The sequence below is a fragment of the Caulobacter sp. FV1ye6ST genome, assembly GCF_058681225.1.
Window position 1 is genome coordinate 1,232,116 of sequence record NZ_CM178733.1, and the last position, 57,671, is coordinate 1,289,786.

The window sequence follows — 57,671 nt, forward strand, 5'->3', positions numbered from 1 at the left end:
GGACAGCACCGCCACGCGGTTGGTGCGGTCGGCCAGCCAGCCGACCGGAATGGCGATGAAGCAGTAGAACATCGCGAAATAGAGGCCGCCGATCAAACCCAGCTGGCTGTCGCTGACATGCAGCGTGTCCTGGATCGGCTTGGCCAGGATCGACATGAGCTGGCGGTCCAGGAAGTTCAGCACATAGACGAACCACAACATGCCCAGCACCAGCCAGGCGCGGCCACCGACCGGGGCGTGGGTCTCGTCTTGAGTGAGGGAAGGAGCGTTCATCGGGCGGCTGTCCGGGCGTGCGAACAGGGCCGTGGCGTCATCGCGCGGGTGGTCTTCAAGGCATCCTCCCAACGGCCGTTCTTGAGCTTGGCCTGTTTCGGAGCATGCGCTCAACTTCGAAGCCTCGTCAATGTTCACACGCGAGTGAGTGAGTGTTGACAGAGACCCGCTTCGCGCTCACCGTGCGGCCACAACGTCGACGTAAACGATCGGCGCTCGTTCGGGGAGGAACGACATGAAGGCCTGTCTGCTGGCGTCGGCTTGCGCCGTCGCGATCGTATCATTCGCCACACAGGTCGCGGCCCAGGCGGCCGCTGAAGAGCAGGGGAGGGGCGACGCCGCATTGGTCGGAGAAGTCATCGTCACCTCGACCCGCCGTCCCGAAAAGCTGCAGGACGTGCCGCTCAGCGTCACCGCCTTCGACCAGAAGGAGCTGACCGCCAAGGGCATCGTCGGCTTCGAGGGTCTGGCCCGCCAGACGCCGGGCGTGGTGCTGAACCGCGCCACCGCCAACTTCAACAATTTCACCGCCCGGGGCATCGCCACCAACGGCTACGGCGCCAACCTGCAAAGCACCGTGGCCGTCTATGTCGACGAACTGCCGATCTCGACGATCGGCAACACCACGGTGCTGGATCCCAACCTGTTCGACGTCGAGAGAGTCGAGTTCCTGCGCGGTCCGCAGGGGACGCTGTTCGGCTCCGGTTCGCTTTCGGGCGCGCTGCGCATCCTTACCAAGGCGCCGAACCTCTCTAGCCGCGAGGGCGCGGCCCTGGTCGATTTCGGCCTGACCGGCTCGGACTCGCTGCGCCAACGCTACAACGGCATGCTCAACATGCCGATCATCCAGGACAAGCTGGCCCTGCGCGTGGTCGGCTTCTACCGGCACGAGGAGGGCTATCTCGATAACCTCGGCACCGGCGTCCACAACTCCAACACCCTGGTCGACTGGGGCGGCCGCGCGACCCTGCTCTGGAAGCCCAACGACCGCCTGTCGGTGAAGGCGCTGTTCTCGTATGAGGACAGCAACCCCAAGGACTCGTCGATGGTCGATCCGACCCTGGGCCGGAACAAACGGATCTCGGACCGGCCCGACCAGTTCGTCGGCGAGATGCGCAGCCACAACGTCACGGTCGACTACCAGTTCGACGGCGCGCACTTCACCAGTTCGTCGACCTATTCGAAGTTCGACCAGAAATTCTATGTCGACCTGGCCGGCACCTTCAAGCAGGCGATCGCCTTCGCCCTGGACGCAGGGGGCTTCCAGAAGACCTTCGTCGAGGAGGCGCGGCTCGCGTCGGATCCGGGCGGCAAGCTCGACTGGGTAATCGGCGGCTTCTATCTCGATCGTCGCCTGGACGTGGACTATTTCTACCGCTCCAGCCCGGCCTTCCTAAGCTCGCACGGCATAACGGGCCTGCCGGACGAGTATTACCAGCGCCAGTACACGCACATTAACTCGTCGGAGAAGGCCGCCTTTGGTCAGCTGACCTATCACTTCAGCGACAAGGTCTGGCTGACCGGCGGCATGCGCTATGGCCGGGTCGAGGCCCAGGGCTTCACCGAGGCCGGCGGCTACAGCAGCGCCTACCTGACCAACGCCCTGTTCGGCATTCGCGGGCCGTTGACCCCGACGCCGTTCGCGGCGGCCAGCGGCGTCAAGGCCACCGGCAGCAAGCCCTCGTTCAAGGTCAGCCTTTCCTACAAGCCGTCGCCGGCCTTGACGACCTACGCCACGGTTTCGACCGGCTTCCGCACGCCGGTGGTCAACGCCTTCGCCGGGCGGCCCAGCCTAGTCAATTCCAGCGACCTGATCATCCCGAACGGCGCCTCGTCGGACGACCTGACCAACTACGAGGTCGGGGCCAAGGGGCGGTTCCTGAACGGTCTGGTCTCGGCCAATCTCGCTGTCTACCTGATCGACTGGGGCAACATCCAGGTCCAGGCCAACCGCGTCTCCGACAGCGTCCAGTTCGCCACCAACATCGGCGCGGCGCGCAGCAAGGGGATCGAGCTGGAACTGCTGGCCTTCCCGGCCAGGGGGCTGACCATCGGCCTGAACGGGTCGCTGAACGACGCCAAGGTCACCGAGCTGACCCCGGCCGAGGCGGCGATCTCCGGCGCGGTGGTCGGCGCCCGCCTGGCCTCGCCCAAGGTGCAGGGCTCGCTGTTCGTGAACTATGGCTGGGATCTGACGCCGAAGGCCAAGGCCAACCTGTCGGTGGTGCTGCAGCACGTTGGCTCTTATCCGGGCTCGTTCCAGCACGTGCCGGGTCAGCCGACAGTGACTAGCGCGACTTACGGCTTCACGGACTCGTATCAGAACGTCAACGCCACCTTCGCCGTGGCCATGGGCGACACCACGATCGGGGCCTATGTCGAGAACCTCTTCGACGACCACTCGATCACCTACGTCCACCCCGAAGCCTTTATCGCCAGCCGGTTCGCGACCATGCGGCCACGCACGGCCGGCGTGCGGCTGGGTTATGCGTTCTAGGGGATGGCGATGAGCAGCTTGCGCAAGCGTCTCCTGTTGTCAGCCCTCGCGGCTCTGGCGATGGCTCCGGCCGTCGCCAGAGCGCAGGCTCCCGTCATCACGGCGCCGGCCGGCGCCGTGCGCGGCGTCGCCCAGGAGGGCCTGGAGGTGTTCAAGGGCATCCCCTACGCCGCGCCACCGGTCGGCGCGCTGCGCTGGAAGCCGCCGGTCGCACCCACGGCCTGGAGCGGCGTCCGCGACGCCCTCGACTTCGGCCCGTCCTGCCTTCAGCCCAAGCCGCGTCCGGGCAGCATCTACGCCTCGCCTTTGAAGGCCTTCAGCGAGGACTGCCTGTCGCTGAACGTCTGGACGCCCACGAAGGCGAAGAAGGCGCCGGTGCTGGTCTGGATCCACGGGGGCTCGCTGATCGGCGGCTCCAGCGCCGAGGGCATGTATGACGGCGCGGCCCTGGCCAAGCGCGGGATCGTCGTGGTGTCGATCAACTACCGCCTCGGCGTGCTGGGCTACTTGGCCCATCCCGAGCTCAGCGCGGAGTCGCCGGACCATGTGTCCGGCAACTATGGCCTGCTGGACCAGATCGCGGCGCTGAAGTGGGTGCGGAGCAACATCGCCGCCTTCAGGGGCGATCCGGCCAATGTCACCATCGCCGGCGAGTCCGCGGGGGCTTTGAGCGTCATGTACTTGATGGCCTCGCCGCCGGCCCGGGGGTTGTTCAGCAAGGCCATCGCCCAGAGCGCCTACATGGTTTCGACGCCGAACCTGCGCGAGCCCAAGTACGGCCACATCCCGGCCGAGACCATGGGCGCTACCACCGCCGCGAAGCTGGGCGCCAAGACCCTGGCCGATCTGCGGGCCATGGACGCCGAGACCCTGACCACCGGCGCCCTGATGGCTGGCTTCCAGACCTTCGGCGCGGTCGACGGCAAGGTGCTGCCCAAGCAACTGGTCGATACGTTCGACGCCGGGGAGCAGGCTCATGTGCCGATCCTGGCCGGCTTCAACAGCGGCGAGATCCGCTCGCTGCGCATCCTGGCCCCGCCGCCGCCGGCCGATGCGACGGCCTATGAGAAGGAAGTCCGGGCGCGTTACGGCGATCTCGCCGACGACTTCCTCAAGCTCTATCCGTCGAGCGACGTGCCCGAGAGCGTATTGCTGACCACGCGCGACGCGCTTTATGGCTGGACCGCCGAGCGTCTCGTGGCCAAGCAGACCGCCGTCGGCCAGCCGGGCTACTTCTACCTGTTCGATCACGGCTATCCGGCCGCCGAGGCCGCGGGCCTTCACGGCTTCCACGCCAGCGAGTTGCCCTATGTCTTCGACACCGCCAAGGGCACGCCGCCAGCTTGGCCGAAGAACCCGGATACCCCCGAGGAAGCCAAGCTGACGGCCGCCATGGGCGACTACTGGGCCTCGTTCGCCAAGGACGGCGCGCCCAAGGCCGCCGGCCAACCGACCTGGAAACCCTACGGCGCCGAGCGCGCCTACATGGCCTTCGTCGCGGGACCCCAGCCGGGCGTCCATTTGCGTCCGGGCATGTACGAACTGAACGAGGCGGTGATGTGCCGCCGACGCGCCCGGGGTGATACGCCCTGGAACTGGAACGTCGGCGTCGTCGCGCCGCCGCTTCCGCCTGGAGTGACTCAGTGCCGATAAGTGTTGGGCCGATAGTTGACGGCGAGATGCAGGCGTTCGCCCTGACGCTCGACAAGTTTCTGGACCACGCCGCCAAATGGCGCCCCGACGGCCAGGTGGTGACCGCGCGCGAGGGCGGACGGGTCGACCGGGTCGGCTACGCGGATCTGCGCGACCGCGGCCTTCGTGTGTCGTCGGTGCTGGCGGGGCTTGGTGTGCGCAAGGGCGACCGCGTCGCGACGCTTGCCTGGAACACCCAGGATCATGTCGAGGTCTGGTACGCGATCATGGGCATGGGGGCGGTCTGCCACACCTTGAACCCGCGCCTGACGTCCGAGCAGCTGGCGGCGATGGTCGTCCAGTCCGAAGCACGCGTGCTGATCGCCTCGGCCGACCTCGCGCCCTTGGCCCGCGAGATCATGGACGCCGCGCCGGGCGTCGAGCGCCTGCTGATCATCGACGGCGAGGCGTCGGAAGGCCAAGCCCTGGAGCCAATGATCGCCGCCGCCAAGTCGGACGTGGTCTGGGGCCAGTTCGAGGAGACCGCGCCCAGCGGTCTGTGCTTTACCTCGGGCACCACGGGCGCGCCCAAGGGCGTGACCTACACTCACCGGTCCAGCTACCTGCACACCCTGCGGGCCTTGCAGGTGGACGTGATGGCGATCTCGGGCGCCGACGCCGTGCTGGCTGTGGTGCCGATGTTCCACGCCAACGCCTGGGGCCTGCCGTTCGCGGCGCCGGCGGTCGGGGCAAAGCTGGTCCTGCCGGGCCGCCATGCTGACGGCGCCAGCCTGGCCCGCCTGATCGCCGCCGAGGACGTCACCGTCGGCGTCGGGGTGCCGACCGTCTGGCTGGGCCTGGTCGAGCACCTGGAGGCCACCGGCGAACGCCTGCCGTCGCTCAAGCGCATCATGGTCGGCGGCGCGCCGATGCCGCCGGCGCTGATGGAGCGGATCGAGCAGGGGCTGGGCGTCACGGTGCAGACCAGCTGGGGCATGACCGAGCTGTCGCCCTCCGGCACCGTCGCCCCGCTGCACGCGCCGTCCCGCGCGGCGCTGTCCGGGCGACCGGCCGTGGGCGTCGACCTGCTGCTGACCGACGCCGACGGCGTGGCCTTGCCAGAGCAGCGCGGTGCCGAGGGCCACCTGCGGGTGCGCGGCGCGGCCGTGGTCGAGCGCTATTTCGGCCATGAGGCCTCTGCCACCGACGCCGATGGCTGGTTCCCGACGGGCGATCTGGCGCGCATCGACGCGGCGGGCAACCTGATGATCACCGGCCGCGCCAAGGACCTGATCAAGTCCGGCGGCGAATGGATCAATCCCGCCGAGATCGAGGCGGTGGTCGCCTCGCTGCCCGAGGTGTCGCTGGCTGCCGTCATCGGCCGCTCCGATCCCAAGTGGGGCGAGCGACCGATCCTGCTAGTCGAGGTCCAGGGCGATGTCAGCGACGAGGCCTTGCTGGCCTCGCTGAGGGGCCGTGTGGCGGCCTGGTGGATTCCCGACGCCGTCTACCGCCTGTCGCGCATGCCCCTGGCGTCGACCGGCAAGATCGACAAGATAAGGCTGCGAACGGAATACGGCGGCGGCTGACGCCTCATTCGTCCACGCCTCTCGCCCCAACGCCAGGAAGTCCCGCTCAGTGTCCGAAGCCGCCCCGACCCGTCGACGCACCACCAAGGCCGAACAGCGCGCCGAGAAGATGGAGCAGATCCTCGACGCGGCCGAGGAGTTGTTCTCGAAGCACGGGCTCTATGGCGTCACCCTGAAGGACGTGGCCAAGCAGGTCGGCGTGCACCACACGCTGATGAACTACTATTTCGACGACAAGAAAGCCCTGTTCGACGCGGTCTTCGCGCGCCGGGCGGTGGTGACCAGCGAGCGCCGGATGCGGGCGCTGGAGGCCTACGAGGCGGCCTCGGCCGGCAAGCCGACGGTGGAGGGGGCCCTGCGGGCGTTCCTGGACACCGACCTTGATCTCTACATCGAGGGCGGGGAGGGCTGGAAGAACTACGCCGCCCTCGGCGCCCAGGTCGCCAATACGCCGGCGTGGGGCGCGGACCTGATGGACGAGCATTTCGACCCTGTGGTGCTGCGCTTGATCGACCTGCTGAAGAAGGCCCTGCCGGACTGTCCGGAGGCCGACATCTTCTGGGGCTACCACTTCGTGACGGGCGCTCTGATGCTGACCCTGGCCCGCACGGGCCGGATCGACAAGCTGTCGGGCGGGGTCTGCAAGTCCGACGACTTCCATGCCGTCAAGGAGCGGATGGCCGCGTTCATGGCCGCCGGCTTCATCGCTGCCTGCGAGCGGCGCAAGGCCTAGAGGCGGCTGGCCCTTGGCGGGACGGTTCTGTCAAAGATATTCACTAACGAGTTAGTGACTTAAAGCGCGGGCCTTGGCTCGTTGTGGTTTGGGGTGAGGAAAGGAACAGTTTCATGATGCTGCAAGGACGCGTCGCGATCGTCACGGGCGCCGGCGGGGGCCTCGGCCGCGCCCACGCGCTGTACCTGGCTGGCCAGGGCGCCAAGGTGGTCGTCAACGACCTGGGCCAGGAGGCCGCCGACCGCGTGGCCGCCGAGATCATCGCCCAAGGCGGCGAGGCCTTCGGCGTGGCCGCCTCGGTCACCGACGAGGCCGCCGTCGATGCGATGGTCGAGCAGGTCGTGGGCCGGTGGGGCCGGGTCGACATCCTGATCTGCAACGCCGGCGTCCTGCGCGACAAGACCTTCGCCAAGATGAATCTTTCCGATTTCCGCCTGATCGTCGACGTCCACCTGATGGGGGCGGCGATCTGCGCCAAGGCGGTGTGGTCGATCATGCGCGAGCAGGGTTATGGCCGCATCGTCATGACCACCTCGTCGTCGGGCCTGTACGGTAATTTCGGCCAGGCCAACTACGGCGCGGCCAAGATGGCGCTGGTCGGGCTGATGCAGACCCTGGCCATCGAGGGCGAGAAGTACAATGTCCGCGTCAACTGCCTGGCCCCGACGGCGGCCACGGGCATGACCGAGGGCGTGCTGTCGGCCGAGAGCCTCGCCTTGCTCGACCCCGCCTTCGTCAGCCCGGGCCTGCTGGCCCTGGTCCAGGACGACGCCCCGACCCGCACGATCCTGTGCGCCGGCGCGGGCCACTTCGCCACCGCCAACATCACCCTGACCGACGGCCGCTATATCGGCGGTGGTTCGGAGGCGGGCGAGCAACTGATCCGCCAGTGGGATGGCGTCAGCGACCGCACGGGCGAGATCGTCCCGGCCTACGGCTTCACCCAGGCCGAACGCGAGGTCGCCAGCGCGGGCCTGATCGCCAAGGCCACAGCGGCCCAAACCGGGACGAAGAGCGCGTGATGCGCCAGGACGTCCCCGCCCTTCGACAGGCTCAGGCCTTGGTCCCGAACGCCGCCAGGAACGTCGCCACCGCCGCGCCGACCTCTGCGTCAACCTCGGCGGCCGTGGGCTCGCCGACATAGTTGACCAGCCGCGCCTTCAAGAGGCGGTTCTGACAGAGGCCGATGAACTGGTGCGCGGCGGCCAGCGGGTCCTCGGCGTGGATGCGGCCGTCGGCCTTGGCCCGCGCCAGAAAGTCGCCGAGGATCTGCGCGCCGCGCATCGGCCCGGCCTCATAAAAGGCGCGGCCCAGGTCCGGCGTGCGCTCGGCGGCGGCGGTGATCAGCCGGAAGTGGCGCATGTTGCGGTCCGACAGCACGTTCGTCAGGTAGCGCCGGCCGACATGGGTGAGGGCGGTCTTCAGGTCGCCGCCGTCGTCCAGCAGGCTGAACATCGCCTCGCGCTGCCAGGTGCAGTAGCGCTCGATATGGGCCTGGAAAATCTCTTCCTTGCTCTTGAAGTAGTTGTAGAGCGTGCTCTTGGAGCCGCCGACCTTGGCCGCGATGGTCGACATCGAGGCCGAGTCGTAGCCCTCGGCCAGGAACACCTCGGCGGCGATGTCGAGGATAGCCTCGCGACGGGCGTCGCGGTCCAGGCGGGGTTTGATCTCGGGCAGCATATCTTTTTCCGACCGTACCGTACGGTCGCCTTGACTATAGCGCAGGTGAAGCCTACTTGCACGGCACCATATGACTATACCGTACGGTCACATCAAGGCGCCTGTCCATGACGACCCTTTCCCCCCGCCTTCGCGCCCCTTTCTTCGCCGCCGCCAGCGCCTTGGTGCTGGCCGCTTGTGCGAGTCTGCCGCCGGCGCAACCCGCTCGGGTCGCCAAGGTCCCTCAGTCCTACGAAACCGCCCAGACCTTGGCGGCGCCCGCCGCGGACTGGCCGGCCGACGCCTGGTGGACCGCTTACGGGGACGCCCAGCTGAACGCCCTGGAATATGAGGCCCTGAAGGGCTCGCCGACCCTGGCCGCGGCCGAGGCCCGCCTGCGCCGCGCCCAGTCGCTGGTCGCCCAGGCCCGGTCGGCCGACCTGCCGCAGGTCTCGCTGGGCGCCTCGGCCGCCGAGAGCAAGCAGAGCTACAACGCCGGCATCCCGCCCGCCTTCGTGCCGCACGGCTATAACGACATCGGCCGGCTGGCGCTGGACTTCAGCTGGGAGCTGGACTTCTGGGGCAAGAACCGCGCGGCCGTCGCCGCCGCCACCTCGGAAGCCAAGGCCGCCCAGGCCGACGCCGCCCAGGCCCGCCTGACCCTGTCGACCGCGATCGCCTCGACCTATGCCGAGCTATCGCGCCTCTACGCCCAGCGTGACGTCGCCGCCCAGGCCGTGAGCCTCCGCCAGCAGACCTCGGATCTGGTGGCCAAGCGTGTCGCCAACGGTCTGGACACCAAGGCCGAGAGCGAGCAGGCCGCGGCCGGGCCGCCGGCTTCGAAAGCCGAGCTTTCGGCCATCGACGAGCAGATCGCCCTGACCCGCAACGCCCTGGCCGCCTTGGTCGGCGCGGGTCCGGATCGCGGTCTCGCCATCGTGCGCCCGGCCAATGCGACGATCAAGCCGTTCGGCCTGCCGGCGAACCTTCCCGCCAACCTGATTGGCCGCCGTCCCGACGTGGTCGCCGCCAGGTGGCGAGCCGAGGCCGCGACCTCGCGTACAAGGGCGGCCAAGGCCGCCTTCTATCCGGACATCAATCTGTCGGGCTTCATCGGCGCCCAGTCGCTGTATCTCGACAAGCTGTTCTCCAGTGGCTCGGATATCGGCCAAGTCGGGCCGGCCCTGCGCCTGCCGATCTTCGAAGGCGGTCGCCTGCGGGCGGGCCTACGCGGCGCCGAGGCCGACCGGGACGCGGCCGTGGCCAGCTATGACGGCGCGCTGACCCAGGCCCTGCGCGAGGTCGCCGATGTCACCGCCAGCGAGAAGGCGCTGACCAGCCGTCTGACTGACGCGCGCGCGGCCCTGAACGCCAACGAGAACGCCTACCGCATCGCCCGACTGCGCTACGAGGGGCAGCTGTCGACCTACCAGACCGTGCTGCTCTCCGAACAGTCGGTCCTGGCCCAGCGCCGGGTTGTCGCCGACCTGGAAAGCCGCGCCTTCGCCCTCGACATCGCCCTGGTCCGCGCCCTTGGCGGCGGCTTCACCGGCGTCTGAACTCCCACCCCAAAGCATCCGCTCGCTAGGACTTGCACCGAATGTCCGATCAACAACCCGCTGCCTCTCAAGCCGCGGCCAACAACAAGCGCCGCCGCCAACTGACCCTGCTGGGCGGCGCCGTCGCCATCGGCGTGGTCGCCTACGGCGCCTGGTGGCTGGCCTTCGACAGCCACTTCGTCGAGACCGACGACGCCTATGTCGGGGCCGAGACCGCCCAGGTCACCGCCCTGTCGCCGGGCCCTGTCGCCAAGATCTTCGTGGTCGAGACCCAGGCCGTGAAGGCCGGCGACCCGCTGGTCGTCATCGATGACGCCGACGCCCGGATCGCCGTCGCCCAGGCCGAGGCCGCCCTCGGCCAGGCCGAGCGCAAGGTGAAGGGCTACTTCGCCAGCGATACGGCTCTGGCCGGCCAGTTCGACGCCCGCCAAGCCGACGTCCAGCGCGCCGACGCGCAGATCACGGCCGCCAAGGCCGACATCGACCGGGCGCGCCTCGACCTCTCGCGCCGCCAGGCCCTGGTGGGGCAGGGCGCTGTCTCGGGCGACGAACTGACCAGCGCCCAGAACCGTTTCGCCAACGCCCAGGCCGCCCTGACCGCCGCCCAGGCGGTCCGCGCCCAGGCCCTGGCCAGCCGCGCGGCCGCCATCGGCACGCGCGAGGTCAACACCGTGCTGATCGCCGGCGTCTCGGTCACCGAGAATCCGGAAGTGAAGGCCGCCCAGGCCCGGCTCGACGCCGCCCGCCTGGCCCTGGCCCGCACCGTGGTCCGCGCCCCGACCGACGGCGTCGTCGCCCGCAAGTCGGTGCAGGTCGGCCAGCAAGTCGCCATGGGCACGCCGATGATGGCCGTGGTCCCGACCGCCCAGGCCTATGTCGACGCCAACTTCAAGGAAGTTCAGCTGGACAAGGTGGTCCCCGGCCAGCCGGTGATCCTCACCTCCGACCTCTACGGCGGCGGCGTGAAGTTCCACGGCAAGGTCCGCGGCCTGGCCGGCGGCACCGGTTCGGCCTTCTCGCTGATCCCGGCCCAGAACGCTTCGGGCAACTGGATCAAGGTCGTCCAGCGCGTGCCGGTGCGCATCACCCTGGACCCGGCCGAACTGGCCAAGCACCCGCTGCGCGTGGGCCTTTCGATGAAGGCCAAGATCGACGTCGCCAAGAGCGCCAAGTAAGCCAGAGCCCTCGGTAAGGAGCCGCCTCATGGCGTCCGAACAAGCACAGGCGGCCGGTCCGCCGCCGATGACCGGGATCCTCCTGGCCGTCACCTCGATCGCCCTGGCGCTGGGCACCTTCATGCAGGTGCTGGACGGCACCATCGCCAACGTCTCGATCCCGACCATCGCCGGCAATCTCGGGGTCAGCTCCAGCCAGGGCACGTGGGTGATCACCGCCTTCGCCGTGGCCAACGGGGTCTCTGTGCCGCTGACCGGGTGGCTGATGGGCCGCTACGGCGTGGTCAAGACCTTCGTCGCCTCGGTGATCCTGTTCACGATCGCCTCGTTGCTGTGCGGCCTGTCCTGGAACCTGGAGTCGTTGATCCTGTTCCGGATCCTGCAAGGCGCGGTGTCCGGGCCGATGATCCCCGGCTCGCAAGCCCTGCTGATCATGATCTTCCCGCCCAACAAGCGAGGCACGGCCTTGGCGATCTGGTCGATGACCACCCTGGTGGCCCCGATCTGCGGCCCGATCCTGGGCGGCTATATCTCGGACAACTTCTCCTGGCCGTGGATCTTCCTGATCAACATCCCCGTCGGGATCCTGTGCGGCGTCATCTGCTGGCGCAACATGGCCACCCGCGAGACGCCGACCCGCAAGCTGCCGATCGACCGTACCGGCTTCATGCTGTTGCTTGTCTGGGTCGGCGCGCTGCAGGTCATGCTGGACACCGGCAAGGAAGCCGACTGGTTCGCCTCGCCCGCCATCGTGGTCGAGCTGTGCATCGCCATTATCGGCTTCATCGCCTGGGTGATCTGGGAGCTGAACGAGAAGCATCCGATCGTCGACCTGTCGCTGTTCAAGTCCAGCAACTTCGTCATCGGTACAATCGTCTTCTGCCTGGCCTATGCGGTGTTCTTCGGAAACAATCTGCTGCTACCGCTGTGGCTGCAGACCCGGATGGGCTACATCGCCACCTGGGCCGGCCTGGTGGCCGCGCCCAGCGGCGTGGTGGCCGTGTTCCTGACCCCGTTCATGGCCCGGCTGATGAACAAGGTCGACGCGCGCTGGATGGCGACCCTGTCGCTGGCCGCCTTCGGCCTGTCGTTCTTCATGCGCTCGGGCTACACGCCGGACGCCAATTTCTGGGCGCTGGTCATGCCGATGTTGGTCCAGGGCGTGGCGATGAGCACCTTCTTCATCTCGATGGTGACCATCTCGCTGAACGGCATCCCCCCGAACCAGACGCCGCAAGCCTCCGGTCTGTCGAACTTTTCGCGGATCACCGCGGGCAGCTTCGCCGCCTCGCTGGCCACGACGATCTGGGACCGCGGCGAGGCCGTGCACCAGACCCGTCTGTCGGAGGTCATGAGCTCGGGCAGCCCGGCCTGGATCGACGCGGTGAACAAGCTGCAGGCCACCGGCATGAGCCATATGCAGGCGATCGGGGCGGTCACCCAGCAGGTGATCAACCAGGCTTATACCCAGGCGGCGCTGGACTTCTTCCGGGTCTCGGCCTGGCTGTGCGTGATCCTGATCCCGCTGATCTGGCTGACCAAGAAGGCCAAGGCCAGCGGCGCCGCCCACGCGGCGGCCGACTGAAAATGAGGGGCGCTAGCCAAGCCGGCTAGCGCCCCTTTTTTCGTTTCACACCGGAGCCTGGACTGTCAGTTCAGGTCGAGGCGGTCGGCGTTCATGACCTTGGTCCACGCCGCCACGAAGTCCTTCACGAACTTCTCCCGCGAGTCCGAGCAGGCATAGACTTCCGCGAAGGCCCGCAGCTCGGCGTGGGAGCCGAAGATCAGGTCGACGCGGCTGGCGGTCCAGCGAGCCTCGCTGCTCTTGCGGTCGTGGCCGGCGAAGGCGTTGACCGCCGTCGGGGCCCAAGTCGTGCCCATGCTCAACAGGTTGACGAAGAAGTCGTTGGTCAGCACGCCGACGCGTTGGGTGAAGACGCCGTCCTTGCTGCCGCCGGCGTTGGCGCCCAGGACCCGCAGGCCGCCGACGAGCACCGTCATCTCGGGCGCCGAAAGGCCCAGAAGATGGGCGCGGTCGACCAGGGCCTCTTCCGGGGCCATGAACTGCGCGCCGCTCTTGCGGTAGTTGCGGAAGCCGTCCGACTTCGGCTCCAGCGGCTCGAACGACTCCGCGTCGGTCTGTTCCACCGAGGCGTCCATGCGACCCGGGGTGAACGGGACCTCGACGGGCGTACCGGCGTCGGCGGCGGCCTTCTCGACGGCGGCGTTGCCGGCCAGCACGATCAGGTCGGCCAGCGAGACCTTCTTTCCAAAGCCCTGCTGGATGCCTTCCAGGGTCGACAGCACCTTGGCCAGGACCGGCGGGTCATTGACCTCCCAATCCTTCTGCGGGGCCAGGCGCACGCGCGCGCCGTTGGCGCCGCCGCGCTTGTCGGACTTGCGATAGGTCGAGGCCGAGGCCCAGGCGGTAGACACCAGCTCGGCGACCGACAGGCCCGAGGCCAGAATCTTGTCCTTCAGCGCCTTGGCGTCGGCGGCGTCGATCAGCGGGTGGTCGACGGCGGGGATCGGGTCCTGCCAGATCAGGGTTTCCTTCGGCACGAGCGGGCCGAGATAGCGCTGGATCGGCCCCATGTCGCGGTGGGTCAGCTTGAACCAGGCGCGGGCGAAGGCGTCGGCGAACTGGTCGGGGTTCTCGTGGAAGCGGCGCGAGATCTTCTCGTAAGCGGGATCGAAGCGCAGGGCGAGATCCGAGGTCAGCATCCGCGGGCGCTGGGTTTTCGACGCATCGAAGGCGTTTGGGATGTCGGCCGGCGCGTCCTTGGCTTCCCACTGATGGGCGCCGCCGGGGCTCTTGGTCAGCTCCCACTCGAACTTGAAGAGGTTGTCGAAGAAGTGGTTGCTCCACTTCGTCGGCGTCTGGGTCCAGGTGACTTCCAGGCCGGACGTGATCGCGTCGGCGCCAAGGCCCGTGCCGTGCTTGCTGCGCCAGCCCAGGCCGCCGTCCTCGATCTGGCCGCCTTCCGGCTCGGGACCGACGAACGAGGGATCGCCCGCGCCGTGGGTCTTGCCGAAGGTGTGGCCGCCGGCGATCAGGGCGACGGTCTCCTCGTCGTTCATCGCCATGCGGGCGAAGGTGGCTCGGATGTCGTGGGCCGAGGCGAGGGGATCGGGATTGGCGTTCGGGCCTTCCGGATTGACGTAGATCAGGCCCATCTGCACCGCGCCCAGGGCCGGATGCAGCTCGCGCTCGCCACTGTAGCGCTCATCGCCCAGCCAGGAGCCTTCCGGACCCCAGTAGAGCTCCTCGGGCTCCCACTGGTCGGCGCGGCCGCCGGCGAAGCCGAAGGTCTTGAAGCCCATAGACTCCAGGGCGACGTTGCCGACCAGCACATAGAGGTCGGCCCAGGAAATCTTGCGGCCGTACTTCTGCTTGATCGGCCAAAGCAGGCGCCGCGCCTTGTCCAGGTTGGCGTTGTCCGGCCAGCTGTTCAGCGGAGCGAAACGCTGTTGGCCGCCGCCCGCGCCGCCGCGACCGTCCGAGGTGCGATAGGTGCCGGCGCTGTGCCAGGCCAGGCGGATGAACAGGCCGCCATAGTGCCCGAAGTCGGCGGGCCACCAGTCCTGCGAGTCCGTCATCAGGGCGTGCAGGTCGCTGATGACCGCGTTCAGGTCGAGGCTCTTGAACTCCTCGGCGTAGTCGAACGCCTCGCCCATCGGATTGGAGCGCGGCGAATGTTGGTTGAGACTCTCGAGGCGGAGATTCTCAGGCCACCAGTCGCGGTTGGCTCTGCCTCCGCGTCCTTTGCCCATCGGGCATTGACCTTGCACGCTGTCGTCGACCTTGGCGTCCATCGTCGTTTCCTCCGCGCTGCTCGCGCCTGGCTGTCGTTTCCCCCGACCGCGCCTTAGGAGCCGTCGTTTCTAGTCATTGGTAAAATTGATTGTTCCTATCATCGCGATAGGTTGAATCTTTGCCGTGCCGTATGCGGAGGAATGACGGGCTTCGAGCAGCGCCGCGTAATCTCTTTCGACGGCGATTTTCATTGAGGACCATCCTAGGGCGCGCGTCGTAAGAAAAAGCGCTGTCTCCATGGACGGTCCACACAGCAGCCGAAGAGCCGCGAAGGGGAGGTCGGTATGTTTCGGCGCGTCGTCCGCGCTCGTCGTTCAAGTCGTCTGGGCGTCTTGCTGGGGCTCGCCTTGCTGGCCCCCGCGACGGCGATGGCTGGCAGCGTTTCCTCCAGCTTCGACCAGGACGCCTCCAGTCTCAGCCTGGCCCTGCAGCGTTTCGGCCGGGCTACGGGCGCCCAGCTGCTCTACGCGCCGGAGCTGACGGCCGACCAGCGCGCCCCGGCCCTGCGCGGCCGCATGAGCCCCGACCGGGCGCTCAGCGCGCTGCTGGCCCGCACGGATCTGGCGTTCCGCAAGACTCCCTCGGGCGTCATCGTCATCTATCGCGTCAAGCCGGTCGCGCGCCCGGATCGCGAGGCGTCGCCCGTGGTCCGCCACGCGGGGGAGGTCGAACCGGTGGTGGGCCTGGAGGCTGTTGTCGTCACCTCGGGCAAACGGGTCGAGATGCTGGGGATGTCCGACGCCTCGGTGCAGGCCCTGTCCAGCCAGATGATGGACCGCGCCGGCGTGCGGGACTTCGACGACCTGACCCGGCTGGCCCCGACCCTGACGATCTCTAAGACGACCCAGCCCGGTAACAACAGCATCAATGTGCGGGGCGTCGGCACCTATTCCTATTCGATCGGCACCGAGCCCAGCGTGGTGGTGGTGATCGACGACGTGCCGCAGGCCTTCCAGGCCATGGCCTTCACGGCCCTTGCCGACGTGCGGCAGGTCGAGATCCTGCGCGGTCCGCAGAGCACCCTGTTCGGCAAGTCGGCCTCGGCGGGCGTCATCTACATCACCACCAATCCGGTCAGCGACGTCTTCGCCGCGCGGGCCGAGACCATGCTGACCGACGACCACGAGCGGCGGCTGCAGGCCAGCGTCACCGGACCGGTGAGCCAGGACCTGAACTTTCGGGTCTCGGCCGCCTACAGCCGGTATCGCGGCAATGTCTTCAACCTTGCGACCCGCCAGTGGCTGAACGGCCAGTCCGACGTCAACCTGCGGGGCAAGCTGGTCTGGACGCCGGGCGACAACTGGACCGTCGCGCTGAGCCCTTATTACACCCGCTCGCTGTCCTCGTGCTGCGTCGGCGCCGACACCTACATATCGCCTCGGGCGACGTTGAGCCGGGCCGAGCTGCCGCGCGATGCGGTGCTGCGCGGTATCGCGCCCGGGCCCAACAACCACTTCGCCCGCTACGACATCAACGCCCGCGGCAACGCCAGCGACAAGGGCGTCAACTTGCGCGTGGCCGGGGCCGTCGGCTCCTGGCGGCTGACCGCGATCTCGTCCGTGGATCGTTACTACCTCTATGACCGGCAAGACACCGACGCGACCGACCTCGACTACAGCCGGTTCGCGCCCCAGGCCCCGCGCGGCGGCTCGGCCAATGGCGGCTATTTCCGCATCCGCGCCGAGAGCCAGGAGGTGCGCCTCAACAGTCCGACGGGCGGACGCTGGGACTATGTCGCCGGCGTCTATGTCGGGCGGACGCGATCGGAGCGCTACTTCGTGCGTGGCTCCAATACCTTGGGTGACTACAACGGCCTGTCGTCCCTGCCGACCACTAACAGCACGGCCTATTCGCGCTACATCGCGCGGACCTTCAGCCGGACGATCGCCGCGTTCGGGCAGGGGGCTTACGCGCTGAACAGCCGGGTTTCGATCCTGTCGGGTTTGCGCCTGAGCCACGAGAAGATCGGGTACCGCTTCGACGACCTGGGCAATGGCGTCACCTACGGCGCGCCGCGGTGTTCGCGGTCCAGTCCGACCTTGTCTGTCGACACCTGCCACGGCGACACGGCGTTGAGCGGGCGGATCGGTCTGCAGGGCAAGGTCGCGCCGGACGTCACGGCCTATGCCGGCTATTCGACCGGCTACAAGGGACGCGCCTACGACCTGACCAGCAGCCTGACCACGCGCACGCGCCTGACCTCGGGCCCCTATGCCGGCCTGCCGATCGCCGACGCCATCGCGGCCCAGCAGCCGGTCGACTCCGAGACGGTCGGCAGCTACGAGGTCGGCCTGCGGGCCATGTCGGCAGAGCGAAACTTCAGTTTGAACGTGACAGCCTATCAGGAGCGGTTTTCGGGTTTTCAGGCCCAAAGCCGCGACGACGCCACGGGGCTCAACGTTCTCAACAGCATCGGCAGCATGCGGGCCGAGGGGATCGAGAGCGAGTTCAGCGCCCGTCTCGACGATCGCCTGACCCTGGGCGGCGCGGTCGCCTACAGCCGCGCGATCATGACCAACTTCGACAGCGCCGCCTGTTATTTCGGCCAGACGGCGGCGCAGGGCTGCGTTGGCGGACGGCAGGACCTTTCCGGCAAGACCCTGTTCAACGCGCCGCGCTGGTCGCTGACCCTCAACACGCTCTATCGCAAACCGCTGGCCGGCGACCGCTTGCTGGAGCTCAACGCCGGCTATCGCTGGCGGTCGAGCGTGTTCTACAGCCTGCTGCAGGACCCCGCCTCGATCGAGCCGGCCTATGGCGTGCTGGATGTCTCGGCGGGCTTGAGCGGAGAAGGCTGGCGCGTGACTGGCTTCGTCGACAACCTGCTGGACCAGCGCTTCGGTGTGACGCGGGGACGGGATACGCAGTGGAACCTCGTGGGCGCCGACGGTCAGGCGGCCATGGCCACCCATTGGAAGCCGGCGCGCGACAGCGGCCGCCACCTGGGCCTGCGTCTGGCCGTGGCGTACTGAGAATGAGCATGCGCGCCTTGAGGAGTTCATCCGCTGGCGCGTCGGAACCCGATGGGCATGGCGAAGATCCACGCTCCCAAAAAATGCGGATCAGGGAGGACTTGTCGTAGGGATGGCCGCGCAGCCCAAACTCGATCCGCGCGAACAGGCCTTCATCCAGCGCCTGTCGGAGGCCTATCGCGGGCCCCTGACCGCCTATTTCGAAAGGCGTGTGCGGTCGCGCGATGAAGCCGAGGATCTGGTGCAGGAGGTGTTTCTGCGGCTGGTTCGACGTCCCGACGGCGCGGACATCGACAACCCGGAGGCCTTCGTCTTCCGCACGGCGGTCAATCTGCTGCGCGACCGGTCGCGGCGCCAGAAGACGTTCCGCGGCCACCTCGAGGAGACCGAGCTTCGTCAGGACCGTTTTGAGGGTATTTCGCCCGAGCGCGTCTTAGGAGACAGGCAGGCCTTGCAAGCGGCGATGCGGCGGTTGTCCGAACTGGACGAGCGCACGCGCGACGCCTTCATCCTGCACCGGCTGGAAGGCTGGAAACATGCCGAGATCGCCAAGGCGTTCGGCGTTTCCGTCAGTTCGGTCGAGAAGTACATCATCAAGGCCCTGGCGCATCTGATGCGCGGGGCCCATCCGTTCCAGAGTTGAGCCCCGTGTCCAACGCGCCGCGACAGACCCTGATCGACGAGAGCGCCGCGCGCTGGGCAGCGCGGCGGCTGGGCGGGGCCGCGTCCGACGAGGCCGGCTTCGCGCGCTGGCTTGCGGAGGACGCCGCGCATGAGGAAGCCTATGCCAGGGCCGAGGGGGTGTGGCGGCTGATGGGCGAGGCCGCCGGGACCGACGGCCTGCTGGGCATGCGGAGCGAAGCGCTGCAACGCGCGAGGACTAGGCGTCCGCGCGCCGCGGGATGGGATCGCCGCGCGGTGGCCGCCGGGATCGCCGCCGCCATCGCCGCGCCGGTCGGCGGCCTCTGGTGGATGCGTCATCGCGCCGGGCAGGGGGCCTTGTTCCAGACCGCGCTCGGCGAGCAGCGCACCCTGACCCTGTCCGACGGCAGCCGCGTCACGATGGACGCCCTGACGGTCATGCGGGTTCGCTACACGACCGGCGTGCGGTCGATCGATCTCGCGCAGGGCCGGGCCTATTTCGAGGTCGCCCACGACGCCAACCGGCCGCTGCGTGTCCACGCCGGCCCGCGCACGGTGACCGCCGTCGGCACCGCCTTCTCGGTCCGCCGTGAACCGCGCGAGACCACCGTCGTGCTGGCCGAGGGCAAGGTCGCCGTCAGCGATCACGAGAGCCCGGTGACCCTGGCGGTCATGCGTCCGGGTCAGTCCATGCTGCTGGTCGATGGGGTGCGGGCGGGCGGACCCATAGACGCTGACCTCGGCCGCGCCCTGGCCTGGCGTCAGGGTCAGATGATCTTCGACAACGTCGCGCTGGCCGATGCGGCGGCCGAGATGAACCGTTACTCGACGCTGCAGGTCGTGGTCGCCGACCCCAGTCTTCGAAGCTTGAGGATCAGCGGCGCGTTCAATGCGGGCCAGAGCCGCGCCTTCGTCGAGGCGATCCAGTCTTACTTCCCCGTGCGGGCCACGAGCACCGCCACGACGGTTGAGCTGCGCGCGGCTCAATAAGAGCGCTTAGGCGAAGTGTGAACGGTTCGCCGCCCGACGCGCTCGCGGGCAAAAAGTCTCGGAAACTTTCGAATTCGATTGAGGACGTCGCTGGGAGGCGCGTCGGAACGGTCAAGAGCAAGGTCGAAACGACCACTCGGGGAGGACCGTGGACTTGTATTTGACACCGGTTACCAACGTCGTGCGCGGCGTTTCGATCGCGACCTTGATCCTGTTGGGCTCGGGGCTTGCCGCCCATGCGGCCGAAGCGCCGGGCGCCGCCATTCCGGCCTATGACGTCACGGTTCGCGACCGCATCCAGCCCCAGACCGAGCAGCTGCTGCTGAAGCTGGTAAAGGACGGTCGCAAGCTGGAGCTGGACGGCACGCCGGTATTCAACGGCAGCGACAAGTTCCTGCCGGGCAAGATCGCGATGGGCCTGGTCGACTTCCTGATCACCCTGCCGGACAACGATCCGCGCCTGCCGGCCTACCTCGCCGACTTCCGCAAGATCGCCAAGCTGACGGTCGACGACGCCAACGACAGCTGGGGCGCCTATTACTACCTGTCGTCGCTGAACAAGCTGCGCGAGGCCGGTCGACTGAAGGACGCGGTCGACCCGCTGACCCTGGCCAAGCTGCGGGTGCGGCTGGACTGGCGGATGTTCGTCGACGTCGACACCTACGCGCTGATCGACCACCCCAACAACTACTACTGCGTGGCTTTCGCGATCGCCCGCCTGCGCGCGCGCATGGGCTGGGAGGACGGTGCGCCGGCCGAGAAGCTCTACGCCAAGATCGCCGAACACTACGACCTATACTCCGGTCAGTACGGCTTCGCCGACGAGACCGACGGGGAAGGGCGCTTCGACCGTTACAGCGTGCTGCTGGCCGGCGAGATCGCCCAGCGCTTCATCGAGACCGGGGGCAAGCCGCCGCAACAGGTCCTGACCTGGCTGCGCAAGTCCGCCGACGTGATGCTGATGCGCCTGGACGCCGAAGGGCAGGGCTTCGAATACGGCCGCAGCATCGGTCCTTATGGCGAGACGGCGATCATCGAGGTGCTGACCGCCGCCGCCGTGCTGGATCTGTTGACGCCGCGGGAGAAGGATCTGGCCTATGCCTATTCCGCCCGCGCGGCCCAGCGCTACGCGGAGTTCTGGCAGGATCCGAAGACCGGCTCGGTGAACCTTTGGGACGGCGGTCGCCGCACCGATGACTATCGCGGCAAGTTCCGGATCCTGGGCGAGAACCTCTCCCTGGCCCACCAGTACGCCTACACCAGCGCCCACTGGGCGCGGATGGGCTATGGCGGCAAGGCGCCCGCCAGCGACTGGGCCAAGGGCCTGGCCAGCCTGCCCCGTCGACAGGTCACCTTGTTCCAGCGCGGCGACTATGACCGTCTGCTGGTCTCGGTCCGTGACGGCGCGCGGCTGATCAGCCTGCCGGTGATCAACGGCGGCGAAAGCCAGCACATGCACAATCCATATTTCCCGATCCCGTTCTCGCCCGGGATGCTGGCCGGCTCGCCGGACGGCGTCGCGCCGTTCCTGACGCCCCGCCTGACCCTGGACGATGGCTCGGCCCTGATGCCCCTGGCCTATTTCAAGGACGCCAAGGTCGAGGCCAAGGGCGCCAAGACCACCGTCTCCTGGCGCCAGGACGAACTGGACCGGATGGGCGAGCGCGCCCCGGTCGCTGACAAGCGGGTCTCGGTCAGGACGACCTACGTCCTCGAGCCCGGTCGCATCACCCGCACCGACGTCTTCACCCCGGCCGCCGGCGTGAAGGTAAAGGATATCGAGCTTCAGCTGGGGTCGTTCTCGGGCGGCGCCAAGCAGGCCGGGGGAACCACCACCTTCGCGGATGGCGTCGTGCGCCGCTTCGCCGTCGAAGGCCTGAACGCCTGCCAGTCCGGTCCGGCTGGCCAGGACAAGGAATACCGAACCGCGACGGGCGCCATGACGACCAAGGTCGTCTGCCATGGCGCGCCTACCGACGCAGCGACGCCTTTCAAGATCACCTGGCGTCTGGACTACCGCTGAGGGGAGGACCTCGGCGCGACAAACAAAAAATGGAAGGGGAAACCTATGAAATCAACGTTCTATCGTAGCCTGCTGCTGAGCGCGGCGATCATCCTGCCGGCCCAGGCCCTGGCTCAGACCGCCCCGGCGGCGCCGGCTGACGACAGCTCGACGCTGGACGCCGTCGTCGTCACCTCGGCCCGCGCCACCCAGCGCAGCTCGATCGAGACCAAGCGCACCGCCAGCGTGATCGTCGACGGCATCGTCAACGACGAGATCGGCGCCCTGCCGGACAACTCGGTAGGCGACACGCTGGAGCGCATCACCGGCGTCACCGCCGACCGCTTCAAGGGCAACGCCAACGAACTCAGCGTCCGGGGCCTGGGTCCCGCGCTGAGCTTCTCGACCTTCAACGGCCGCGAGGTCTCGACCGCCGGTCCCGACCGTTCGGTGGCCTTCCAGCAGTTCCCGTCGGAGCTGGTCAATGGCGTGCTGGTCTACAAGAGCCAGCAGGCCGACTTCCTGGACGGCGGCATCGCCGGCGTGATCGAGCTGAAGTCGATCCGCCCGATCGACTACGGCAAGCGCCGCATCCAGATGGAGGTGCGCGGCGCCTACCTGCCCAAGGACGACGACATCCGCGGTCACAACGGCCTGGGCTATCGCGGCAACGTCTCCTACACCGACAGCTTCGACACCAAGTTCGGCGAGATGGGCGTCAGCCTGGGCTATCAGCGCCTGGATCAGGCCACGCCCGAGGACTATTACATCACCAACTCGTCGTTCGCGCCGTGCACCACCTACGCCGCGACCCCGGCCACGGCGACGACCAACTGCTCGAACGCCACGACCGCGCCGACCGGCTCGACGATCGGTCCGCGCTACTTCGCGACCAGCTCGCGAACCTTCCAGTCCAAGGTCACGGACGAGAAGCGCGAAGCCCTGATGGGCACCTTCCAGTGGAAGCCGACCCGCAACCTCGACATCAGCATCGACGGCCAATACTCGACCCGCAAGAGCGGCGAGTACCGCAACCAGCTGGCCATCACCGAAGGCCTGCGCGGCATCCAGCCGCTGATCGTCGGCGGCCAGTCCAATGACTACAGCGATGGCGCGCTGATGAAGTACAGCGGCAACTCCAACCTTGAGGTCCAGGTCGAGGATCGCCAGCGCAACGAGAAATATATCGGCGGCGGCGGCAATGTGACCTGGACGCCGACCGATCGCCTGACCATCAGCGGCGACCTGTCCTATTCGCAGTCGCACCGCACCGAACTGCAGAAGGCCACCAACATGCGCTCCAAGGCGCGGGTGGCCTATACGCTGGACGCGACGACCGACGAGGTCCCCTCGGTCACCTTCACGGGCTTCGACATCACCGATCCGTCGAACTTCCTGTTCGGGACGCCGACCAACAACAGCAACTACGCCCGCTATCGTCTGGTGACGGACCGCTTCGACAAGATCGGCGCGGTGCGCGGCGACGTGACCTACGAGCTGGAGGGGACCTTCTTCCAGAACATCAAGTTCGGCGGCCGTCTCTCGGATCACCGCCGCACCCAGGACGCCAGCAACAACAGCGACCAGGCTATCCCCGTCGCCTATGACGGCCGCAGCCCAACCCAGTTGGTCGCGGACGCCAACGCCAATTGCCGCGTGCCGTTCTCGACGTCCGATTTCATGGGCGGCAAGACCAACGTGAAGTCGTGGGCGCTGTTCGACAACGACTGCCTGTTCAGGACCTACACCGGCAAGGACAGCGTCGCCCTGCCGACCAACGCGCCGGGGCCGGAAGACTCCAACATCCGTGAGCGGATCAGCACCGCCTATGTGATGACCAACTTCCGCACGCAGCTGGGCGATACGCCGGTCTCGGGCAACGCCGGCGTCCGCTATGTGCGCACCCGGGTGCTGTCGAAGGGCTTCCGGGGCGAGGTCACCGTGACGCCGTCGGTCGGCGGCGCGGCGGCGACCGTGGTCCGCACGCCGGGCACGCCGCTTCAGGAGATCGAGGGCACGGGCGGGTACGAGTACTTCCTGCCCAGCGCGAATGTCGCCTTCGACCTGACCGACGTCGTCAAGCTGCGCCTGGCCGCCTACAAGGCCCTGTCGCGCTCGGGCATCGAGGATTTCAACGTCGGCATCACGCCGGTAGCCGACGCCAACGCCACCACGGTGCAGGGCGTGCTGGCCAACAGCACCACGGGCAACCCGAACCTCAAGCCGATCCGCGGTTGGAATCTGGACGCCTCGCTGGAGTTCTACGTCAACCGCGACACCTCGTTCGCGATCGCCACCTACTACAAGTGGCTGAAGGGCGCCTCGTTCGACGCCCAGGAGCCGCGCGAGACCAGCATCGTGGCCAACGGCGGCCTGGTGACCTTCAACGCCATCGCGCCGGCGAACGACCCGGAAACCCGCGAACTGTACGGCGTCGAGTTCTCGGGCAACCACGCCTTCACCTACCTGCCGGGCTTCCTCAGCGGGTTCGGCGTTCAGGGCAGCTTCGCGATCACCGAGGCCAATTTCGAGATCCCCGACCCGTCGACCGTCCGCCCCTACACAAGCGCGGCCAACCTGAACGGCCTGTCGAAATATACCGGCAGCGGCTCGGTCTACTGGGAGAACGACAAGCTCTCGTTGCGCGCCTCGTATCGCTATCGTTCGGACTACTTCAAGCCGAACAGCGGCACAAACCGCAGCGCCAAGGGCTCGGGCTATCTGAACCTGTCGGCGTCCTACGACCTGACCAAGCAGGTGCAGCTGAAGCTGCAGGCCTTGAACGTCACCAGCACGCGCGACGTGATGTACAAGGCTGGCGAGGACTCGATCACCGAAGTCTCGGACAACGGTCCGCAGATCTACTTCGGCGTCCGCCTGCGCTTCTGATCCTTATCGGTCCGGCGGGTCCTTCACCAAAACCCCTGCCGGATCGACCTCTGTCCCGCCGCGCGCGTCGCGGTCCGTCGGTCGCCAGGATTCCCCTTCGCCCTCCCAAGCGCGAATCTCCTGACCAACAGACGATCCCCGGCCGAGACGCCGTGGGACGCGGGACCCTTTATCCGTCGCGCACGCCCTCGTTCGGAGCCTATCCATGAACCGACGCGACTTCCTCCTCGGGACGGCTCTGGCGCTGACGACGTCTGGAACCGCGACGGCGGCCTCGCTCGACATCGCGGTCATCGACCGCGCCCGGATCCTCAAGGCCGCCGACCGCTATCTCCGCGAAGCGCCAGTGACGATCACCGCCTTCGCCGCGCCACGCAGCCCAGGCGGTCGGCAGGACTACTATTCCGAGGCTGACTACTGGTGGCCCAATCCGGCCAATCCCAAGGGGCCGTACATCCGCAAGGACGGCTACTCCAATCCCGACAAGTTCACCGCCCACCGCGACGCGGTGATTCGGCTGGGCGTCCAGCTGCCGGCCCTGGCGGCGGCCTACAAGGTGACGGGGGACACCCGCTACGCCGAGCATGCGGAGAAGCATCTGCGGGCCTGGTTCGTGGCGTCCGAAACCCGGATGAACCCGAACCTGGAGCACGCCCAGGCGATCATCGGCGTTAACACGGGGCGGGGCATCGGCGTCATCGACACCCTGCACTTGGTCGAGGTTGCCCGCGCGGTCTCGGTGCTCAAGCCGGCGCGGACAAAGGTGGGCGTCTATGCTCCGACCGTCGCCTGGTTCGACGCCTACCTCACTTGGATGGCTAGTTCGGCCAACGGCGTCGATGAGCGCGACCAGAAGAACAATCACGCCACTTGCTGGGCGCTGCAGGCGGCCGTGTTCGCGCAACTGACGGGCCGCGAGGCAGAACTGGACGTCGCGCGCCGCCGGATCAAGGCCCTGGTCACCGGCCAGATCGCCGCCGACGGCGCACAGCCGCTGGAGCTGGCGCGGACCAAGCCTTACGGCTACTGCCTGTTCAACCTGGATGTCCTGGCCGCCTGCGCCCACGTGATGTCCACGCCCGGCGATGATTTCTGGACCTTCAAGGGGGAGGCCGGCGGCTCGATCGCCGATGCGCTGGCCTACATGGCCCCTTTCATCGCCGACAAGACGACTTGGCCAAAGCCACCGGATGTCGAGGCCTGGGACGGGTGGCCCGTCCGCCAGCCCAGCCTGCTGTTCGGCGGCCTCGCCTTGAAGCGTCAGGACTATGTCGAGCTCTGGAAACGGCTTGATCCCGATCCGACGCAGGCCGAGATCATCCGCAATTATCCACTTCGTCAGCCGGTGCTTTGGGTCGATGCCTGATCTCGCCAAGCGTATAGGCCGCACGGGCGCGGCGACGGCGCTGATCGCGATGCTCGTGATCGCCGGCGCGACCCGCGCCGCCGAGGCCCGTCGCATGCCGTTCGGCAAGACGCGGGACGGGGTCGCCATCTTCAAGACGGTGCTGCGTAACGACCTGGGCATGAGCGTCGCGGCGATCGACTTTGGCGCCACCTTGACCGCGATCGAAACGCCCGACCGCCAGGGCAAGTTCGCCAATGTCGTGCTGAGCCGTCCTGACATCGGCGCGTATGAGACCAATCAGCGCCGCTACGGCGCGGTGATCGGTCGCTATGCCGGTCGCATCACCAACGCGCGCTTCACGCTGGACGGCGAGACCCATGCCCTGGAGGCGGGGCGCAACAACATGACCCTGCACGGCGGCTCGCATGGCTACGACAAACGGGCCTGGTCCAGCGCGCCGATCTCTGATCGACAGTCCGTCGGTGTCCGCTACGTCCTGCTGAGCCCGGCCGGCGACCAAGGCTTTCCCGGCGCGCTGCGGCTGACGGTGACCTACCGCCTGATGCGCAAGTCCAATGAATTGCGCATCGACTATGTGGCCCGGACCAGCGCGCCGACGGTGGTGAACCTCACCAACCACGCCTTTTTCAACCTGGCCGGAGCCGGGGCGGGGACCGTGGCGGACCATCGTGTCCAGATCGACGCCGACCGCTACGCCGAGGTCGACGCCCGCAAGGCGCCTACCGGCAAGCTGCCCTCGGTGGCGGGCACGGTGCTGGACTTCCGAACGCCCAAGCGGCTGGGCGACGTCCTAAGACTGGACGATCCGTTGCTGGCCTCGTCGAACGGCTTCGACCACAGCCTCGTCGTACGCGACGCCGTGACCGCCGCGCCGACCCCCGTCGGCTGGATCGAGGATCCCGCCAGCGGTCGGCGCATGACGGTGCTGAGCACGGAGCCATCGGTGCAGCTCAACAGCGGCAACGGTTTCGACGCCAGCGAGACGGGGTCGGAAGGCGTGGCCTATCTCCGCTATGCGGGCCTGGCTTTCGAGACCCAGCACCTGCCCGACAGTCCCAACCAGGCGGCCTTCCCGTCGACGGTGCTGCGGCCGGGGACCCCGTTCCGATCGACGACCACTCTGCGCTTCTCGCGCTAGGGTTGGGGCGGCGCCTCTGCATTAAAGATTGGACAGGATCGCGCAATATCCGGGGAGTCCCCTGGCATCGGACGATAATGCTTGTCAGAAATGTGTCTGACTCGGCTGGGCGAGCAGTAACATTACAAACAGTTCATGATAGCGGCGAGCAAGACTCGGTGGGTGCAAGTGCTCATCGGCGAGAATCACTGGAAGGATGCTGTTATCTCACAACTTGAGACCGGCGACGTCTTCCGTTTGGCCGAACCTAATGGAACGCTCGCTCATGGCGGTAAGATCTACGTGGTGAGGCAAGCGCCCCAAGTCATCGCCCAGGAATGGCCGGCCAAAGACGACGCGGTCGTGGTCGCGTTCGGCGCGGAAGTCGAACCGCGAAAGGCGGAGTAGTCGCGGAGCGACCTTGGTTGTCCGGCGTTTTAAGGCCGTACAGTTAGGGACCTTGATGAACGCCCAAAGCCCAAGCCCCGTCGTTTCCGGCCGACCTGTCTATATCATTGATGGAGCGCGGACGCCGTTCCTGAAGGCCCGGGGCGCGCCGGGGCCGTTCACGCCCGTCGACCTCGCCGTCCAGTGCGGACGGCCTCTGCTTCTGCGCCAGCCCTTCGCGCCGGACGCCTTCGACCAAGTGATCCTGGGCTGCGTCAACGTCATCGCCGCCGAGCAGAACCCCGCGCGCGTGGCCGCCCTGCGCCTGGGATGCGGACCCGAAATGACCGCTTTCACCGTGGCCATCAACTGCGGGTCGGGCATGCAGTCGATCGACACCGCCTATCGCTACATCCGCGAGGGCTCGTCCGACCTGATCCTGGCCGGCGGCGCCGAGGCGCTCAGCCACGCGCCGCTCGTCCTGAAACAATCCGCCGTCGAGTGGCTGTCGAGCCTGCAAGGCGCCAAGGCCCCGATCGACAAGGTCAAGGCCGTAGCCGGCTTCCGACCCGACATGTTGCAGCCCGTTGTCGGGCTGGAGCGCGGCCTTACCGACCCGATCACCGACCTCGGCATGGGCCAGACCGCAGAGGTCTTGGCGCACTATTTCGACATCAGCCGCGAGGCCGCCGACGCCTATGCCGTCGAGAGCCACCATCGCTTGGCCAAGGCCCAGGGCGCCGGCTGGCTGTCGGGCGAGGTCGAGCCCGCCTTCGCCCGCGACGGCGCCGTTTATGACCACGACGACGGCGTGAGGCCCGACAGCAGCGTCGAGAAGCTCGCGACCCTGAAGCCCGCCTTCGAGCGGCCGTTCGGCAAGGTGACGCCCGGCAACAGTTCGCAGATCACCGACGGCGCGTCCTGGGTGATCCTGGCGTCCGAGGAGGCGGTGCGGAAGCACGGCCTGAAGCCGCGCGCCGCGATCCTCGACAGCGAATGGGCGGCGCTGGATCCGTCGATCATGGGACTGGGGCCGGTGCTGGCTTCGACGCCGCTCCTTCAGCGCGCGGGGCTCCAGTTGCAGGACATCGAGCTCTGGGAGCTGAACGAGGCCTTCGCCGCCCAGGTGCTGGCCTGTCTGGCCGCCTGGGAGGACGAGGGCTTCTGCCGGGAGGTGCTGGGCCTGTCCGGCGCGGCGGGGGCGATCGACCGCGACCGCCTGAACGTCGACGGCGGTGCGGTCAGCCTGGGCCACCCCGTCGGGGCCAGCGGCAACCGCATCGTGCTGCACCTGATCAACACCCTGGAGCGCCTGGACCTGAAGCGCGGCATCGCCACCGAGTGCATCGGCGGCGGTCAGGGCGGCGCCATGCTGATCGAGCGGGTCTGAGCGTGGCAGCCGAAAGTGTGAGCGGTTTCGGCGTCTGCCACGCTCAAATGTTTGAACCAGAGCCTACTTCTCCGCTTCTGATGATCTCATCAGAAACGGGCAGGCTCTGAGGAGATGGCCATGCAAGACCGCGCCCTGACCCTCTTGAAGCCCCGCGACCTCGACCTGGGGCCGCCGGCGATGAACGACTATGGCCTGACGCACTGGCGGCTGGCCCGCGACTCGGACGGTGTCGCCTGGGCCGTGCTCGACAAGGCCGAGACCAGCGCCAACACCCTGGACGATGCGGTGCTGGGCGAGCTGGACCGGATCCTGGACCTGATGCAGGCCGACCGCCCCGTCGCCCTGGTGATCCGTTCGGCCAAGCCGTCGGGCTTCATCGCGGGCGCCGACGTCGGCCAGTTCCGCGGCGCCAATGACGTGGGCGAGGTCGAGCAGCGCATGGCTCGCGCCCACGCCATCGTGGATCGCCTTGATGGCCAGCCCTATCAGACCATCGCGGTGGTCCACGGCTACGCCTTGGGCGGGGGGCTGGAGGTGGCGTTGGCCTGCAAGGTCCGCATCGCCGTCGACGGCGCCAAGTTCGGCTTCCCCGAGATCCAGCTGGGCCTGCATCCAGGCCTGGGCGGCACGGCGCGGTTCACCCGGCTGATCGATCCGCTCCAGGCCATGAGTTTCATGCTGACCGGCAAGACGCTCGCGGCCAAGAAGGCCAAGGCCCTGGGCCTGGTCGACGCCGTCGTTCCCGAGCGCCATGTCCGCGCGGCGGTCAACGCGGCCATTCGCGGCGATCTGCGCGGCGACGGCCAGAGCCTGATCGACCGGCTCAAGGACAGCGCCCCGGCCCGTCGCCTGGCCGCCGGTCGCATGCGCGAGGAAGCCCGGAAGCAGGCGCGACCCGAGCACTATCCGGCCCCCGGCGCCCTGATCGACCTCTGGGAGCGCCACGGCGGCGACTTCGAGGCCATGAAGGCCGCCGAGATCGGCTCGTTCGCCCGGCTGATGGTGTCGGAGACGGCCCAGAACCTGATCCGCGTCTTCTTCCTTCGCGAAAAGCTGAAAGGCTTGGCGGGGGAGGGCGGACAGATCTCCCGCGTCCACGTGATTGGGGCGGGGGCCATGGGCGGCGACATCGCCGCCTGGTGCGCCTGGAGCGGCCTCACCGTCACCCTCACCGACGTGAAGCCCGAGCCGATCGGCGGGGCGATCAAGCGCGCGGCCGAGCTGTACGGCAAGATCGGGCATGATGATCCCCTCAAGGTCCGCGACGCGCTGGACCGCCTGATCCCCGATCTGAAGGGCGAGGGCGCGCGCTCGGCCGACCTGGTCATCGAGGCCGCGCCGGAGAAGGTCGACCTCAAGAAGAGCCTGTACGCCAAGATCGAGCCGCTGATGAAGCCCGGCGCGATCCTGGCCACCAACACCTCGTCGATTCCGCTGGAGACCCTGCGCGAGGGCCTGCGACACCCCGAGCGACTGGTCGGCCTGCACTTCTTCAACCCGGTCTCGCGGATGCAGCTGATCGAGGTGGTGCGCCATGACGGTCTCGACGCCGAGGTCGAGAAGGCCGCGCGGGCCTTCGCCGGATCGATCGATCGCCTGCCGGCCCCCGCCAGGAGCGCGCCGGGCTTCATCGTCAACCGCGCCCTGACGCCGTACCTGGTCGAGGCCATGGCCATGCTGGATGAAGGCGTGGCTAAGGAGACAATCGACAAGGCCGCGGAAAGCTTCGGCATGCCGATGGGACCGATCGAGCTGGCCGACCAGGTCGGTCTCGATATCTGCCTGGCGGTGGCCGACATGCTGAAGCGCGAGCTCAGGTGGGGCATGCCCGACGCTCCGCGATGGTTGCGCGATAAGGTCGAGAACAAGCAGCTGGGCAAGAAGACGGGCGAGGGGCTCTATGTCTGGACGGGCGGCCATCCGGTCAAGACGCCCAACGCCGCCGAGCCTGATCCGGACATGGCCGACCGCTTGATCCTGCCCCTGGTCAACACCTGCGCGGCCTTGCTGGGCGAAGGCGTCTCGGAGGATCCGGACGTCATCGACGCGGCGATGATCTTCGGGGCCGGCTTCGCGCCGTTCCGAGGCGGGCCGTTGCGCTACGCGCGACAGCGCGGCGTCGCCGAGGTGAAGGCCAGGCTGGAGGATCTCGCCCGTAAGTACGGCGAACGCTTCCGGCCGGCGGAAGGCTGGTCCAAGCTGAAGGCATGACGGACCGCTTCACCGACCCGGAAGTCCTGGCCGACGCCATCATCGCCAAGGTGGGGCCCCGCATCGTGCTGGGCCTGCCGCTGGGCCTGGGCAAGGCCAACCACGTGGCCAACGCCCTGTTCGCGCGGGCCATGGCCGATCGGTCGCTGCACCTGCGCATCTTCACCGCCCTGACCCTGGAGCCCCCGCGTCCCAAGTCGGACATCGAGGCCGCTTTCCTCGGGCCGGTGATCGCGCGGACCCTGGGCGGCTATCCGGCCCTGGCCTATGCCGAGGTGCAGCGCCGCGACGCTCTGCCGGATAACATCCAGGTGGACGAGTTCTTCTTCCAGGCCGGCACGCGCCTCTCCGTCGAGAGCGCCCAGCGCAGCTATATCTCGGCCAACTACACCCACGCGGCGCGCTACCTGCTGGATCGCGGCGTCAATGTCGTGGCCCAGCTGGTGGCCAGGGACGGCGACCGCCTCAGCCTGTCGTGTAACACCGACATCACCCTGGACCTGCTGGCCGCGCGCCAGTCGGGCAAGGCCGACTTCCTGCTGGTCGGCCAGGTCAATGACGCGCTGCCGTTCATGCCGGGCGACGGCGACCTTCCGGCCTCGGCGTTCAGCCACCTTCTGGACGGGGCGGCCGTGCAGTTCCCGCTGTTCGCCCCGCCCAAGGAGCCGATCACCGACGCCCACTACGCGATCGGCTTCCACGCCGCCGGCCTGATCCCCGACGGCGGCACGATCCAGATGGGCATCGGCTCGATCAGCGACGCGGTGGTGCAAGGGCTGATCGTCCGCCATCGCGACCCCGGCGGCTTTCGCGACACCCTCAAGCGCCTTTCGCCCGCCGCCGCGCCACCGCAACATAGCCAGCCCTTCGAGACGGGCCTCTATGCGGCGACCGAGATGTTCGTCGACTGCCTGCTCGACCTCTGGAAGGCCGGCGTGCTGAAGCGCGAGGTCGACGGGGCGGTGCTACACGGCGGCTTCTTCCTGGGTCCGCGCGCCTTCTACGAGGCCCTGCGCGAGATGCCGGCGGCGGACCGCGCTAAGTTCCAGATGCAGGCGATCTCCGGGATCAACGAACTCTATGGCGACGAGGCCGCCAAGCGCCTCGCCCGCGTCGACGCTCGCTTCATCAACACCGCGATGATGGTCACCCTGCTGGGCGCCGTGGTCTCCGACGGCTTGGAGGACGGTCGCGTCGTCAGCGGGGTCGGCGGGCAGTACAACTTCGTGGCTCAAGCCTTCGCGCTGGAGGACGCGCGCTCGATCATCACCCTGGACGCCGCACGCGGGGCGGGGAAGGCGGCTCGCTCGAACGTCCTGTGGTCCTACGGCCACGGCACTATCCCGCGCCACCTGCGCGATATCGTCATCACCGAATACGGCGTCGCCGACCTGCGCGGCCGCACCGACCGCGACGTGATCGTCGCCCTACTGAACGTGGCTGACAGCCGCTTCCAGCCGGCGCTGCTGGAGCAGGCCAAGGCCGCCGGCAAGCTGGAGCGCGGTTACGTCCTGCCAGCCGAGGTCCGCGACAACACGCCCGAGCGCATCGCCGAGGCGCTGGCGCCGGCCCGTGCGAGCGGCCTGGCGCCGCTGCTGCCGTTCGGCTCGGACTTCGATCCGCTGGAGGAGAGCCTGCTTCCCGCGCTGGGCCGGCTAAAGGCGGCGCAGGCCGAACCGAAGGCCCTGCTCGGCCTGGTTCTCGAAGGCCTGGGGGCCAAGGGCGACGATGGAGCGGCCTTGAAGCGCCTTGGCCTGGACCGGCCCCGAGGTCTCCGCCAGCGCCTGACCGCCCTGGCGCTGCGCGGCGCGCTGCGTCGCTAGGGCGTGTCGAGCAACGAGCTTCGTTCAGCCGTCATGCGCTTCGCGCGTCGACTTCGAACGGTTTGGATTTTCAGGGAATGGTGGGGATCCAAGCTATGCTTGGATCCCCATGGTGCCACGACAGGGACTCGAACCCTGGACCTCAGCCTTACCAAGGGGGAGGTCATGTCATTTTTTCCGCATAAACCATTGGTTTTACAAGGTAATTTCGAATTCTCGGATGCGCTCATCCCATTTTGTGCGGATTTTGTGCGCAAGTAATTTTCATCTTCCCTAATCACGCGGGCCTCGCGGCGCGGTGCTGCTAGTACCTATCCATGAAATACATTTCAGCACATGTCCATCAAAAATATACACTAGAGGTAATATAGTTGTCCATTGCCGCGCTACGCGGCAATGTATTTTGATTGACGTCAATACAGGCACACTTTGGTCCATGTAAGGGCGCTTGCATCGTTATGTAGCCTGAACATAGGGGCGGATGCAAGAAAACGGGTACTTTCGGAACGCTGAGGTGTGTTTCGGCTTGCAAAAGTGACCCCCTTCTCGGGGATATCGGCGTCCAAAAATGACCCCCTGTCCTTGAGGCTTTGATGGCCAGATCGGCGGCTTGTGTAGTCGCGGATCGAGACGGGGATGTTGGTATTGGAGACGGTGGCGAAGATCCGGCGCGAGCACTTCGCGCGGGGCAAGGGCGTGAAGACGATCGCGCGGGAGATGGGCCTGGCGCGCAACACGGTGCGCAAGGTTCTGAGGTCGGGAGAGACCTCGCTGGAGTACGAGCGGCGCGAGCAGCCGCATCCCAAGTTGGGGACCTTCATCGACCGCTTGGAGGGCATGCTGGAGGCCAATGCGTCCGGGGCCCGCAAGGACCGACTGACCCTGACGCGGATCGCCGACCTGCTGAGCCGCGAGGGTTATGACGGCGGCTACGACGCCGTGCGGCGCTACGCGGGGCGCTGGGCCGATCAGCGCCGGGGCGTCAGCTCGCCGGTCGAGGCTTTCGTGCCCCTGAGCTTCGCGCCGGGCGACGCCTATCAGTTCGACTGGAGCCACGATCAGGTGGAGATCGGTGGCACGCCGCTGACGGTGAAGGTGGCCCACCTGCGGCTCAGCCACAGCCGCCGCTTCTACATCCGGGCCTATCCACGCGAGACCCAGGAGATGGTGTTCGACGCCCATGCCCGGGCCTTTGCGCTGTTCGGCGGCGTCACCCGGCGAGGCATCTACGACAACATGAAGACCGCCGTGGAGGCGGTGTTCGCCGGCAAGACCCGGCGCTTCAACCGGCGCTTCGAGCAGATGTGCTCCCACTACCTGATCGAGCCGGTGGCCTGCACCCCGGCCTCGGGCTGGGAGAAGGGCCAGGTGGAGAACCAGGTCGGCTACGCCCGCGACAACATCTTCAAGCCGCGCCCTCGGTTCAGGACCCTGGAGGAGCTGAACGGCTGGCTGGAAGCCGAGTGCGAGCGCCGGGCCCGCAACGATCGTCACCCCGAGTATCGCGACCGCACGGTCCAGGAGGTGTTCGAGGCCGAGCGGCCGTTCCTGGCGCCGTTCGTAGGTCCCTTCGACGGCTTCCACCAGGTCGAGGCCGTCGCCCAGGCCACCTGCCTGATCAACTTCGACCGCAACCGCTACTCGGTGGAGGCCAGGGCGGCGCGGCGCGCGGTGCAGATCCGCGCCTATGCCGACCGGGTCATGGTCCTGTGCGACGGCGAGGTGGTGGCCGATCATCCCCGCGGCTTTGGCCGCGACCACACCGTCTACGATCCCTGGCACTACCTGCCGGTCCTGGCCCGCAAGCCCGGGGCGCTGCGCAACGGCGCGCCGTTCCAGGACTGGTCTCTTCCGCCCGCCCTGACCCGGCTGCGCAAGCGGCTGGGCTCGGGTGACGAGGCCGATCGGCGCTTCGTTCGGGTGCTGGCCAGCATCCTCGATGACGGCCTGGATGCCGTGGACGACGCGGTCCGCGAAGCTCTCGACGCCGGCGCCGCCAGCGACGAGGTGATCCTCAACATCCTGGCCCGCCGGCGCGAGCCGCCCAGGCCCGAGGCGATCACCACCTCCCAGGCCCTGGCCTTGCGCCACCCGCCGATCGCCGACTGCGCCCGCTACGACCTGCTGCGAGGTCCCCGTGCAGCGGCATGAGATGATCGAGGCCCTGGGCCAACTGGGCCTGAAGGGCATGGCCGCCGCGTTCGACGACGCGGTGACCACGGGCCTGCAGCGCAATCGCACCGCCTTGGAGATGCTGGCCGACCTGCTCAAGGCCGAGACCGCGCACCGCCAGGCCGCCTCCATCCGCTACCGGATCACAGCCGCCAAGCTGCCGGCGATGAAGGATCTGGCGCGCTTCACCTTCGACGGCTCGCCGATCAACGAGGGCCTGGTCCGCGCCCTGCATGCCGGCTCGTTCCTGGCCGATCACCGCAACATCGTCCTGGTCGGCGGCACGGGCACCGGCAAGACCCACCTGGCCATCGCCATCACCGCCAACGTTGTGCGGGCCGGCGCGCGCGGTCGCTACTTCAACACCGTCGATCTGGTGAACCGCCTCGAGGACGAGGCCCGGCGCGGCAAGACCGGCGCCCTGGCCGCCCAGCTCTCACGTCTGGACGTCGTGGTGCTAGACGAGCTGGGCTATCTGCCGTTCGCCCAGTCCGGCGGCCAGCGCCTGTTCCACCTGGTCAGCAAGCTCTACGAGCGCACCTCGGTGATCATCACCACCAACCTAACCTTCGGGGAGTGGCCCACCGTCTTCGGCGACGCCAAGATGACCACGGCGCTGCTCGACCGCCTGACCCATCACTGCGATATCGTCGAGACCGGCAACGACAGCTGGCGGCTCAGGAACCGCGCCTGACCGGCGCGCCCAGCGTCATCCACAACTTGTTCAACCTCCCCCAGACCCCCTCCGGGCGGCTGAACGATCAGTGGCTCACTAGGCGGCGACGCGCTGCGCTAGCTGACCGCTACGCGCCTCGCCGCCGGTCCGGGAACAGAGGCTAAAGGGGTCAATATTGGACGCCGATCGGGGGTCAGTTTTGAACGCCGTTTGACACGCTGAGGTTTGCCGTGAAAGCCGACAAAGGCTCCGGCCTTATGGCGTGCGAAGCAGCTCAAGCGAACCGCGTTCGACCGGGCCGTCTTTTTCGGGATGGCGTCGCTGCAAAGGCCACCTTCCGGCCGTCAGACACTGCTGGACCGGGACAAGCTAACAGGCTTGAAGACAGCGGCTCAACGTAGCGAGAAGGTTGACGTTGCCTACCAGTTGGGAAAGCGCGGCACAGGTCTTCCTGCTTCTTTGAAGGCAGCACCGACGAGTTCCGTGAGCGCATCCTCTTCAAGGTTCGACAACTCGCAGAGGGACTTCCAAACGCCCGCGTAGCCCTGGTAGCTCTCGACCAGCGCAACCGTGCGGCGGTGGTCGGAGAATACGTGCCTGATCACCTCGTCGAAGCCGGCGATGTTGTAACGCCGCGCCATGAACATGAGGGTCGGGGCCTTCGAGGCCGCGAACAATGTATCGTCAGCGATCCCTGCCAGCACGCGGCCCACAAATTCGCCTGTGATGCGTTTCAACACATCATCGCTCGCAACCACTAGGCGTTCCTCTCGTGGGCCGTCCAACAGGTAGTGCTCGGTTCCCACGGTGAGCAGCAACTGCATTGCACCGCGAATGTCCATGTCCAGGCTGTCGGCCGTAAGGACGGCGACCTGATCGTCGGTCATCGCCTTCAGCGTCTTCATCGAGCGCGCCACGAACCCCCTTACGGCAGACAGATCGGACCCGATCTCACCCCCTGCCGGGGTAGGGGCGCGGTAAGTAGTCGGGCTGACCAATCCGTTCATCAGGTCGAAGAGGACCGCGTCTGAGATGCCGCTGTCGTCCCGCTCAGCATCCAGCAGCGCGATCAGGTGGTGCAGCGGACTGACGTCTCCCGCCGGCCGCCTGGAGATTTGTGAGACCAGACCCCGGCGGTGATCTGAAGTCGTGTCGGGCGAGATCAGCGAGTTAACCTCGTCGCGGCTGGGCGAGCCCGGCAGAGGGCGGTGCAGGAAGTATGTGAAGAAGTGCCCCCTGTCCGAGATCGAGCGGGGGATGTGGGGGCGACGCTCGACGAACTCATCGAAGCCAGCGGCGCGGCCAAGGTACTCAGCGGCTTTCGGGAACAAGAGGCTCAGAGCGCCGCGCACGGCCTTGTCGCGTGGGCCGTCCCCGAGTTGGAAGGTCGCCGCCACGTGGCCCGCGATCTGCTTCCTGGTTGCCTCTCTAGCGGCATCCGTGTCACCCAAAATTCGGCCTAGGAAGTCGCTGCTCTCAGTGTTCAACCAGATATCGCTGGTCTGGAGGATGCCGGTGTACGCGGCGGAGCGCACCTGCCGGATCGCCTCCAGCAAGATGAAGTCAGGAAGGTACAGCTCGTTCGTCTTGCTCGCGGCCCAGAAGTTCACCGAGTTGGCCAAGCGGATGGCGTCGCGTGGAGCGTCCAGTAGACTTATCAGTGCGCTCTTATGAACGGGGGACGCCTGGAGGGCGTTGCGGAACTCAGGGTTCAGCAAACCCGAAACGAAGCTTTCCACCTGGGACGCGGTGACGGGTGGCACCGGCACCGAAACGTTGACGATCTTCTCGAAGTAGTCGGCGCCCAAGGGCGGCTTGAAGCTCTTGAGGATGTTGCCCAGCGCGGCCGGGTCGTAGGCCAGCACATAGACGAACCCCGGCAGGTCAGCGATGGACTTGATGGCGCTCATGACGCGGATCGCCTGCTCGGGGGCCAGCCGGTCCAGGTCGTCGATCAGGACAATGAAGCTAAAGCCCTTGGTCTTGAAGGCCTCGCCCACCTCGTCGCGCAGCTTCCGCGCGGGCTTCGACGCGTTGAGCAGCTTGCCGAGGTCGCCTCCGGCTTCGCGGGCCGCCTTCACCAACTCCCCCACCCCTTCGGTCTTCTTGGAGAGGCTGAGCAGGACATCGAGGCCTTCGGGAAGCTTGCCGGCCGCGCCCGCGAGTTTGCCGATGGCTGACGCGGCCTTCCCGGCCTCGCCCTTCGGCATGGCGTCCAAGACTGCGCTCAACAGCGCCGAGACGATGTTGGCATCTTCCTCCAGCCACCAGGGGTCGAAATCGAGCAGGAATTGGGTCTTGGGGTTAAGCACCGCCTTTAGCGAGAGGCGCAGGTAATTCAGGATTGTCGATTTGCCGCTGCCCCAGCGCCCTTCAAGGCCGAGGGTGAACCCGCCGGCGGCACGCTCGCCTTCGAGCAGGGACACGATATTTTGCCGTAGTTGGTCGGCGAGCGCCTGGAAGCCAAATTCATCGCGCTCAGGCAACGCCTGAGCGGCGTCGTAGTGAAGTTTGGCATCCTGCGTCACGCGCGTTTTCTCCGATCAGCGAAACGCAGGATCACGCCGCGCTAAGCTGAACCTCCGGGCAAGTGTCAGCAATGGGGTCGGGAACGTAAATTCGGCCGCCGCCGGAAACCGGGCATTCGGCTATCGAGTGGAAACCGGACATAGCTACGGGCCTTCGAAGGTGGAATGTGGAGGGCGGATTGCCGGACGGGACGAGTAGCCTTTTGGCGACAGGTTGATCGCCAAGGCGCTAACCTAAACCGCCGCACACCTTGCCGGAGCGATGGTGACGGACGATCTATTTTCCTGGGTGCTGATCTTGAGAATGTGCCCTACCGTGCGCTGCCGCTGGGCTAGGGGTGGATCACGCAGCGCTCTAGCTCTTGTCGCAAATATAGAATGCTCTGGTTGAGCCAGCGATCAAGCGCTTGCAGATCGGGCGGGGCGTTCATGTGACGGCCGATGTCGCCGTGGAATTCAGGCAGCCACCACGGCGCTGCGCTAGCAAGATGCATCCGCTCGACCGAGAAGCGCCTCACTAGTTCGTCGATGGTTGGCGCGCGCACTGCCGCATCGAAATCCTCGAGCACTTCCTCGGCAGCCGGCTCGAAGCGCAACGCCTGTGGCGCGGCAGCCATGCTCTGGATGAGATCGACCTGCCAATGGGGGTGTCCGGCCCCAGGACTCTGGAATGACGCCTGGCCGCCTGACCAGGCTGCGTAGCCCGGCCATTCCAATCTCAAAAGTTGGGGTTTAACTGCTTCATTGCGCTTTCCGAGATAAACGCTGAGTCCGGTGTTCTTGAAGCGGAAGTTCCGTTGGCCGGTCGGAATCTCCCAGACCTCCTGCCAGCCTAGCCACGCCAGGAGATCGCCGGAGATGCTGCATAGGGGCGCGACATAGCTGTGGCCGCCCCGATTGCGCACAACCCGTTCGCAGCCTGCTCCTTGAAGGCCGGCCCATGCTCCTTCCTGCTGATAGTCAAACTCGACACGCAGCTGACGACGATCTGCGGGGAGGGCCAACGCGCGGGCTATCAAGTCGCCGACGTGCAACCAGCGCTGATCGAGCGCGGGCTTGCCAAGGCTGATTTCCTCGGCCGGCGGGCTATACAGTTGAGAGGGTCGGCGCGCCATAGAGTTCCGCCACGATAAGCGCCGTCCGAGTCCGCCATTCCCGCTCATTAACGTCGACCTTCAGTCCCTGTCGGGCGAGGTCGGCGACCAGGCGCCCGGCACGCGGATCGGTGCTAAGTGCCCGGAGGTCGGGTAGCGGAATGGGGTTAACATGCCGCGCGCTGAGATCGAACTGTCCGCCGGCGACGTGCGGCGCAAAGATTTCAAGCAGTTTGGCGAATGGCAGCGAATTAAACAGAGCTGCGTAGGCAGCCACTATATCCACAAGTGGTAGAGCCTCCTCGCCTCCGTCGACCAGAGGAGCCTTGGGCGTCCAGACGTGGCCCATTACCGCGACGTACTGGGCCTCTAAGTCAGCTACGAAGCCACCTTCTGCCGAGAAGAACTTGCTGATGATCCGAGGACCAGTGTTGTAGGCCCACGAACGCGAACGCATCAGACCCCACCAGTCGCTACGCCGGGACTGAACGATGGTCGCGCGCGTCGTTAGCGCATTCCGCGCCGGCTCCAACCATGTCTTGAAATAGTGCGGGACCGACGCTCTGACGGCGTCCTCGTCGGCAAACAAAGGCCCAGCCTCGGTGTGGGGGAAGAATACGTGGTAGGGCTTGGTAATGTGGCCGTTCTGGATGGAATCCGTCATCGTCGCCAGCCGGAAGACCTTCCGCTCTTTGACAGGCAAGGTGCGTAGCTCATCCTCGGTCAGAAGAAGGACGTTGTTCAGGCCAGTCTGGATGCCCTGCGAGACTTCGAAAAGATCCTGCACGGTTGACAGTGATAGCTCGGAGAGCTCTCCCAGTAAGCGTTCGGTGCTCGGAGTGGGGAGGCGCCAGGTCGGCCGATCAGTCAGCGAGGTCGATTGGATCGGGAAGAGGCTCCATTGCGTCTCCAGCACGGGTGACAGCGGTGCGACGCCCCCTAGTTTTCGAATCTGGCGGAAGGCCTCGCCCGTTGCGGCTGCGTCGTTCTCGGTCAGTACTGCGGTCAAAATTGTCGGCTGAGCGGGTCGACCCTTCCGCACCACGGCGCAGGCCACTTGAACCAGGGCATGGGAGAAGAGGCCAAAGTCACCGATCGAGGCCAGTAGGCGCACTTCCCCTTCAGACGCCAGACGCTCGCGCCAGCTAGTCGCGGCCTTGAGCGACAAAAGGCTGGCGGGGAACAGTGACCCCAGCACGCCGCCTGGGTTGAGCGCGTCCAAAGCCCGGGCGACGAAGGCCATGCTGTAGTCGCCGCGCGCGGCGTTGGCGTCCGTGGCATCCTTCAACTGCTGACGTTGCTGGGGCGTCTGAGCACCGAAAGCGATAAAGGGTGGGTTCATGACCACGACGTCGCAAGCCGGTATGCCAATCTCACCCAGGGAGTCGCCGTGCAGGAGTTGCAGGTCCACGCCGCCAGCCGGCGACCAGTCCCGGACCGAAAGGCTAAGAACAAAGCGGGCCATGGCGATAGCCGCCATCGAGACATCCACACCAACCAGGGTCAGGCGGCCATTGAACCCGGCGCGCCGCAAGGCGCGTAGCGCCTCGTGCAAGAAGGCGCCCGAGCCGCAAGCCGGATCACAAAGAGTCAGAGTCTGTCGCGTTGCCAGATTGGGAATGGCTGCCAAGACTTGCTCGACGATGCTGCGGGCCAATGCAGGCGGCGTGAAATGTGTACCGCCGCGATTGTCGACCTTGGTTTCGGGCGCGTCGAGCAGGCCGAAGAGGTCGTAGTTCGGCGAGACACGCAGTAGCTCGAAATGGGCCTCCTGGAAGAGCTGCCCCCCGGCATGGCGAATAGCCAAGGCGGGATGCAGACGAAGGAAGGAGAGCCCTCCCCGGGCCGAGGCAACCTCGGCGGCGGCGGCCTCTAGGCCGTTTGCCGGGAGGCGCCTGCAAAGTTCGCTTGCATCGCCGGTTAGCCCAAGCTTGCTTGGATCGCTGGCATAGTCCTCGGGAGCGATCAACTGGCCAAGTGCAGCAAGATAAACGTCAGTTGTCCGCTCGTCGGGCAGATTGGCGGCGTGGCTGAGTGAGCGGATACGCCGGAAATAGTTGATCAGATGATCGACCACGCCACGGTTTGAGCGCAGCCGATCCTCATTCAGATATGCGTAAAAGCGGTCGAGACTGCGCTCCACGCCGGGCCGCTCGTAAACGCGCGGCTCGTGGGGCGCGTCCCAGCGCAGCACGGCCACCTTGCTTTCGGTGACGGTGACGTGGTGCGGGATGTCGCTGGACCAAGCCCAACCGGCGGGACCTTCTTGGCGCCAAAGGTCCTCGGTCGAGGTGGAGAGCGCGAAGGTGCCGAAACCGCCATCGAGCAGAACGTTATGATCGCCGGGAAGGACGGATTCGTCGTGGCCTTCAAATAGGGGCGCCAGTGCCAGGCCGAAGCGCTGACTCCAAGCGACAGCCAGATCGGAGGCGCTCATCGACGAACCGCCACGGCCGGGAACAGCGGCAACTGGGTCTCGACGCGGAAGTCCTGCGGGCTGGCGAGAACTTCGAGGTGGGTGTTGAGGCTGACCGCAACGAAGGAGCCCTTGGCGGGGGCATCGCCATCCATCTTCAGAATAGCCTGTTGGGCGTTGGGAAACACCGCCACCGCCCCCCACAGCGAAGGGAATGAGCGCCCCTTGAGTAGGGCTTGTAGTTCACCGATGGCGGCGCGCCATGCGACGACCTCGACGCCATAGCGCCCATGGATTTCGTTGAGCACGCGCAAAGCGAGGATGGTCTGCCAAGAAAACAAGGCCAAGTGCCCACGCCCTGCGGCCGGAACATCGGCCGACACGACCTCGCGACGACCGCACCACTCGCGAAGCTGGTGCGGCGTTAGGCCGGAAAGGCGTGCGGCATCTGAAGCCTGTACGAAAGACATACGCGGATGGGTATCATGCCCATCCCGACGGCGCTACTGCCGATCACGCGCGCCAGCGCCTGATTTTCTCAAAATTTTGCCGCCGTTTTAGCTTGCCCGATGCGGCGCTGAATGAAGTAGCGCGCTGGCTTTAGCTATTCTGAAGACCAAGTGACCCGCATAGGGCGAAAAACGCGCTCGAATTGCGCGGCTTTGGTTGTCGCAAGTCAACAACCTGCTGCCTTTGAGCTTTCCGTGACTTCAATTCTATCCCGGCGAGGCGGTAGCCCGACAACGGTTTGTGCGGATTTTGTGCGGATTGGGTGTCAACGAGGGCATCTGAGATGCCTGAATGTCAACGAGGACGTCAATGGGAGGGGAATGGTGGTTCCCCAACCTATTGAAAAGGTTGGGGAACCATGGTGCCACGACAGGGACTCGAACCCTGGACCTCAGCCTTACCAAGGATGCGCTCTACCACTGAGCTACCGCGGCGAAGAGGAGGGGCGTATAGCGAGGTGAATCGCGAACGCCAAGCCCAAAATCGTCTTGACCGCCGATCTTTGTCGCCGCACCCCCGACGCATGGCGATCAGCGACGACAAAACCACCCGCGAGGCCAAGCTGGCCGAAGCGCTCCGGACCAACCTGCGCAAGCGCAAAGCCGCCGCCCGTGGGCGTTCTGACGATTCCGATCCCGCGATCGCGACGGCCGAGGCCGCGCCGAGGCCCTATAACGTCGTTCGAAAACTGCTGGGGATAACTCATCGCGATGGCGAGCGAGTCGCGCTGACGATCGAGATGTCCGCGCCGTTTCCGAATCCCAACGGTCAGGGCTGGGCGGTCGCGGTGCGGCTGACCGGCGACGGCGGACAGTTCGATACCGAGGTCGGCAAGGCCGCCTTGGGGCGCGACGGACTGGCGGCGACGCGCAAGGCGATCGAGCTGGCTCAGGTGGCTCTGGACCTCGCCAGCACGACCCACGACCTGCGCTGGCCGGACGACGAGCGTCCCTACGATGTTTCGGCTTCAATTTAGAGGCGCGGCCCTTGCAAGCCCCCTTGCAACGGATAGAACCCGCCCCTCACATGTTGAACCGCGCGGCGACCCCCACCCCCGCGCGTTCGAGGGACCTGAATGGATCGCATCGCCATCACCGGCGGCGCGCGGCTGAACGGATCGATCCCGGTCAGCGGCGCCAAGAACTCTGCTATCAAGCTGATGGCGGCCAGTCTGCTCACGGATGAGCCGCTGCGCCTGACGAACATGCCGCGCCTGGCGGATACGCGCTTCCTGGGCAAGCTGCTGTCGCGCCTGGGCGTCGAGGTCACCGAGAGCGACGGCCCCGACGGCCAGCAGACCCTGCTGCACGCCGCCGAGATCACCAGCGGCTTCGCGCCCTATGATCTGGTCCGCCAGATGCGCGCCTCGTTCAACGTGCTGGGTCCGCTTGTCGCGCGTTCGGGCCAGGCCAAGGTCTCGCTGCCCGGCGGCTGCACCATCGGCGCGCGTCCGGTCGACCTGCACCTGCAGGCGCTTGAGGCCCTGGGCGCCAAGATCGATCTGCACGAAGGCTATGTCTACGCTCAGGCCCCGCGCGGCCTGAAGGGCGCGGAGATCGTCTTCCCGATGGTCTCGGTGGGCGCGACCGAACACGCCATGCTGGCGGCCGTCCTGGCTGACGGGGTGAGCGTGATCCAGAACGCCGCCTGCGAGCCGGAACTGGTCGACCTGCAAGAGTGCCTGAACGCGATGGGCGCCAAGGTCGAAGGCGCCGGCACCCCGACCATCACCATCACCGGCGTCGCGCGCCTCAGCGGCGCGACCCATGCGGTGATCCCCGACCGCATCGAGATGGGCACCTACGCCGTCGCCGCCGCCATGGCCGGCGGTGAAGTGCGCCTGACCAACGCCCGTCCGGGCCTGATCGACAACCTGCTGCTCAAGTTGGAAGAGGCGGGCGCCGGCGTCGAGCACACCAACGACGGCTGCATCATCCGCCGCAATGGCGCGCGCCTGAACGCCGTCGACATCGAGACGGCGCCGTTCCCTGGCTTCGCCACCGACCTGCAGGCGCAGTTCATGGCCCTGATGACCACCGCGAACGGCGAGAGCCGGATCCGCGAGACCATCTTCGAGAACCGCTTCATGCACGCGCCCGAGCTGATGCGCCTCGGCGCCGACATCTCGGTCTCCGGCGGCGAGGCCCGCGTGCGCGGCGTCGAGCAGCTGGAAGGCGCCGAGGTCATGGCCACCGACCTGCGGGCCTCGGTCAGCCTGGTGATCGCCGGTCTGGTGGCGCGCGGCGAGACGACGGTCAGCCGCATCTATCACCTGGATCGCGGTTTCGAACGCCTGGAAGAGAAACTGGGCGCCTGCGGGGCCCAGGTCCGTCGCATCACGGGCGACGGCGAGCCGGAGCTCTGAAGATGGCCGAAACCGCCAAGCCGCTGCGCCTGCTGGCCCATGACATCGACGACCTCGGCGTGCTGTCGGCCGCCTTGCAGGACGCCGTGGCCAAGATCGGCGACATCCGCTGGGACGCTCAGGGCCGCACCCTGACGATCGCCTGCAATCGCTTCCGCTGGGAGGCGGCGAAAGGCCAGAAGGAGGGCAGGCAAGGCGAACGCGTGCGTTCGGCCCTGCAGTTCGGCGACGTCACCGGCGTGCAGGGGCGCAACCTGCGTCGCGACGCCAAGGGCGCTGTGGTCGAGCTGCTGTCCATCGGCTTCACGCCGGCCGAGGAAGCCCCGGCCGGCATCGTCACCCTGACCTTCGCGGGCGGCGGCGACCTGCGGGTCTCGGTGGACTGCCTGGACGTGGCCCTGGCCGACGTTTCCGATCCCTGGAGCACGCCTAGGACGCCGGGACACGCGGACTGAAGCGCGTCGATCAAAGCGGCTGAATTAGGCGCCTGCTCATTTCGTGAGCGGCGCCTTTTTTCTGATCTGATGGCGGGCAGGGCGTGCGCCTGGGATTTGTCCCACGCGGTAGTGATCGGCCGGCCAATTCGCCTGTGGGGCGAGCGGTGTTAGGTTAACGCCACGCGCCCGTCAGAGGCGCTCTCGTCAGGGAGGCCGCGATGGCCAGAAGGACAACCTACTCGACTGGGGAAACCCAGTCGGTTTTCTTCCGTGCATGTGACATCACCAAGCCCGAGCCGTCGGTGCTGCGTCATGGCGGTCCCTGCTTCGACTGGGGCCGCGCGACCCTGGTGGCGCTGTGCGTGGTGTTCTTCGCGGGGCTGGCGACGCTGGCCTACGCGGCGCTGGGCTGATCCGCCGAACGCCGTTCCGCTGATTGCCTAGGGCTGGCAAGCGCGCCTAAGCTTCGCCGCATGAGCACGCCCGACAGCGACCTTTGGAACGAAGACCTGGCCCCGACCAGCCCGGCGCAGCGCACCTGGCGCTGGCGGCACTTCGCGGCGCTGTGGCTGGGCATGGTCATCTGCGTGCCCGCCTACATGCTGGCCTCGGGCCTGATCGAGCAGGGGATGTCGGCGGGGCAGGCGGTGCTGACCGTGCTGCTGGGCAACCTTGTCGTGCTGATCCCCATGCTGCTGATCGGCCATGCCGGCGCGCGCTGGGGCGTGCCCTACGCGGTGCTGGCGCGGGCGTCGTTCGGCTGGAAGGGCGCGCGGGTCCCGGCCGTGGCGCGGGCCATCGTCGCCTGCGGCTGGTACGGCATCCAGACCTGGATTGGCGGCGGCGCGCTGCTGACCCTGCTGGGCGTCATCGTCGGCCGGAAGCTGGAGGGCGCGCCGCTGCCGGTGCTGGGTATCGGTCTTGGCCAACTGCTGGCTTTCTTCGCCTTCTGGGCCATTCAGCTGCTGTTCGTCACCAAGGGCCTGACGGCGGTGCGCAAGCTGGAGACCTGGACCGCGCCGATCAAGGTCGCGATCTGCGGGCTGATGGTCTGGTGGGCGGTCAGCAAGGCCGGCGGCCTGGGTCCCATCTTTCACCAGCCCTCGGCCTTCGTCGAAGGCGGGGCCAAGGCCGGCCAGTTCTGGAGCGTGTTCGCGCCGGCTCTGACCGCCATGGTCGGCTTCTGGGCGACGCTGGCGCTGAACATTCCCGACTTCACGCGGTTCGCCCGCACGCAAGGCGATCAGATCATCGGCCAGGCCGTGGGTCTGCCCGCGCCGATGGGCCTGCTGGCCCTGGTCAGCGTGGTGACGACCTCCGCCACCGTCCTGGTGTTCGGCAAGGCGGTCTGGGACCCTGTGCAACTGGCCGGCGACATCGGCGGGATCGCTGTGGTCGTGGGCCTGCTGATCATCAGCCTCGACACCGTCTGCTGCAACATCGCCGCCAATCTCGTCGGGCCGGCCTATGATTTCTCGGCCCTGTGGCCCAGTCGGATCAGTTATCGGACGGGCGGCTGGATCACGGCCGGCATGGGCGTCTTGATCATGCCCTGGAAGCTGCTTGAGACCACCCAGGGCTACATCTTCACCTGGCTGGTCGGCTATGGCGCGTTGCTGGGACCGATCGCAGGCATCCTGATCGTCGACTACTGGATCGTGCGAAAGGCGAAGCTGGCGGTGGACGACCTTTATGTCCACGAGGGGGCCTATGCCTACCGAGGCGGCTGGAACCCGGCGGCGATCATCGCCCTGGTCCTTGGCGTGCTGCCGAACCTGCCGGGCTTCCTGGCGGCCGCCGCGCCACACCTGTTCGGCGGCGTCGGGGCGTTCTGGACGGGGCTCTACACCTATGCCTGGTTCGTGGGCCTGGCGATCGCCGCGATCGTCTATGGGCTGATGATGCGCGGCAGGACGGTTTAGGCTCCATCGCGGCCCTCCTCATCGCGAGGGAAGACGGGCCCGAAAGGCCTTGCCTCCCGGCGCAAAAGCCGCATTTAGACCCCATGCGCCGCTTCTCCTTCACCGACCCCAGCTTCCCGGCCGCCTTCAAGGCCTTTCTCGACGAGCGTCGCGGCTCGCCGGCCGATGTCGACGCCTCCGTCGCGGAGGTGCTGGAGGCTGTCCGGACCAAGGGGCTCGACGCGCTGCTCGACTACGCCCGCAAGTTCGACAAGGTCGACCTGACAGCCGAGACCATCCGCGTCACCGCCGAGGAGATCGAACAGGGCGCGGCCGACACGCCCGCCGACGTGCGCGAGGCCATCGCCTTCGCCGCCGCCCGCATCCGCGCCTATCACAGCCGCCAGCGCCCCGCCGACCAGGCCTGGACCGACGAGGCCGGCGTCGAGCTGGGCTGGCGCTGGACGCCGCTGGAGGCCGTGGGCGTCTATGTCCCCGGCGGCCGCGCGGCCTATCCCTCGACCGTGCTGATGAACGCCGTCCCGGCCCAGGTGGCCGGCGTCGACCGCATCGCCATGGTCACCCCGCCCGGTAAGCTGCAGCCCGCGGTGCTGGCCGCCGCCAAAGAGGCCGGCGTCACCGAGATCTGGCGCGTGGGCGGGGCCCAGGCCGTCGCCGCCCTGGCCTATGGCGCGGGTCCCATCCTGCCGGTCGACAAGATCGTCGGCCCCGGCAACGCCTATGTCACGGCCGCCAAGCGCCGTTTGTACGGCGTGGTCGGCATCGACGCCCTGGCCGGTCCCTCCGAGATCGTCGTGGTGGCGGACAACCAGAACAATCCCGACTGGATCGCCGCCGACCTGCTGAGCCAGGCCGAACACGACCCGGCCGCCCAATCGATCCTGATCACCGACGACGAGGCCTTCGCCTCCGCCGTCGAGGCCGCCGTGATCGAACGCCTGAAGACGCTGGCCACCGGTGAGGACGCCGCCGCCTCATGGCGCGACCACGGCGCGGTGATCATCGCCCCGCTGGACGAGAGCCCGGCCCTGGTCGACGCCATCGCCCCCGAGCACGTCGAGTTCGCGATGGACAAGCCCGAGCGGCTCTCCGACCGCGTCCGCCACGCCGGCGCGATCTTCCTGGGCCGCGTCACGCCCGAGGCGATTGGCGACTACGTGGCCGGCTCCAACCACGTGCTGCCGACTAGCCGCGCGGCGCGCTTCCAGTCGGGCCTGTCGATTTACGACTTCATCAAGCGCACCTCGATCGTGAAGTGCGACGCCGCCTCGTTCGGCATATTGGGGCCGCACACCGTGGCGCTGGCCAAGGCCGAGGGTCTCCCGGCCCACGCCTTGTCGGCATCGATCCGGTTGCCTTCTCCGTTGCCATCCGGCGACTGACGCGCGAACGTCCGCGACAGATGAGCACCGCCGACTCCGCCAGCCACAAGATCAAGTCGATCGAGATCGACGAGGACAGCCTCGCGGCCGCTTCGCGCGACCAGGAGCAGGAGCGCCAGGTCGCGATCTTCGATCTCCTGGACGACAACTATTTCGAGCCCGCCGAGGCGTCGGGCGGGCCGTACGACATCAAGCTGTCGCTGATCGAGAACCGTCTGGCCTTCGACATCGCCGGCCAAGGCCCTGAAGGGACGCGCTACGCCAAGCGCCATCTGCTGTCGCTGTCACCCTTCCGGGGGGTGATCAAGGACTACTTCATGATCTGCGATAGCTACTATTCGGCGATCCGCAGCTCGACGCCGCAGCAGATCGAGGCCTTGGACATGGGCCGGCGCGGTCTGCACAACGAGGGCTCGAACCTTCTGCGCGAGCGCCTGGAGGGCAAGGTCAAGACCGACCTCGACACCGCCCGACGCCTTTTCACCCTGATCTGCGCGCTGCACTGGCGGGGTTGAGCGTGTCGGGTTTACCGGACGCCGTCCTCTTCACCTGCAACTACAACCGCGTGCGCTCGCCGATGGCGGAGGGGCTGTTCAAGCGATTCTACGGCACGCGGGCGTTTGTCGATTCCTGCGGGCTGAAGCCGGATCCGGCGGGGGAGGGGATCGACCCCTTCGTCGTGGCGGTGATGGATGAGCTGGGCCTGGACGTCTCCGGCCACAAGCCCAAGACTTTCGCCCAGCTCGAGGACGACAGCTTCGACGTCGTCGTCTCGCTGACGCCGGAGGCCCAGCATCGCGCCGTCGAGCTGTCGCGCGATCGCGCGGTCGAGATCGAATATTGGCCGACCCACGACCCCACTCTGTCGGATGGTTCGCGCGAAGCTCGGCTGGAGGCCTATCGCCTGGTCCGGGACGCCCTGGCCGAACAAATTAAGCGACGTTTCGGGGCGCCATCGACGTTTGGGGGGTGAATGCGTTATAGAGGCGCCTCGCCGCGAAGGGCCTCGTGCTGACTCACTGGTCAGCGCGCCCTCGTGGCTATTCGATTCGCTCCATTTGAGAGGCCTGATGGCTAAGGAAGAACTGCTCGAGTTTCCCGGTACGGTCAGCGAACTGCTGCCGAACGCCACCTTCCGGGTGACGCTTGAGAACGCGCACGAGATCATCGCCCACACCGCTGGCAAGATGCGCAAGAACCGCATCCGCGTGCTGGCCGGCGACAAGGTCCTGGTCGAGATGACCCCCTACGACCTGACCAAGGGCCGTATCACCTACCGCTTCAAGTAGGACGCCCGTGGCTCCTGAGATGGCCGTCCAGCCGTCGCTGGTCCTGGCCAGCGCGAGCCCGCGGCGCCTCGACCTGCTGGCCCAGGTCGGCGTCACGCCCGACCGGGTCGACCCCGCCGACATCGACGAAAGTCCGCTGCGCGACGAGACCCCGCGCCGCCACGCCCTGCGCCTGGCGCAGGAGAAGGCGCGCGCCGTCGCCGCGCGCGCGCCGGGCGATTTCGTCCTGGCCGCCGACACTGTGGTAGCCGTCGGCCGGCGCATCCTGCCCAAGGCCGAAACCGAGGCCGACGTCCTCTACTGCCTCAAGCTGCTGTCCGGCCGGAACCACAAGGTTCTGACCGGCGTGGCCCTGATCGCGCCGGACGGCCGCATGGGCTCGCGCCTTGTCGAGACCAAGGTCGGCTTCAAGCGCCTGACCGACGCCGAGCGCGACGCCTATGTCGAGGGCGGCCAATGGAAGGGCAAGGCGGGCGGCTATGGCGTCCAGGGCATGGCAGGTGGCTTCATCACCGACCTGCAGGGCTCCTATCCCAGCGTCGTCGGCCTGCCGCTGTATGAGACCCTGAACCTGCTCAGCGGCCTGGGGTATCGACCATGACCGGCAAGCCCCACGCCGCGAACGCCAAACCCCCCAGTGAAAGGCGCGCCTATCTCCATAAGGGCGTCGGCGAGACCGTCGGGGTCGTGACCCTGGACGGCCGCCCCGAGCGCCTGTTCGTCGCCTGGCCCTCCGACGATCCGCTGGACGCCGAGGGCGTGCGGGGCGTGGCGCGCGTCAAGACGATCGAGAAGGCCTTCAACGCGGCCTTCGTGGCCATGCCGGGCGGCCAGGACGTGATTCTGCCGCTGCGGCCCGACATGCCCAGGCTGGTCGAGGGCGGGCTCGTCGAGATCGAGATCAAGACCGCCTCTCGCGCCGACAAGGCCGCCGTCGCCCGCTTCATCGCCGAAGGACAGGGCGAGCCGCGCGTGCTGGAGGCCGCGCCGAGCATCGAGGATCGCCTGCGCCAGGCCGTGAAGGCCGGATCGCCCACGACGGGCGACAAGGCCCTCCTGGCCGTCGAGGAGGCCGAGGCCGACGCTCTGGCCACCGTCTTCGCCCTGCCGGGCGGCGGCGACATCGCCGTGGAGCCCACGCGGGCCCTGACGGCGGTCGACATCGACCTGGGTGGCCGCGAATCCGCCGATTCGAAGCGCGCCGCCCGCCAGGCCAACATGGCCGCTCTCAGTGTCGGGGCGCGTGTCCTGCGGCTCAAGGGGCTGGGCGGTATCGTCGTTTTCGACCTGGTCGGGCGCGGCCACGACGGCCAGGCCCTGACCACGGCCGCCCGCAACGCCTTCGCGCCCGACAATCCGGGCGTGGGAATCGGGGCGATCAGCAAGTTCGGCACGCTGGAGATGATCGTTCCGCGCCGCGCGCCGCCGATTCTCGATCGCCTGCTGACCCGGAATGGGGCCGCGAATCCCCGCTACGTCGCCCGTCGCCTGGCGCGGGCCCTCGAGCGTGAGGGCAAGGCCGATCCTGGGGGGCGCCTGACCGCCCGCTGCGCGCCCGCCGTGGCCGAAGCGTTCGCGGCCGAGCTGGACGCCGGCGTCGCCGAGCGGCTGGGTCGTCGCTTCGTCATCGAATCCCGACCGGAGTGGCCGGTCGACCGTCTTGAGGTGTCCGCAACATGAGCACGGGGTGCCCCATCTGCGGCAAGCCGGTCGAAACCGCCTTTCGTCCGTTCTGCTCCAAGCGCTGCTCGGACGTCGACCTGCAGCGCTGGCTGAGCGACCGTTACGTCGTCGCCGGCGGCGAGGACGACGACGAAAACCCGCCTGGAAACCTTCCGTCGGAAGACATCCACAACGAATGAAAAAGGGCTATGGACTTCCCGTTCGGCCTCACTTATAGACCCGGCTCCTCGCTGCACGGCGAGGTCGCCGAAGCGGTTTCGACCGCCGAACGCAAGATGCCTGAGTAGCTCAGTTGGTAGAGCAGCGGATTGAAAATCCGCGTGTCACTGGTTCGAATCCGGTCTCAGGCACCACTTCCCCTCGGAAGCCAGAGCATATCCGGGCCGCCTGAAACATGGCCGGCCACGTTGTCGTTTTCCCGTCATGATGGCGGTTGCGCCGACGCTCCGCCGCCCCATCTGCCGCGAGGGCAGGCGCCTTTCTTCATCGACCGGCGTTTTATTGTTATGCTGCAGTGCAGCATGGTTTTTCTCGTTGCCAGGGAAAAACCGCCCCTTTTTCCGGAAAACCCTTTTGTGCGCTGCGGTGAGCCCGGGGGGCAGGGGGGCTCGACGATGCATTTGTGCCCAAATGATCCCCTTGACGGTGCGAAAAGGGGTTGCCAAAGGACCACAGCCGCAATTCTAACATTGCGGTAAGACCGGAGCCCCAAAAGGGCGTCGGTTGCCCGCGCTTCGAAACGATCCTTCTGGAGGGCTTGGTCCTCGCGAGGGGCGTAACGGGTCGAGCGCAGCGAAGCGGGTTCGCCAGGTTTGGGAGAGCAATCGACCTCCAGGTGGGCTATTCAGAGTTAGGGAAGACGCTCTCGCGCGACGACCCTCGGTCCAAACGTGCTAGACCAATCAGGAACTGGCGACAGATGCTCGACATTAAACGGAAGACCCCCCTCATCGCTCTCGTCGGCGCCATGGCGCTGATGGCGAGCGCCCCGGCTTTTGCCCAGGACGCTGCCGCTCCGGCCGCCGCCTCCTCCACGCAGGCCGCTCCCGCCGATGCCGCCGCCGCTCCGGCCGCGACCCCGGCTCCCGAAGCTCCGCCGGCTGACGCCGCCGAAGCCGAAGGAGAAAAGAAGGGCGGCCACTCGCTGACGCCCGTCGGCATGTTCCTCGCCGCTGGCGCCGTCGTTAAGGTCGTCATGATCGGCCTGCTGCTGGCCTCGGTCTTCTCGTGGGTGCTGCTGCTCACCAAGATTTTCGAGTTCGCTGGCCTGAACAAGCAATCGGACAAGTTCCTGGAAGCCTTCCGCGGCGCTCGCTCGATCGCCGACATCGCGCGCATCAGCTCGTCGGAAGAATTCGAAGGCAACCCGATGGCCGACATGGCCGCCGCCGCCTCGCAGGAAGTTGAGCTGTCGCGTCAAGCCGGTCTCGCCGTCGCTGGCGAACACCGTGACTCGACGCTGGCTCGCGCCACCTACGCCATCAACGCGGTGCAAGCCTCGCTGGCCAAGCGCCTGTCGGGTGGCATGGTGTTCCTGGCCTCGGTCGGTTCGGCCGGTCCGTTCATCGGTCTGTTCGGTACGGTGTACGGCATCATGACGTCGTTCATCGGCATCGCGAACACCAACACGACCAACCTCGCCGTCGTGGCGCCGGGTATCGCTGAAGCCCTGCTCGCCACCGGTATCGGTCTGTTCGCCGCTATCCCGGCCGTTATCTTCTACAACTACTTCCAGACCCGCATCTCGGGTTACGGCACCCGCTCGGAAGGTTTCGTTGCTGAACTGATGAACGCCATCTCGCGTCAGCTCGACAAGGGGGCGTAACACCCATGGCCGCCAAACTCTCAGGCGGTGGGGGCGACAGGTTCAACGTCGAACAGAACAGCGAGATCAACGTTACGCCCTTCGTGGACGTCATGCTGGTTCTCCTGATCATCTTCATGGTGGCGGCTCCGCTGGCCTCCGTGTCGATCGAAGTGAACCTGCCCGCGGCGGTGGCGAAAGCAACTCCCAACCCGCCGAAGCCGGTCTACATCTCGATCAAGTCGACGGGGCAGCTCTACATCGGCGACAACCAGACCTCCATCGACGAGATGGGTCAGGACATTGTCAAAGGTATGGGCAGACGTGACCCGTCTAAGGAGCGCATCTTCATCCGGGCCGACGAAAAGGTTCGCTACGGGGCTTTCATGGAGGTGATGAACACCCTCCAGGATAACGGCTTCTACAGCGTCGCTCTCGTTGGCCGGGATGATAGCTAAGGTAGGGGTGCTGCATGGCTGAACAACAAACGCCCGAGCATCGCCACTACGATCCGCTCACCTCGGACGGCCCGCGTCGCAAGAAGGGTATGGGGCCGTTCGGCTTCGCCCTGATCGTGGTCTGCGGTCTGCACGGCCTTCTGTTCCTCTATCTGGCGAAGCAGAAGTTCGAAGCGGTGTTCCAGGAGTACTCGGACGAAGCCGTGGATGTGGAGTTGCCTCCGCCTCCGCCGCCCCCTCCGCCGCCTCCGCCGCCGCCGCCGCCGACTAACGAACCGCCGCCGCCGCCAGCAGTGGTGCAGCCGCGTCCTCCGGTGGCTCCGCCGCCGGACGTGGCGCCGCCGCCGCCGCTGCCGATCCCGCCCGTTGAAAAGCGGGTCGAGACCACGGCTCCGCCGGTGATTTCCGCGGTTCCGCCCGTGCCGACGGCTCCGCCGGCCCGCGCGTCGGTGATCACGCGTCCCGACTGGGCCCGCAAGCCCTCGGGCGACGACATGGCCCGGTACTACCCGGACCGTGCGCAACGGATGGAAGTCAGCGGTCGTGCGACGATCTCGTGCACCGTGACGGCCAAGGGTACGCTGGAAAGCTGCTCGATCGTTTCGGAATCGCCCGCGGACATGGGCTTCGGCGATGCGGCTATCCGCTTGTCGCGGCTGTTCCGGATGAAGCCGAAGACCCTCGACGGCGCGCCCGTCGACGGTGGCCAGGTGACCGTCCCGCTGGTGTTCCAAGTCCCGCAATAGGGCCTGGATCCAAGCGACACCAAAAGAAGCGCCCCGGAGTTTCGGCTCCGGGGCGTTTTCTTTGGAAAACGCCAAAACGAGGGTGAGCGGGTTTTCTTTGGAAAACGCCAAACCTGGTTGGGCGCGTTTCTCTCGAAAACGCCTCGCGAATGAACGTACGCTTTCTTGTGAAAAGAGCGTGTTTCGGCGCTTGATCCGGGGAGCCTGTCCGACTAAAGACACTCCCTCGCGATGCGCCGCCTTAGCTCAGTTGGTTAGAGCGCTGGTTTGTGGAACCAGAGGTCCTCAGTTCAAGCCTGAGAGGCGGTACCATCGCTGACAGGAAAGCCCGGGCTTCGCCCCGGGCTTTTTGCTTATTCCCTCGCCGCGCCGGAAGGCCTCACCGGCCTGCCTCCAAAATGTCATGGGGATGGGATCGAAACGGTCGTGCTTCGCGTTCAAACCGCCGAGGGGGACTGGCGTATGGTCTTGGGCTTCCCGCCGAGCGCCCCGGGCCTGACCCCCGGATGGCGCCATTTGCCTTTTCGCGTGATCGCCATGGTCGGCGCGTTATGCGCCATGGCCGGCGTGGCGGTAGCCGGCGAGCACCTTCCCGCCGCCCAGGCTGAAGCGCTAAAGCCGCCCCCCAAGGCCGAAGGTCGCCACGCGCCCTTGATGACCGAAGGTCGTGACCCGGCCTATGTCGTCAAGGCCGGTTATCTCTACAAATTCACGCCCTTCATCGACTGGCCCGCCGCCGCTTTCGAGGGCCCCTCCAGCCCTTTCCGCCTATGCATCGCCGGACATGATCCGTTCGGCGGCGTGGTCGATCACGCCGCGCGCGGCGCTCGGGTCGGCGAGCATCCGGTCGTGGTGGTCCGCTTGCCGGCCGTGGCCAAGGGGCCGGCCTGTCATATGCTGTTCCTCGCCGCCTCGCGTAGTCAGACCCCGCGCCAGGTGATGGCCTTGGTCGCCGGCCAGCCGGTGCTGACGGTCGCCGACGAGGGGCTCGACGCCCCCGGCGCGGTGATCCAGTTCGTCGCGATCGACAGTCGTGTCCGTTTCGAGATCCGCGCGGACGCCGCCCAGGCCGCCGGTCTGGCCGTCAGTTCCAAGCTGCTGGCCCTGGCCGCGCAGTCCAAGGAGAGCGGCAGATGACGGCCGCGAGCGGCCGCGTGGCCTGGCGTCCCGTCCTGACCGTTTCGATGGCGATCGGGCTGGCGATTGCCATCGTCGCGGCCGCCTTCGCACTGGCCGTCTATAACGAGCGCCTGGGCCAGCAGGAGCGTTTCCGCCAGGCGGAGGTGCAACTGCGAATCCTGGCCGGAAGCATGGCCGCGCCCCTGGCCTTCGACGACCGCTCGGCGGCGCGAGAATATGTCGGCGCCCAGAGTTCCAATCCCGATGTCGAGGCGGTGGCCGCCTACGACATGCAGGGTCAACTAGCCGCCAGCTATGTGCGGGCCGGGGCCCCGCCGCCGCCGACCCGCAATGTCCTGGGACCGCCCCGCAACGACGGCGCGCGCCTGGTCCTGACCTCGCGGGTCAAGGAGGGCGAGACGGTGCTGGGCTCGGTCTATCTGCGCACGGTGCTGGAATCGCCCGGCCGCCGGGCCATGCGCTATGCCGGGTTCGCCCTGCTGATCGTCATGGCGGCGCTTCTGGTCGCCGTACTCGGCGCGGCCAGCGCCCGCGTGGCCGAGGCCTATCGCCGTCTCAGCCGTGAGACCCGCGAGCGCGAGAAGGCCGAGGAGGCCCTGCGCCAGTCGCAGAAGATGGAGGCCATGGGCCAGCTGACCGGCGGCGTGGCTCACGACTTCAACAACCTGCTGATGGTCGCCTCCAGCGGCATGGATCTGCTGGAGCGGACCACCGATCCCACCCGCCGCGAGCGCCTGCGCCTGGGCATCCGCCAGGCCATCGATCGCGGCGCCAGCCTGACCCAGCAACTCCTGGCCTTCTCGCGCCGCGCGCCCCTGAAGCCCGAAGTGGTCGACATCGAGAAATGCCTGACCGGCATGCACACCTTGCTGGACCGCTCCCTGCGCGAGGATGTCACGGTCGAGATCCGGCTAGACCCGGACCTGTGGCGCATAGAGGTCGACGCCTCGCAGCTGGAAGTGGCGGTGCTGAACATCGCCATCAACGCCCGCGACGCCATGCCTGACGGCGGCGCGATTACCATCGAGGGCCGCAATGAGCCGTCTGGTGGGCCCGACGGCGCGGGTGACGTGGTCCGACTGTCGATCCGCGACACGGGCGTCGGCGTGGCGGCCGAGGTGCTGAGCCGACTGTTCGAGCCGTTCTTCACCACCAAACCGGTCGGCAAGGGCACGGGCCTTGGCCTGTCCCAGGTCTACGGTTTCGCCCGCTCGTCCGGTGGCGAGGCGGGCATCGAGAGCGTCTTGGGCGAGGGGACGACGATCTGGATGCGGATCCCGCGCTCGACCAAGGAAATGGTGCGGGACGCCGCGCCCCTCGCCCTGCGCAAGGTCGGTCCTGAGGCCCAGCGGATCCTGATGGTCGAGGACGACGACAGCGTCGCCCAGCTGGTCGAGGAGATGCTGCGCGAGCTCGGTTACGACGTGGTTCGGGCCGGCGACGCCCTGTCGGCCCTGGCGATCCTGCGCCAGGATATCGCCTTCGACCTGGTGTTCAGCGACATGGTCATGCCCGGCGACATGGGCGGGCTGGACCTGGCGCGCGACATCTCGCGGCTTTGGCCCGAGCTGCCGGTCGTCCTGACCACCGGCTACAGCGCCGCGGCGGCCGCCGCGACCAACGAGGGCCGGCGGGTGCTGATCAAACCCTACCGGATCGAGCTGCTGGCCACGGAGCTCGACGCGGTGTTCGCCAGCGTAAAGCGGGCGAGCTGAGTCAGGTCAGTCCCGCCAGCGTCCCCGCCAGCCGCAGATCGTCCACGAAGTCCGCATAGGCCCGCGCCTTGGCGTCCTCGTCCGGCAGGCGCAGCAGGAACGACGGGTGATAGGTGACGACGCCCTGGGCCTGATCCGGAAGCGGTAGGGCCTGGCCGCGATTGGCCGCGATCGGCGTCGGCTTGCCGATCACGCCTAGCGCCGCCGTCGCGCCCAGCATGACGATCACCCGCGGCTTCACCAGCCGCCGCTCGGCGTCCAGCCACCAGCGGCAGGCGGTGACCTCGCCGCGTTCGGGCGTCTTATGGATGCGCCGCTTGCCGCGAAGCTCGTGCTTGAAGTGCTTCACCGCGTTGGTGACATAGCTTCGGTCACGCGCCACGCCGGCTTCCGCCAGGGCCTTGTCGAACACATGGCCCGCCGGTCCCACGAAGGGGCGGCCGGCCAGGTCCTCCTGGTCGCCCGGCTGTTCGCCGACGAACATCAACGGCGCGCCGGCCGCGCCTTCGCCCGGTACGCCTTGCGTGGCGTCGCGCCATAGATCGCAGCGCCGGCACACCTCGATCCCGGCGGCGATGTCGTCGAGCGCGGTCGGCATCGACTCG

The 57,671-nt window shown here is 67.2% G+C and carries 47 protein-coding genes and 3 tRNA genes (2 of these 50 only partly in view); 40 read left to right on the forward strand and 10 right to left on the reverse strand.

Features of this window, described 5'->3' with window-relative positions; translation table 11 throughout:
- Nucleotides 1–273: the 5' portion of a spinster family MFS transporter gene (locus tag ACW175_RS06050; RefSeq protein ID WP_492103711.1), read on the reverse strand. Its footprint begins 1,014 nt before the window's first position; 273 of the gene's 1,287 nt are visible here — the first part of the coding sequence; the start codon lies at nt 271–273; the stop codon falls past the left edge of the window.
- A gap of 235 nt (nt 274–508) precedes the next feature.
- On the opposite strand from ACW175_RS06050, the gene ACW175_RS06055 reads away from it, so the two are divergent.
- From ACW175_RS06055 to ACW175_RS06075, 5 genes are all read left to right on the forward strand, one after another.
- A complete protein-coding gene (locus ACW175_RS06055; protein ID WP_492103712.1) occupies nt 509–2,770 on the forward strand; it encodes a TonB-dependent receptor in 2,262 nt (753 codons plus the stop codon).
- A gap of 9 nt (nt 2,771–2,779) precedes the next feature.
- The gene (locus ACW175_RS06060; RefSeq protein WP_492103713.1) at nt 2,780–4,423 is read left to right on the forward strand and encodes a carboxylesterase/lipase family protein; all 1,644 of its coding nucleotides are present in this window, start codon (nt 2,780–2,782) and stop codon (nt 4,421–4,423) included.
- 26 nt (nt 4,424–4,449) lie between these two features.
- Nucleotides 4,450–5,991 carry an AMP-binding protein gene (locus ACW175_RS06065; RefSeq protein ID WP_492103714.1) on the forward strand — a complete coding sequence of 514 codons (1,542 nt, stop codon included), beginning with the start codon at nt 4,450–4,452 and terminating at the stop codon, nt 5,989–5,991.
- Between the two features lie 109 nt (nt 5,992–6,100).
- Nucleotides 6,101–6,724, forward strand: coding sequence for a TetR/AcrR family transcriptional regulator (locus tag ACW175_RS06070; protein ID WP_492104909.1), 624 nt, complete (start codon nt 6,101–6,103; stop codon nt 6,722–6,724).
- A gap of 113 nt (nt 6,725–6,837) precedes the next feature.
- Entirely contained in the window at nt 6,838–7,746 is a 909-nt protein-coding gene (locus ACW175_RS06075; protein ID WP_492103715.1) for an SDR family NAD(P)-dependent oxidoreductase, read from the forward strand.
- Between the two features lie 31 nt (nt 7,747–7,777).
- Here the strand turns inward: ACW175_RS06075 and ACW175_RS06080 are convergent, their stop codons facing one another.
- Entirely contained in the window at nt 7,778–8,404 is a 627-nt protein-coding gene (locus tag ACW175_RS06080) for a TetR/AcrR family transcriptional regulator (protein ID WP_492103716.1), read from the reverse strand.
- 107 nt (nt 8,405–8,511) lie between these two features.
- Here ACW175_RS06080 and ACW175_RS06085 point away from each other — a divergent pair, with 107 nt between their 5' ends.
- From ACW175_RS06085 to ACW175_RS06095, 3 genes are read left to right on the forward strand one after another with little or no spacing between them, the layout of a single operon-like run.
- A complete protein-coding gene (locus tag ACW175_RS06085) occupies nt 8,512–9,942 on the forward strand; it encodes an efflux transporter outer membrane subunit (RefSeq protein ID WP_492103717.1) in 1,431 nt (476 codons plus the stop codon).
- Between the two features lie 41 nt (nt 9,943–9,983).
- Nucleotides 9,984–11,117, forward strand: a complete 1,134-nt coding sequence (locus ACW175_RS06090) for an HlyD family secretion protein (RefSeq protein WP_492103718.1) — start codon at nt 9,984–9,986, stop codon at nt 11,115–11,117.
- A 28-nt stretch (nt 11,118–11,145) separates the two neighbouring features.
- Nucleotides 11,146–12,702, forward strand: a complete 1,557-nt coding sequence (locus ACW175_RS06095) for a DHA2 family efflux MFS transporter permease subunit (protein ID WP_492103719.1) — start codon at nt 11,146–11,148, stop codon at nt 12,700–12,702.
- A gap of 65 nt (nt 12,703–12,767) precedes the next feature.
- Here the strand turns inward: ACW175_RS06095 and katG are convergent, their stop codons facing one another.
- Together katG and ACW175_RS06105 are read right to left on the reverse strand one after the other, a co-directional pair.
- Nucleotides 12,768–14,933, reverse strand: a complete 2,166-nt coding sequence (katG, locus tag ACW175_RS06100; protein WP_492103720.1) for a catalase/peroxidase HPI — start codon at nt 14,931–14,933, stop codon at nt 12,768–12,770.
- A 69-nt stretch (nt 14,934–15,002) separates the two neighbouring features.
- Entirely contained in the window at nt 15,003–15,125 is a 123-nt protein-coding gene (locus ACW175_RS06105) for a hypothetical protein (RefSeq protein ID WP_492103721.1), read from the reverse strand.
- A 93-nt stretch (nt 15,126–15,218) separates the two neighbouring features.
- Between ACW175_RS06105 and ACW175_RS06110 the strand changes: the two genes are divergently transcribed.
- The 13 genes from ACW175_RS06110 to istB all read left to right on the forward strand — a co-directional run bounded on the left by ACW175_RS06110 (nt 15,219) and on the right by istB (nt 35,595).
- Nucleotides 15,219–17,906 carry a TonB-dependent receptor gene (locus tag ACW175_RS06110; RefSeq protein ID WP_492103722.1) on the forward strand — a complete coding sequence of 896 codons (2,688 nt, stop codon included), beginning with the start codon at nt 15,219–15,221 and terminating at the stop codon, nt 17,904–17,906.
- Nucleotides 17,907–18,018: 112 nt separating this feature from the next.
- The gene (locus ACW175_RS06115; RefSeq protein WP_492103723.1) at nt 18,019–18,549 is read left to right on the forward strand and encodes an RNA polymerase sigma factor; all 531 of its coding nucleotides are present in this window, start codon (nt 18,019–18,021) and stop codon (nt 18,547–18,549) included.
- Nucleotides 18,550–18,554: 5 nt separating this feature from the next.
- Entirely contained in the window at nt 18,555–19,538 is a 984-nt protein-coding gene (locus ACW175_RS06120) for a FecR family protein (protein ID WP_492103724.1), read from the forward strand.
- A gap of 148 nt (nt 19,539–19,686) precedes the next feature.
- Complete coding sequence (locus ACW175_RS06125) at nt 19,687–21,561, forward strand: hypothetical protein (RefSeq protein ID WP_492103725.1); 1,875 nt, start codon at nt 19,687–19,689, stop codon at nt 21,559–21,561.
- Between the two features lie 45 nt (nt 21,562–21,606).
- Nucleotides 21,607–24,429, forward strand: coding sequence for a TonB-dependent receptor (locus ACW175_RS06130; RefSeq protein ID WP_492103726.1), 2,823 nt, complete (start codon nt 21,607–21,609; stop codon nt 24,427–24,429).
- Nucleotides 24,430–24,634: 205 nt separating this feature from the next.
- A complete protein-coding gene (locus tag ACW175_RS06135) occupies nt 24,635–25,795 on the forward strand; it encodes an alginate lyase family protein (RefSeq protein ID WP_492103727.1) in 1,161 nt (386 codons plus the stop codon).
- The gene (locus tag ACW175_RS06140) at nt 25,788–26,936 is read left to right on the forward strand and encodes an aldose epimerase family protein (protein WP_492103728.1); all 1,149 of its coding nucleotides are present in this window, start codon (nt 25,788–25,790) and stop codon (nt 26,934–26,936) included. The genes ACW175_RS06135 and ACW175_RS06140 overlap by 8 nt, the downstream gene beginning before the upstream one ends.
- 162 nt (nt 26,937–27,098) lie before the next feature.
- Nucleotides 27,099–27,323 (forward strand): hypothetical protein, encoded by a 225-nt coding sequence (locus tag ACW175_RS06145; protein ID WP_492103729.1) that lies wholly within the window; start codon nt 27,099–27,101, stop codon nt 27,321–27,323.
- A 55-nt stretch (nt 27,324–27,378) separates the two neighbouring features.
- Nucleotides 27,379–28,692, forward strand: a complete 1,314-nt coding sequence (locus ACW175_RS06150; protein WP_492103730.1) for an acetyl-CoA C-acetyltransferase — start codon at nt 27,379–27,381, stop codon at nt 28,690–28,692.
- A 120-nt stretch (nt 28,693–28,812) separates the two neighbouring features.
- Nucleotides 28,813–30,906, forward strand: a complete 2,094-nt coding sequence (locus ACW175_RS06155) for a 3-hydroxyacyl-CoA dehydrogenase NAD-binding domain-containing protein (protein WP_492103731.1) — start codon at nt 28,813–28,815, stop codon at nt 30,904–30,906.
- On the forward strand, nt 30,903–32,729 hold the full coding sequence (locus ACW175_RS06160; protein WP_492103732.1) for an acetyl-CoA hydrolase/transferase C-terminal domain-containing protein: 1,827 nt from the start codon (nt 30,903–30,905) through the stop codon (nt 32,727–32,729). Before ACW175_RS06155 ends, ACW175_RS06160 begins: the two co-directional genes overlap by 4 nt.
- A 636-nt stretch (nt 32,730–33,365) precedes the next feature.
- Entirely contained in the window at nt 33,366–34,880 is a 1,515-nt protein-coding gene (gene istA, locus ACW175_RS06165; protein ID WP_492100655.1) for an IS21 family transposase, read from the forward strand.
- A complete protein-coding gene (gene istB / locus ACW175_RS06170) occupies nt 34,867–35,595 on the forward strand; it encodes an IS21-like element helper ATPase IstB (RefSeq protein ID WP_492100654.1) in 729 nt (242 codons plus the stop codon). The genes istA and istB overlap by 14 nt, the downstream gene beginning before the upstream one ends.
- Before the next feature lie 401 nt (nt 35,596–35,996).
- Here istB and ACW175_RS06175 read toward each other — a convergent pair whose 3' ends face one another.
- The 5 genes from ACW175_RS06175 to ACW175_RS06195 form a co-directional block, all read right to left on the reverse strand.
- Nucleotides 35,997–38,105 carry a KAP family P-loop NTPase fold protein gene (locus ACW175_RS06175; RefSeq protein WP_492103733.1) on the reverse strand — a complete coding sequence of 703 codons (2,109 nt, stop codon included), beginning with the start codon at nt 38,103–38,105 and terminating at the stop codon, nt 35,997–35,999.
- Nucleotides 38,106–38,437: 332 nt separating this feature from the next.
- Nucleotides 38,438–39,220 carry a hypothetical protein gene (locus tag ACW175_RS06180; RefSeq protein ID WP_492103734.1) on the reverse strand — a complete coding sequence of 261 codons (783 nt, stop codon included), beginning with the start codon at nt 39,218–39,220 and terminating at the stop codon, nt 38,438–38,440.
- Entirely contained in the window at nt 39,192–41,636 is a 2,445-nt protein-coding gene (locus tag ACW175_RS06185) for an HsdM family class I SAM-dependent methyltransferase (RefSeq protein WP_492103735.1), read from the reverse strand. Before ACW175_RS06185 ends, ACW175_RS06180 begins: the two co-directional genes overlap by 29 nt.
- Complete coding sequence (locus ACW175_RS06190) at nt 41,633–41,962, reverse strand: hypothetical protein (RefSeq protein WP_492103736.1); 330 nt, start codon at nt 41,960–41,962, stop codon at nt 41,633–41,635. The genes ACW175_RS06185 and ACW175_RS06190 overlap by 4 nt, the downstream gene beginning before the upstream one ends.
- 522 nt (nt 41,963–42,484) lie before the next feature.
- A tRNA-Thr gene (locus ACW175_RS06195) sits at nt 42,485–42,559 on the reverse strand.
- 89 nt (nt 42,560–42,648) lie between these two features.
- Between ACW175_RS06195 and ACW175_RS06200 the strand changes: the two genes are divergently transcribed.
- The 19 genes from ACW175_RS06200 to ACW175_RS06290 all read left to right on the forward strand — a co-directional run bounded on the left by ACW175_RS06200 (nt 42,649) and on the right by ACW175_RS06290 (nt 57,066).
- Nucleotides 42,649–43,101 carry a hypothetical protein gene (locus ACW175_RS06200; protein ID WP_492103737.1) on the forward strand — a complete coding sequence of 151 codons (453 nt, stop codon included), beginning with the start codon at nt 42,649–42,651 and terminating at the stop codon, nt 43,099–43,101.
- 99 nt (nt 43,102–43,200) lie between these two features.
- Nucleotides 43,201–44,490, forward strand: a complete 1,290-nt coding sequence (gene murA, locus ACW175_RS06205; RefSeq protein ID WP_492103738.1) for a UDP-N-acetylglucosamine 1-carboxyvinyltransferase — start codon at nt 43,201–43,203, stop codon at nt 44,488–44,490.
- A 2-nt stretch (nt 44,491–44,492) separates the two neighbouring features.
- On the forward strand, nt 44,493–44,945 hold the full coding sequence (locus ACW175_RS06210; RefSeq protein WP_492103739.1) for a DUF2948 family protein: 453 nt from the start codon (nt 44,493–44,495) through the stop codon (nt 44,943–44,945).
- A 200-nt stretch (nt 44,946–45,145) separates the two neighbouring features.
- Complete coding sequence (locus tag ACW175_RS06215; protein WP_492103740.1) at nt 45,146–45,340, forward strand: hypothetical protein; 195 nt, start codon at nt 45,146–45,148, stop codon at nt 45,338–45,340.
- A 60-nt stretch (nt 45,341–45,400) separates the two neighbouring features.
- Nucleotides 45,401–46,849 carry an NCS1 family nucleobase:cation symporter-1 gene (locus ACW175_RS06220; protein ID WP_492103741.1) on the forward strand — a complete coding sequence of 483 codons (1,449 nt, stop codon included), beginning with the start codon at nt 45,401–45,403 and terminating at the stop codon, nt 46,847–46,849.
- 83 nt (nt 46,850–46,932) lie between these two features.
- Entirely contained in the window at nt 46,933–48,231 is a 1,299-nt protein-coding gene (gene hisD / locus ACW175_RS06225) for a histidinol dehydrogenase (RefSeq protein WP_492103742.1), read from the forward strand.
- A 20-nt stretch (nt 48,232–48,251) separates the two neighbouring features.
- Complete coding sequence (locus ACW175_RS06230; RefSeq protein WP_492103743.1) at nt 48,252–48,746, forward strand: UPF0262 family protein; 495 nt, start codon at nt 48,252–48,254, stop codon at nt 48,744–48,746.
- 2 nt (nt 48,747–48,748) lie between these two features.
- Nucleotides 48,749–49,204 (forward strand): arsenate reductase ArsC, encoded by a 456-nt coding sequence (locus tag ACW175_RS06235; RefSeq protein WP_492103744.1) that lies wholly within the window; start codon nt 48,749–48,751, stop codon nt 49,202–49,204.
- A 97-nt stretch (nt 49,205–49,301) separates the two neighbouring features.
- Complete coding sequence (infA, locus tag ACW175_RS06240; RefSeq protein ID WP_035044427.1) at nt 49,302–49,520, forward strand: translation initiation factor IF-1; 219 nt, start codon at nt 49,302–49,304, stop codon at nt 49,518–49,520.
- 19 nt (nt 49,521–49,539) lie between these two features.
- Nucleotides 49,540–50,121, forward strand: coding sequence for a Maf family nucleotide pyrophosphatase (locus ACW175_RS06245; protein WP_492104910.1), 582 nt, complete (start codon nt 49,540–49,542; stop codon nt 50,119–50,121).
- Nucleotides 50,118–51,200 carry a ribonuclease E/G gene (locus tag ACW175_RS06250; protein ID WP_492103745.1) on the forward strand — a complete coding sequence of 361 codons (1,083 nt, stop codon included), beginning with the start codon at nt 50,118–50,120 and terminating at the stop codon, nt 51,198–51,200. Before ACW175_RS06245 ends, ACW175_RS06250 begins: the two co-directional genes overlap by 4 nt.
- Nucleotides 51,197–51,382, forward strand: a complete 186-nt coding sequence (locus ACW175_RS06255; RefSeq protein WP_492103746.1) for a DNA gyrase inhibitor YacG — start codon at nt 51,197–51,199, stop codon at nt 51,380–51,382. Before ACW175_RS06250 ends, ACW175_RS06255 begins: the two co-directional genes overlap by 4 nt.
- Nucleotides 51,383–51,480: 98 nt before the next feature.
- Nucleotides 51,481–51,556: transfer RNA gene (locus ACW175_RS06260), tRNA-Phe, on the forward strand.
- Nucleotides 51,557–52,122: 566 nt separating this feature from the next.
- Nucleotides 52,123–53,028, forward strand: a complete 906-nt coding sequence (locus ACW175_RS06265) for a MotA/TolQ/ExbB proton channel family protein (protein ID WP_492104911.1) — start codon at nt 52,123–52,125, stop codon at nt 53,026–53,028.
- A gap of 5 nt (nt 53,029–53,033) precedes the next feature.
- Nucleotides 53,034–53,465, forward strand: a complete 432-nt coding sequence (locus tag ACW175_RS06270) for a biopolymer transporter ExbD (protein WP_099576424.1) — start codon at nt 53,034–53,036, stop codon at nt 53,463–53,465.
- Nucleotides 53,466–53,479: 14 nt separating this feature from the next.
- The gene (locus ACW175_RS06275; protein ID WP_492103747.1) at nt 53,480–54,211 is read left to right on the forward strand and encodes an energy transducer TonB; all 732 of its coding nucleotides are present in this window, start codon (nt 53,480–53,482) and stop codon (nt 54,209–54,211) included.
- 235 nt (nt 54,212–54,446) lie between these two features.
- Nucleotides 54,447–54,523 (forward strand) — tRNA-His (locus tag ACW175_RS06280).
- Between the two features lie 114 nt (nt 54,524–54,637).
- Entirely contained in the window at nt 54,638–55,348 is a 711-nt protein-coding gene (locus ACW175_RS06285; RefSeq protein ID WP_492103748.1) for a TOL_0243 family YfiR-like periplasmic protein, read from the forward strand.
- Nucleotides 55,345–57,066: an ATP-binding protein gene (locus ACW175_RS06290; RefSeq protein ID WP_492103749.1), complete on the forward strand. Its 1,722-nt coding sequence runs from the start codon at nt 55,345–55,347 to the stop codon at nt 57,064–57,066. Before ACW175_RS06285 ends, ACW175_RS06290 begins: the two co-directional genes overlap by 4 nt.
- 1 nt (nt 57,067) lies before the next feature.
- On the opposite strand, the gene ACW175_RS06295 is transcribed toward ACW175_RS06290, so the two are convergent.
- Nucleotides 57,068–57,671: the 3' end of a UdgX family uracil-DNA binding protein gene (locus tag ACW175_RS06295; protein WP_492103750.1), read on the reverse strand. 830 nt of this gene lie beyond the right edge of the window; 604 of the gene's 1,434 nt are visible here — the last part of the coding sequence; the start codon falls outside the window, past its right edge; its stop codon occupies nt 57,068–57,070.

What these genes read in the sequence shown, in the direction of transcription:
- ACW175_RS06055 (WP_492103712.1), top strand. Translation starts at nt 509, where the DNA reads ATGAAGGCCTGTCTGCTGGCGTCGGCTTGCGCCGTCGCGATCGTATCA.
- ACW175_RS06060 (WP_492103713.1), top strand. Translation starts at nt 2,780, where the DNA reads ATGAGCAGCTTGCGCAAGCGTCTCCTGTTGTCAGCCCTCGCGGCTCTG.
- ACW175_RS06065 (WP_492103714.1), top strand. Translation starts at nt 4,450, where the DNA reads ATGCAGGCGTTCGCCCTGACGCTCGACAAGTTTCTGGACCACGCCGCC.
- ACW175_RS06070 (WP_492104909.1), top strand. Translation starts at nt 6,101, where the DNA reads ATGGAGCAGATCCTCGACGCGGCCGAGGAGTTGTTCTCGAAGCACGGG.
- ACW175_RS06075 (WP_492103715.1), top strand. Translation starts at nt 6,838, where the DNA reads ATGATGCTGCAAGGACGCGTCGCGATCGTCACGGGCGCCGGCGGGGGC.
- ACW175_RS06080 (WP_492103716.1), bottom strand. Translation starts at nt 8,404, where the DNA reads ATGCTGCCCGAGATCAAACCCCGCCTGGACCGCGACGCCCGTCGCGAG.
- ACW175_RS06085 (WP_492103717.1), top strand. Translation starts at nt 8,512, where the DNA reads ATGACGACCCTTTCCCCCCGCCTTCGCGCCCCTTTCTTCGCCGCCGCC.
- ACW175_RS06090 (WP_492103718.1), top strand. Translation starts at nt 9,984, where the DNA reads ATGTCCGATCAACAACCCGCTGCCTCTCAAGCCGCGGCCAACAACAAG.
- ACW175_RS06095 (WP_492103719.1), top strand. Translation starts at nt 11,146, where the DNA reads ATGGCGTCCGAACAAGCACAGGCGGCCGGTCCGCCGCCGATGACCGGG.
- katG (WP_492103720.1), bottom strand. Translation starts at nt 14,933, where the DNA reads ATGGACGCCAAGGTCGACGACAGCGTGCAAGGTCAATGCCCGATGGGC.
- ACW175_RS06105 (WP_492103721.1), bottom strand. Translation starts at nt 15,125, where the DNA reads ATGAAAATCGCCGTCGAAAGAGATTACGCGGCGCTGCTCGAAGCCCGT.
- ACW175_RS06110 (WP_492103722.1), top strand. Translation starts at nt 15,219, where the DNA reads ATGTTTCGGCGCGTCGTCCGCGCTCGTCGTTCAAGTCGTCTGGGCGTC.
- ACW175_RS06115 (WP_492103723.1), top strand. Translation starts at nt 18,019, where the DNA reads ATGGCCGCGCAGCCCAAACTCGATCCGCGCGAACAGGCCTTCATCCAG.
- ACW175_RS06130 (WP_492103726.1), top strand. Translation starts at nt 21,607, where the DNA reads ATGAAATCAACGTTCTATCGTAGCCTGCTGCTGAGCGCGGCGATCATC.
- ACW175_RS06135 (WP_492103727.1), top strand. Translation starts at nt 24,635, where the DNA reads ATGAACCGACGCGACTTCCTCCTCGGGACGGCTCTGGCGCTGACGACG.
- ACW175_RS06140 (WP_492103728.1), top strand. Translation starts at nt 25,788, where the DNA reads ATGCCTGATCTCGCCAAGCGTATAGGCCGCACGGGCGCGGCGACGGCG.
- ACW175_RS06150 (WP_492103730.1), top strand. Translation starts at nt 27,379, where the DNA reads ATGAACGCCCAAAGCCCAAGCCCCGTCGTTTCCGGCCGACCTGTCTAT.
- ACW175_RS06155 (WP_492103731.1), top strand. Translation starts at nt 28,813, where the DNA reads ATGCAAGACCGCGCCCTGACCCTCTTGAAGCCCCGCGACCTCGACCTG.
- ACW175_RS06160 (WP_492103732.1), top strand. Translation starts at nt 30,903, where the DNA reads ATGACGGACCGCTTCACCGACCCGGAAGTCCTGGCCGACGCCATCATC.
- istA (WP_492100655.1), top strand. Translation starts at nt 33,366, where the DNA reads ATGTTGGTATTGGAGACGGTGGCGAAGATCCGGCGCGAGCACTTCGCG.
- ACW175_RS06180 (WP_492103734.1), bottom strand. Translation starts at nt 39,220, where the DNA reads ATGGCGCGCCGACCCTCTCAACTGTATAGCCCGCCGGCCGAGGAAATC.
- ACW175_RS06185 (WP_492103735.1), bottom strand. Translation starts at nt 41,636, where the DNA reads ATGAGCGCCTCCGATCTGGCTGTCGCTTGGAGTCAGCGCTTCGGCCTG.
- ACW175_RS06200 (WP_492103737.1), top strand. Translation starts at nt 42,649, where the DNA reads ATGGCGATCAGCGACGACAAAACCACCCGCGAGGCCAAGCTGGCCGAA.
- murA (WP_492103738.1), top strand. Translation starts at nt 43,201, where the DNA reads ATGGATCGCATCGCCATCACCGGCGGCGCGCGGCTGAACGGATCGATC.
- ACW175_RS06210 (WP_492103739.1), top strand. Translation starts at nt 44,493, where the DNA reads ATGGCCGAAACCGCCAAGCCGCTGCGCCTGCTGGCCCATGACATCGAC.
- ACW175_RS06215 (WP_492103740.1), top strand. Translation starts at nt 45,146, where the DNA reads ATGGCCAGAAGGACAACCTACTCGACTGGGGAAACCCAGTCGGTTTTC.
- ACW175_RS06220 (WP_492103741.1), top strand. Translation starts at nt 45,401, where the DNA reads ATGAGCACGCCCGACAGCGACCTTTGGAACGAAGACCTGGCCCCGACC.
- hisD (WP_492103742.1), top strand. Translation starts at nt 46,933, where the DNA reads ATGCGCCGCTTCTCCTTCACCGACCCCAGCTTCCCGGCCGCCTTCAAG.
- ACW175_RS06230 (WP_492103743.1), top strand. Translation starts at nt 48,252, where the DNA reads ATGAGCACCGCCGACTCCGCCAGCCACAAGATCAAGTCGATCGAGATC.
- infA (WP_035044427.1), top strand. Translation starts at nt 49,302, where the DNA reads ATGGCTAAGGAAGAACTGCTCGAGTTTCCCGGTACGGTCAGCGAACTG.
- ACW175_RS06245 (WP_492104910.1), top strand. Translation starts at nt 49,540, where the DNA reads ATGGCCGTCCAGCCGTCGCTGGTCCTGGCCAGCGCGAGCCCGCGGCGC.
- ACW175_RS06250 (WP_492103745.1), top strand. Translation starts at nt 50,118, where the DNA reads ATGACCGGCAAGCCCCACGCCGCGAACGCCAAACCCCCCAGTGAAAGG.
- ACW175_RS06255 (WP_492103746.1), top strand. Translation starts at nt 51,197, where the DNA reads ATGAGCACGGGGTGCCCCATCTGCGGCAAGCCGGTCGAAACCGCCTTT.
- ACW175_RS06265 (WP_492104911.1), top strand. Translation starts at nt 52,123, where the DNA reads ATGCTCGACATTAAACGGAAGACCCCCCTCATCGCTCTCGTCGGCGCC.
- ACW175_RS06270 (WP_099576424.1), top strand. Translation starts at nt 53,034, where the DNA reads ATGGCCGCCAAACTCTCAGGCGGTGGGGGCGACAGGTTCAACGTCGAA.
- ACW175_RS06275 (WP_492103747.1), top strand. Translation starts at nt 53,480, where the DNA reads ATGGCTGAACAACAAACGCCCGAGCATCGCCACTACGATCCGCTCACC.
- ACW175_RS06290 (WP_492103749.1), top strand. Translation starts at nt 55,345, where the DNA reads ATGACGGCCGCGAGCGGCCGCGTGGCCTGGCGTCCCGTCCTGACCGTT.